Below are 57671 nucleotides of genomic sequence, written 5' to 3' on the forward strand. Positions count from 1 at the left end.
GCCGCGTGGCCGACAGCTCTGTGGACACACATAGGCCGGAAGAAACTGTCGCCACAAGACGCATAACGCTGGATAGAGTTGGTTCGATTTTTTCCAATACTTCGCGGAATAGGAGTGTGGTGGACTCGGCGGTACGGCCGGTGATAGAGAAATACCGTATTCCCGGGATGGCAGTCGGCATCTCTGTCGCGAGACAGTCGTACGTGTTCAGCTACGGGATCGCGGCAACGCAAACCCGTCAGCCTGTCACGCGTGACACATTGTTTGAACTCGGACCGGTAAGCAAGACATTCACGGCAACGCTCGCGTCCTGGGCGAAGGTCAGTGGCAACATTTCCCTGTCGGACGCAACGGCCAAGTACCTGCCATCCCTGCAAGGCAGTAAATTTGCCAGCGTAAGTCTTCTCAATCCGGACAACGCACACTCCAGTGCGGACTTCCGTTGCAGGTACCGGATGACATTCAGAACAACGATCAGTTGATGCGCGAGCGCCAACAGGAAGAATGGCGACGCGCTGGACGCGCCGCACACGGGGGCTTCAGTTCTTTGCTGTCTCCATCGTTTTTATGTCGCCGTGCGTGTCCCCGTGCTCACCGCGATTGCCAGTGAGCCCTTCGCACGCGCAAACGGGATGATGCCTACCGCGAACCGCCTTTACATCGACGCTTCGAGCATCGCGTGATAGTCGTCACTCGACGCTTCGACCGGATTGGTTTTATGGCTATGGTCCTTGAGCGCGCCCGCGACGATGCGCGGAAACATCTCGCGCGTCACGCCGAGTTCGGCAAGACCGAGCGGCAGGCCGAGCGTCGCGGTCATCGTGCGGATCGCGGGCCCGACTTCGTCGCCCGCGTTCAGCCCCATCGCTTGTGCGAGGCGCTCGAGTTTGCGTTCTTCCCGCATCGACGGCGCGTCGCGATTGAAGGCAATCACAGCCGGCAGGAAGATCGCGTTGAGCGTCCCGTGGTGAAGGCGCGGATCGATACCGCCGAGCGAATGACTCAGGCTGTGCACGCAACCGAGCCCCTTCTGGAACGCGAGCGCTCCCTGCATCGACGCGCTCATCATGTTCAGGCGCGCCGTGCGGTCGGACGGATCGCGGGTAGCGCGTTCGATGTGCCGCCATGCGCGCCAGAGTCCGTCGAGCGCGATGCCGTCGGCGGGCGGATTGAACGCGGGCGCCATGAAGGTTTCCAGGCAATGCGCGATCGCGTCCATGCCTGTTGCCGCCGTGAGTCTAGGCGGAAGGCCGAGCGTCAACTCCGGATCGCAGATCGCCACCTTCGGCACGACATAGGGCGACAGCACGCCCACCTTGCGGCCGTCGTCGAGAATCAGGATCGCGCCCCGACCGACCTCGCTGCCGGTTCCCGCCGTGGTAGGGATAGCGATGACGGGCGCGGTCGCCGACGTGATGCGCGCCGCGCCCCCTTCCACCACCGCGAAGCTCTGCAGCGGGCCGCTGTGCGTGGCGCACACGGCGACGCCCTTCGCCAGATCGATCGACGAGCCGCCGCCCACCGCGATCACGCCATCGCATTCGTGCATGCGATACATGGCAACGGCGGCGCGCACGGCCGCTTCGTTCGGGTTCGGCGGCGTGCGGTCGAACACGCTCGCGGGTGTCGCGCTGGACAGCTTCGCGAGCACGGTGTCCAGAATGCCGGCGGCGCGAATGCCCGCGTCCGTGACGATCAAGGGCCGCCGGGTGCCTACGCGCTCACATTCAGCGGCTAGGAGACGGATCGCACCGTAGTCGAACTGGATCTGCGTGATGTAGTTGATCAGGGACATGTTGATTGACAGAAAGTTATAGGGAGGCGATGCTGGCGTCCGGCAAAAGCGGCCGGCGCGACAGACGCATCTATTTACGCAGTATATTGGCCGTCCCGATGCCGCGATATTGACAACATTTGATAGCGCTATAACTTTTTGTCAAGCCTGATGACCCCCACACTCAATTCGATCATGTCGCGCCTGCACGTTAAACAGCTGCGTCTGCTGATCGCGCTCGGCGAGCACGGCTCGCTGCTCGGCGCGGCCAAGCAGCTTGCATTGACGCAGCCCGGCGCGAGCAAGGCCCTGCACGAGATCGAGACGACCTTTGGCACGCCGCTCTTCGTGCGCACCAATCGTGGACTCGCACCCAACCCGGTCGGGCATTGCGTGATCCGCTACGCGCGGCTGATCCATACCGACCTCGCGCATTTGCGCGAAGAGATTGTCGGCATCATGCGGGGTTATGGAGGGCGCGTGTCGGTCGGCGTCATCATGGGCGCGGTGCCGCTTCTGACCGATGCGATCACGTCGGTGAGCGCGGAACAACCGGAGATGTCGGTCGAGATCGTCGAGGATACGAGCGCCGCGTTGCTCAGCCAGATCGATGCGGGCCGGCTCGATCTGGCCATTTGCCGCACCAGCGTGAGTCAGACGCCTTATCTGTACGACAGCGTGTTCGTCCAGCACGAGACGCTCGCGGTCATCTCCAATACGGCGCATCCGCTCGCGCGCCGGCGCCGGGTGTCGCTGAAGGATCTTGCCGATTACCGCTGGGTCGTCTATCGCGCGAATATGCCGATGCGGTTGCTGCTCGAACGCGAATTCCAGGACGCCGGGCTGCGCTTTCCCACGCATCTGCTGGAGACGACTTCCGCATTCGCCACCTTGTCACTCCTGCAGAAGAACGTGTCGCTCGTCGCGCTGGTATCGATCGATGTCGCGCGCTTCTGTACCGGGCATGGCGTCGCGTGCACGCTGCCGCTGCAACTGTCGTCGAAAAGCGAGCCTTATGAACTGGTCACGCGACGGGATGCGCCACTCTCGCCGGGGGCGCGCATGTTGATGGACGCAATTGTCGAGCGCGGGCGCAAATAGGTGTTTTCAGGCAGCGAGCTGGCGCATCGAATTCGCAAGGGTCAGCTCGATTTCGCGAATCTCGGCCTCAAGGATGCCGCTGCACCCGCCGTAAGGAATGCTGTCCTGTTCAATAGGTAGCAAACAGCTCCCGGCGCGATCCAGCGTACCCATCCAACCTGACAGTGCCGTCGAGCCCGCTCGCCTCGCACCGGCCTCAGTGCCGGCCGTCGTCATCAGGATCGATGCCGATCATTCGCAGCGTGTCGCGGATCAGGTCGATCTCCGCCCACGCTCTTTCCAGCGACCCTGCCTCAAATGCCGCCGGGTCTTCGCGCCCTTGGGCTTTGCGGATCACGTCGACCATCGCGCAAAAAGCGAAGGCTTCCAATTCGGGTGGGAAAGCTTCGTCGGGGAAGCGGTCGTGTTGGTCAATCATCAGTGAGTAACGGCGCGGCGAGACCAATCTTTACAGGTTCGACGCCTGGCATATTGGAGGATCGCCCCTAAAACACTCCGACGCCCCTGATCCAGCGCGGAAACGTCCCCCTAACTCGCTCAGTTCGGGCGCCAGGGAACACCTTCTGCGCCTCGTTCACTGCGGTCGGTCTGCTGTCGGCGCTGCCCTTCGTCGCCGCCGCGATCGGCGTGCAGCCTACGCGGCGATCGAACGGCTGATCGGATGCGCGCGCCGCGCCGGCGTTGCGTTGATGTCCCTGAGGGTGATGAGAAACGGCGAGAACTGTCACGGCGATTTGCGCGTGGGTTCGGAGCATCGCGATGCCATCGATCTGCTTTCGAACCGCCTCGGCAATCTCATCGGCCTCGATGAACTGATGTGCTGCCAGGAGCCGGTTCAGCCCAACGCGGCCCATCGGGAAAGCCAGATTGATCCCACGACGAGAGCCGACGCCGCGACAGGGTGCGAGTCTCATCCCTGAGCCGCACCGGGCCACTCACGCGCGAACTCCGCTAGGCCGTGCCGCAGACAGGCCGGGTCATCGCTAATCCGGCACACAGTATCTCGCCCCCGGCAGCCGAAACGTGGTCCGCTTCATCAGACACGGCTGTTCGAGCGTCATGACATCCCGTCGAGGCATCGTGCAGCCGTTGTCCCACATCATCAGATCGCCGGACAAGACCTTATGCCGATAGACGGCGGACGCTGACTTCGGGCGCCGCCAGATGACAAACCCCGTCTGTCTTCCCCGTTTTTTTTTCATCAAAACCCGGTCGCACCATCCGGACTCACTGTTCGGCGCGCTCACCCGCTGGCTGCCTGCACACGATAGCCGTCAGCACCATTGGAATAACCGAATGAACAGCAGCCGTGCTCCCAGCGCCCGTGAGAAGACGCTTGACCGAGTCCGCCGACCCGAGCACCACCACACCGTAGACTGCGCCTGACGGAGGATTCCCGTCGCCAGCTTTGAAAAGAGGATCATCCGGCTGGTAGCCGAAAACGGCATGAACGCTGAGGCCAAATGCCGTCAATCCCGCTCCGCTCGTCGGGCGAAACGCGTTCACCGAGTTTGCCTCGACCCGCATGGCAGGGACCGCGATAGACTGGGTATCGACGAGACTGGTAACGAATTCGTGCGCAGTTTCTCCGCATGTCAATTGGTCGTCCAAGGCGTGGCCGAATGCCGACGCTGGAACCATAGCAACGATTGCCAACAACTTCGAGAGCGGTCGCATTTGCACATTCTTCCTTAATGTGATCCTGGAAACGCTCACCGCGTTTCACGCCTCCGGACGGAGAGCCCCAAGATCGGGCACTCCTTGCGCTGACGCACTTTCAAGCATCTCCCGTGCCACTCGCGCCTGTCACCACCTCATATCTTAAACGGCTCCAGATGGACGCGCTTCCCTCCCCCTCCCTTCGTTAGCGAACGATGCCGGTGCCAGATTGTGTTCGGGCAGAACAGCCACTTCCCGACGGCCGGCGCACAACTGCGCGGGTACGCCGACCCGCTGCCCGAGGATTTACGCGGCCGTCGACCCACACTTGTGCCACACGCCTCCATGGCTCCTGCTGGATTCCCCTAACGACGAATCCGGCTTGGTCGCGACGCTGTTCGGGGCGCACGGTATGCCAACACCGGCGCGCACGACACACTGTTCAGCGATGAATCTCTATCTGGACCTCGCGATGTGGATGGAAGCAGTCACCATATTTACGTCGCTGGCGATGCCACTGCTGTCCCAGCGCGTGGATGACGGCACGCTCAGATTGCTGAACCTGACAGAGCCGATGCCCAAGATCGGCATGTACCTCGCCTATTCCAGCGAGGCACTGCTGATCGCCACCGCTCAGGATTTCATCCGGCGCCTGCGATCCAAACGGGACGGCGACGACGAGGGACGTATGCCCGCCGGCATGCGCTACAGCGACACGCGCGTTGCGGTTGGCGTTCGTCAGTGCACGTGGCGGATCATCTCTCACGCACATAGCGCGAGACATGATCCGACAGTGAGGTGGCAAGTCGATGCTACATCGCGCTCGCAACAGCTTGCGCCGTTGCCGCCGACAACGTCCAGCCGAGATGACCGTGCCCCGTGTTGTAGAACACCCCGCGCCGTTTTCCACGGCCGACCTTGGGCAGCATGCTGGGAAGCATCGGCCGCAAACCAGCCCAGGGAATCACGCGCGAAGTCGATACCTCGGGAAAATATCGCCGCGTCCAGTCCACTAGCGGTGCGATGCGGTCCGAACGGATATCGCGGTTAAAGCCGTTGATTTCCGCGGTACCGGCCACGCGGAAACGATCCACGCCGAGACGGCTCGTCACGATCTTCGCACTGTCGTCGAGCAGGCTGACCCACGGCGCGTGCTGCTGGCTGGTGTTGTCGTCGAGACAGACGGTGATCGAATAGCCCTTCACAGGATAGATATTCACGTGATCGCCGAGCATCGCCGCGAAGTCACGGCTTTTGACGCCGGCGCAGACGACGATGCACTCGAAACTGAACGGCTGCGTTTCGCCTTCGAGATTGACCAACAGCGAAAATCGGCCTTCGGCACGCTGTTCGATCGACGTGATCTGCGCGTCGTAGTGGAATTCGACGCCGTGTCGTTCGCATGCCTGAGCAAGTCCGCGCGTGAACTTGTGAATGTCGCCGGTCGAATCGGACGGCGTAAAAAAGCCACCATAAAAGTCGCCACGCAACGTGGGTTCGATGCGCTGCAATTCGCCTGCACTGACCGGGTTGCGCTCAAGGCCGCCTTCGCACAGCAGGTCGTTCACCTTGCTCGCGGCGTCGAATTCCTTGCTGGTCTTGTAGATATGCAGAATGCCGCGCCGTTCCAGATCGAAGTCGATCCCTTCTTTTTCAGCAATCGAAAACAGATGCTCGCGCGCGGCAAGCGCGAGCCGCACGGTTTCGACCGTATTCGCGCGATAGTGCGGAATCTGCCGCAGGAACTCGCCCATCCACGAATATTTGTGCCACGTAGGCAGCGGATTGAGCAGCAGCGGGGCATCGCGCGTGAGCATCCAGCGCAGGCCCTTGAGCACGGTTGCCGCGCTATTCCAGACTTCGGCATTGCTCGCGGAAAGCTGGCCACCGTTGGCGAACGAGGTCTCCATGGCCGCGTAGCGGTGGCGTTCGAACACGGTGACGTGATGGCCGCGCTGCGCGAGCGCGTGAGCAGTCGTGACGCCGGTAATGCCGGCGCCGATGATGGCGATTCGTGACATGACATGGTCCAGAGTAGTTGAGCATCGCCGATGTCGATTTCGTGTTGACTGATTCGAAATCGGCGTCGATGCCCCATCTGTCCATGTACCTGAGAGTTTCTTCCCGCGCCAGGGCAAGCAGGCGGGGAATCCCCTTCGGTGGGCGCGCGTGCGCCGCTCTCCAGATGTTCCTGCTGCGCGGTCCTTTTGCCTGAGAGTTTCCGGGGCGGTTGCTCCGTCGGCGTCGTCGCGAATCCTTGACGATCTCTCCCGCGCTGCATCGCAGAACGGCTCGACAATACCGGGCAAAAAAAATTACCGCAAGTCTTTCGTGCAATGGTCGGCAGCATGGATCAATCCGTCACTGCTCATAGCGAGTGAGCAAGCGAGATCTCTGATTCACGCGCCAATAATTCGGAAAGACCCTTCGAGAGTCCGACGATGAGCTTGAGTGGCGGTTTGGCGAAACTGCCGCTCTGTGCGCGCATCGTTGTGAGACGGGTCAATACTTGCGCCTGACAGACACCACTCGATACACCGTCGACAACCGGCACCGGCAACAGGTTTGCCACACTGCGCGCCAATCCTGCGAACGGCGCGCCAGCCAGAATCAACACGTCCGCGCCGTCTTCTTCCACCGCGCGACGGCTCAGTTCGATGTGGCGAGGCCGGCCGCGGCGAGTTCCTGCCATGCGCACGACCCGATCCGGCCAAGCCCCGCCGCCGCAAGACCGAACTGCCGCTGTAGTACAGGTACTCTCGAAACTTGCCTGAGCAATTCAGCCGGCAAGCGCCGAACCGATTGGATTGCGTCGTGCGCGGCCAAAGCCGGCCTTGCAGGGCCGATAGCCGGCGCAGGAACGGGATGCCACGGGCGGCCGGGCGTTACTTCGGCTGCTATGTCCGCGCCACTGTGTCGGGCGATTTTTCCGACCATACGCTGGCGAGTGATGCGCACCTTCACACCTGCGGTGCAGGCGCCCGTGGGTCTGATCATTGTGCCCTATCGCGCGATGAAGCAGGCGATACAAGGGCTTCTGTTATCCGTCATCCCGCATAGGCGGCTTTCAACGCGGCAATGTCGAGCTTTACCATTTTCAACATAGCGTCGAAAACGCGCCTGGCCTTTTCGGGGTCCGGGTCGGCAATCATCCTGAGTTGATCGGTTGGCGTGAGCTGCCACGAAACGCCGAAGCGGTCCTTCAGCCAACCACATGCCTCGGGCGAACCGCCTCCCTCGAGAAGCGCGTCCCAGTAATGGTCGAGTTCCTCCTGCTCATCACAGTTGACCATGAGGGATACCGAGTGGTTGAACGCGTCGGATCCGTCTGCGCTCATCGCGATGAAGGGCTGCCCAAAGAGAACAAACTCGACGACCTTTGTGGAGCCGCCGCTCGGCACCGGCGTGACCCGAGTAATGCGTGAGTCCGGAAAGATTGCCACGTAGAAAGCGGCGGCCTCCTCGGCTTGCGTGGAGTACCAAAGAAAGGGAGTGATCTTCTGAATCGTCATGGCAAATCTCCTGTCAGTGTCGGCCAAGGCGGAGCGCAGGCCGCGTGCCACTACCGGGACGACGAAGGAAGACCATCACAATCGACACGGCGAGAATGAAAGTTTCACTTCGGTTCAAGGATCGGATCGGAGAAGCCTCTTGCGATCCGTGGCATCTGGTTGAGACGAGGCGCTGCCTTGTCCGTTACAACGCGCGCACCCAAGGCGTCTTCTCGGGATCCTACGGTGAATACCACAACGCCCCGGCGTCTCGCTTGTCGGAGACCCTGGGGGCGTGTTCATTGCTCAAGTTACCCTGCAATGCGTTTAAAACTGACGTAGTAATCATCGGTGTAGTAGCAGTCGCCGGTCTGCTTGCGCGGTCCACCACAGACGATGCGCCGCTGTCCGCGATCCGTCGAGCCGGGCGTGCGAACTGTGTATGTGTGGTAATAGCCGCGCTCGTGCTGCGGCAGCAATGCCGCGCTGTTGCGGAACAAGACGCCGTCTTCACCAAAGGGGTATGGGCCGCCCGCCTTGATCAGACGCAATGTTTCGGCTGCCTCCCCAGGCAACTGCGCCTTGGTGATGGTGGCCGGCGCGCCCGATGCCGAAGGAGTCGTGCTCGCGGCCTGCCCGGGCTGAGCCGGCGCCTCGCCCGCGGATGCGCCGGCTTCCGGAGTAGCGTTTTGCGATCCTCCCTTGCCGCATGCCCCGACGATCGCGCTCAAGGCGAGGATGCAGGAGAAAGCCCACGCTCGCTTCATGAAACGATGTCTCCGGGTTGACCAGCATTAGCGGACCATGAACGATCTAAGGGTATCTCCAACGGCAGAGTGAATCAATGTCCGGCCGGAAATAGAAAAGTGATGAAGCAGCAGTCTCATTCGCTTGAGCCGATCACGGCGCAATGGTCGCAACGATAACGGGCACGAGGGCCGCGCTTGCGCACCGCGGCGCAAACGACCCAATCAGCAAAGCCGTAAAAACTGCCGGATTCACCCGCTGCGTCCAATCGATCAGCATATCGTTCTGACTGCACCCCGAATCGACGACACCGCGCCGCCGCGCCACGAGAGTTCGTAGTTTTCGGTTGGGCGGAACAACAACACACTCCCCAAACAACGTGAAGGCCAATGTCGGACGATTTAATCGCCTCCAGAATTGACCCACGTCTTGCGCTCGACGGTCCGCATCCCCATCGAGCGCAAGCCAGCTCCTTCCAGACTCGGCAGGTGTCTGAGGAGCGGCAAAAAGGAACATGAAGTTCCAGCGGAAAATCAATGCTCGATCCTGCGCTTCGTCACCGAAGGCTCGAGCGATCGCGAGATGGCCGAATCCCGGTCGATGTCGGCGCACAACATCGGCTATCACTTGCGGCACCCGCCATGTGGGACTGCGCGCGCAGCGATCCACTGCGGGACAACATCGAGGAGCACTTTCACACGACGGCATTGCGGGAGGCTTCGCAGGAAGACCATCAGCGGATTTGCGCCGCCATCATGGCCCGTGATCCGGCCGCGGCTCGTGAGGCGATGCAAACCCATCTGGCGCGAGTGGTCAGCGAGTTGACGCAAGCCTGGCGGTGAATACACTCATCCAATCGGACCATGCTTCTGCCATGAGCGCAGTCGCCAACGCACAGCGGTCGTCGGCGAAGACCGACGACCGTTGTGCGTTGGCCGATGCGCACGGGCGACCGGCGCATGTCCGACGGTTCTCAAATGGCGTCCGACAAATCGAGCGCGACCGCGAAGATTACGTCAATGCCTGAACGTAGCGCGCTTCGTCGAGATCAGAGATCAGCGTCGGGCCCTCCGGTTGCCAGCCCAGACGCGCCCGCGTCTGCGCACTCGATGCCGGCATATCGAGCGCGGCGAACATCGCCATCCATCCGAAGTGCGCCGGCGCCTCCTCACGGGTGATCGAGACGACCGGCACATTCAGGCCGCGCCCCAGCGCCTGTGCAATCTCGCGAACACTGACGCCCTCTTCAGCGACCGCGTGATAGCGCGCACCGGTTTCACCCTTTTCGATCGCGAGCCGGTACAGCCGCACGACGTCCGAAAGATGCGCCGCCGGCCAGCGGTTTTGCCCCTCCTCCACGTATGCGCAAACGCCTTTATCTCGCACCAGCCGGATAAGCGGTGTGATGAGGCCCTGCCGGTACGGGTTGTGCACTTGCGGCAGGCGCATCACCGACACGTTGATCCCTGAGTCGAGCAGCGCATGGCCGGCCAGTTCCGATCCGATGCGCGGGTTCGGGTGCTGGGTGTTGAACACATCCTCGGTGGCCGGTTGCCCGTCGGCGCGGCTGCCGATACCCGTGCCGGACGTGATGAGAAGCGGACGATCGGAGCCGGCAAGGGCGGCGCCAAGTGCCGCGATCACACGCTTGTCTTTCTCGCAGTTTTCCACGAAGCGGGAGAAATCGTGGTCGAACGCGAGGTGAATGACGGCGTCCGCCTTCTCGGCGCCGCTACGCAGGGTAGCGGTGTCTTCGAGCGTGCCGCGATGGACTTCGGCGCCCACCGCGGCCAGCGCCTGCGCGCCCGCGTCGGATCGTGTCATGCCGATCACTTGATGACCAGCTTCGATAAGTTCGGGAACCAGCGCCGAGCCGATGAAGCCGGTGGCGCCCGTTAGAAAGATACGCATTGAGAAGTCTCCAGGGTGGTCACCCCATGCACTATGCGATCATCCGCTATCCTGTTGAAGTAGTGACTTTATCCCGGTAAAACGACTAACAGGCTCCTCATGTCAGCGAACGCCGCCCAAACGCTCGGGGATTTCTTGCGCAGTTGCCGCACGCGGCTCGACCCGGCCAGCTTTGGCTTCTCGGGTCGCAGGCGCACGCCGGGACTGCGCAGGGAAGAAGTGGCCCAGCGCGCGAACATCAGCTCGACCTGGTACACGTGGCTCGAACAGGGTCGCGGCGGCGCGCCCTCGGCGCAAGTGCTCGAACGCATCTGTGCAGCGCTGATGCTGACGGACACCGAGCGCGAACATCTCTTCATACTGGGCCTCGGGAGACCGCCAGAAGTGCGCTACCGTTACGTCGACGGTGTGAACCCGCGGCTCCAGCGCGTGCTCGATTCTCTCGACGCCAGCCCGGCGATCATCAAGACCGCGATGTGGGATGTCGTTGCCTGGAATCGTGCCGCCGCGGTCGTGCTCACCGACTACGGCACGCTGGCGCCGGGCCAGCGCAACATCCTGCGCTTTCTGTTCGGTGACCCGAACGTCCGCGCGAAGCAGCACGACTGGGAGAGCGTCGCACACTTCGTCGTGGCGGCATTCCGGGCGGACGTGGCGCGTGCCGGGCTAACTTCCGGAGTGGGTGATCTCGTCGACGACCTGTGCCGCACCAGTCCTGACTTCGACCGCCTGTGGCGGGAAAACCGGGTACTGAGCCACGGCGAGGGCGAGAACGTAAAACACCTCCTGCATCCCAAGCTGGGCCCCATCGCGATGGAGTATTCACTGTTCGCTGTCGATGGTCGGCCGGATCTCAGCATGCTCGTGTACACACCGCTCGACGCTCAGATGGCAGAGCGCATTCGCGCTGCCGTTACGCAACATCGATTGATGGCGGCGTGACGCTGAGCTAACAGTTCGGGCCCGCATAACATATCCCGCTCCATCTTCATGGCGGCCCACTTCGGCACGCAGCCGCACCAGTTCCGCCTGCTCCGAGCCCACGGGTTTCGCGCCTGATCCGCCGGTCAGCCTTCATCCGGTTGTACAGCGTCTATTCAACCAGAGCTGCTGGTGTCGCCCCACCGCCGCCATGCTTTTCCCGGCCCTGCACTCGACGAAAACAATTGCCAACCCGTTCGAAGTGGCGGCGCCCCTCATATGGGGGGCTGCTTTGACGCGCGACAGCGCCTATCTTGATTTTACGAACCTCGCAAGTCATGTGGCTCGACAGTGCCGAAGGCACAGGCCTTCATGTGCCCAGCATGAGGTTTACACGGGGATTTTGGCGCCTTTCCAATTACTCCATTGATACGGTCAAGGTTCCAATTTCGCACTCCTCCCATTTCTTCTGCCGGGTTCTCCATTCGCCGATCTGCTGATTCGGATGAAAGAGGTCATATATGAACATATTGTTAGTGGAAGACAATCCTGCGCAAGCTGCCGCTGTCGAGAATGCCATGCAGGAATCGGGACACAGAATAAGTAAGGTCAACTGTGGCGATAGCGCGATGCGCTTTCTCAGAAGTAATGAAGTCGATCTCGTGATGCTCGACTGGCAATTACGAGGAACAACTGGGCTCGAGGTACTCCAATGGATACGTGGCAATCTGGGACGCGAACAGGCGGTGCTATTCCTTACTGCCAGACTCTCGGAGGCCGACATTGTGCAGGCGCTTGAGGCAGGTGCGGACGACTACGTCGTCAAGCCGTTTCGAGCGGACGAGTTAGCCGCCAGAGCTGGCGCATTATTGCATCGGACCACACGCAATGAGAACACAGCAAAGGCAGTGTCGGTCGGGTCATATATCCTCGACAGAGGGCGGCGTACCGTCTCTCTTCACGACACGCCGGTAGAGTTGACAGCGAAGGAATTTGACATGGCTGCGTATCTCTTCGCGAACGTCGGGCGAGTGGTTTCCCGGGACCTTTTTGCGAAGCTTGTTTGGGGCCGCGAGCTGGACATCACCTCACGGACGGTCGATACGCATATCTATCGGCTGCGGCGAAAACTATTCCTGCATCCGGATAATGGCGTGTGCCTGAGTACCGTCTATACCCACGGCTACAGACTGGACGAGGTCGCTTTAACAACCGCGACGAGCGACGCATTTGCAAGGCAGGGTTTCGGAAAGACTGTTGAACTTGCTGCGCGGTGTTCCAACGGATCTGGCAGCAGTCGAGTTCGATAAAAGCACGTGAAGATCGGCCCACGTAGCGGATACGTCGACGACGGAAATGATGGAATCAGACACCCATCGCTCGATAGCCCGGAAGGCTTTTGCAGGACCGCTTATCGTGCGGTCGACTGAATCGCGTTGGAGACTAAAGGCGATTTGCATTCCGCTATTTCAGTGATCAAATTCACTATTGTTGTCAATCTGACATTCAGCGCTCAAGTAGCATGAATGTTGACGGTTATCTCTCCCCTGGGTGTGACCGTTGGTTGTTCAATCGAAGGTTCTTTTACGCGCGCCCTCTTGCGGCGCGCTTTTTTTGTCGGCCGCCACCGAAGCGCCGCTTCGAACAACGTCCTCCGCGCCCACGCAACAGCACGAGAAACCGACCACTGTCAGATTTAGTCTGGGCTATTGCGCTCGAGCATTTACCGATACCCGATGACAACGTTGCGCGCGCTGTTATGCGCGTCGGCGAATTTAAGCTCAGCGTCTTAGCGCAACAGAACCGATCATCTCACAGCGCGCCGCCAACCAGTCAAGCCACTGACACTGTTCAAAAAAAACGGCGCCGGCACAGGCATCCGCTGCCCGCGCGCCGGCACCTCCGTGCGACGGTGCTTTTAAAATTTCGTCGCGAACTGCATCTGAATTTTCTGGTAGTTGTCGAAATCGTGTCTGGTAATCGGAAAACCCGCACTTATCTTGAACGAGCCAATCGGTGAATTCCACGCGAATCCGGCGCCATAGCTAAAGCGCACGCCGTTTGCTCCGACGCTGGGTCCCTGCGTGCCCCATACATTGCCGCCATCGATAAACGCAAACACCCCCAGCCGGTCATCACGGCGCAAACCCGGTACTGGCGCCTTCAATTCGACGTTGCCGGTCAGCATCCTCGATCCGCCTATCGGCACGCCAGTCTTCGGGTCGCGAGGGCCGAGCGAATTCGGCTCGAAGCCTCGCACGGACCCAATGCCTCCGGCGAAGTAGTTCTTGAACAACGGGTAGGGCTTGTTGCCAAGCCCATCGCCGTATCCGCCCTGCAGGTTCAGGCTCAGCACAACTCCACGCGCCAAAGCGTAGTAATACCGCGCGTTGATATCGGCTTTGTAGTACTGGTTCCCGCCTATAGGCGTTCCATATTCCACACCCGCCTGCGCGAAGTAGCCTTGGCTCGGAAACACTGCGCTGTCCCGCCTGTCACGGGACCAGCCCACCATGATCGGCACGCCATTCGAATCGCGGCCGTATTGGTCGACGTAGGCGATATAGCTCTGCGGCGCCTTGTCGTCGGGATCGAGCCTGTAATGCTCGAAGGCCACGCCGACATAGGCCTTATCGGCGTCCCCAACAGGAACGCCAAACCGTGTGTCGAGGCCCGTCGTCACTACCTTGAATCGGGAATCGCTCGAATAATAAAGCGGCTGATTGGAGTGGTAGTAAGCGCTAGTCGTCCGACTTACCCCACCAGATGTGAAGTACGGGTCGGACTGCGTCACGCTAAATGTACGAAACAACTTCGCGGCGGTGACATTCACCCCGAGACTGGTTCCCGTACCCAGCACGTTGTCCTGGGTAATACCGGCCGATAGCACGGTCCGGTCCGTTGACGAATAGCCGGCCCCCAGCCTAACCGTAGCACCCGGTTTTTCAACCACCTTCACATCGAGGTCGACTTGATCGGACGCGCCCTCGACTGGAACCGTCGTCACCTCGACCTTGGAGAAATAGCCAAGGCGGTTGAGGCGGTCCTGCGACGCCGCCACCTTTTTCGAGTCATACCAGTCGTGCTCAGACTGGATAATTTCACGGCGCACCACTTTGTCGTGGGTAATCGTATTGCCGGTCACGGCGATCTGACGAACATAGGTCCGCCGACCCGTGTCGATCTGCAGTGTCATGTCGACCGTATGGTTGTCCGCATCGACTCGCGACAACGGGTTCACCGTGGCATATACGTAGCCCTGTTCGCCGAGCTTGTCGACAATTGCATTCGTGCCGGCTAGAAGTTTTCCGACAGATAAAACCTCACCAGCGCGGAGTTGGACCAAGCGTTCAAGCTCTGGCTGGAGCTCTGGCGGACTGCCTGTGATCCGGACCGCCGAAAGCGTATAGAGCTCGCCTTCATGTACCGCTATTGACAGCGATACCCCCTTGTCGCCCGACGTCGCGACCGACTCTGCCTTGAACTCCAGGTAACCGTGATCCAGATAGTACTGGCGGATCTTTTCCAGCCCGGTCGCCAGTCTGTCCTGCGAGTAGACGTCGTTATGTGCGTACCACGAGGTCCAATCGGTCGCGAACAACTGCATCTCGTCCTGCAGCGCTTTCGAACCAAAAACGCTGTTGCCGCTGAAGCGGATCTCATGAAACCTCGCACCGTCCTTAGGCGTCGTCCCGGCAGCGGATGCGACCTTTCCTTTTGCGGCAATCTGGGCTGCGTTAGGAGCCACGTCCAGCCCAACGCCCGATTTCATATCCGGTTTCACGTTGCCGCCGAGCTCCGCTGTTACTCCGGCGACACCGCTGACTGTTGCGCCAGCCGCGTTTCTACGCGTGTCTTCGAGCTGTCCCTTTCCGGTGCCGCCGGCGCTGGTTGCTGATTCGTCCTGCGGGTGGTGTGCGATATCGACGTTCGCTGCCGACAGCTCGCGGGCAGGCACGCGTGCGGCAGATGTCTCGCTCGCCTCATTCGGCGCGAGAGCGAGTTCGCCTTCCCCACGGCGCACTGCCGTGTTCACCGCACCTTCTCCCCGGCCACCCTCCCGCTGAGCCTCTGGCGACGCTGCCCATTCGGTCTTTCTGCCAACCGGGCCCGCGTCCTGCCCGCTTCTGCCGGAACCGGACGATACATCGGGCACGCCAAGGCCTGCGGAAGCGTCGCCGTCGCGCGCGGCCGAGTCCTTCGCCATCGTGCCGACCGCCGCCCCCTCCTCGGCCATAACAGGAGCTGCGCTCGCCACCACCCGGGCACTCGTGCTGACCTGCATTTCACTGCCATTGCGGGATTCGGTCCAACTCTTACTGTAGTCTGGCGCCGAGGGCGCTGCCAGCATCACTGCATCCGCATTGCGGCCCGACGTGTCCCCGTCCAAGTTGGCGTTACCCAACGCGACGCCGCCCGGTGTTACACCCTCCGACGCGCTGGCGGAGTATTCATCCGCCATCACATCCGAAGAAAACGCTTCGTTTGTCAGGACGAATGCCCCCGCATGGTTCTCAACAGAATCGCCGCTGGCCGCGGCGGATACATTCCCAGCGAAGTCCTGCGGAAGACCGGCCCCTCGGCTCGCGACGATCATGTAGCTCGCGGAAGGTGCTGCCTGGGCGATCCGGCTGTAGGGAATGCCGACCGAAACAGCCGCCGCAATACCGGACCACATGAGGCCGGCAGACCCTCTGCCACGCGCGCGGTTTGTTTCCAACGTGCCTGCCGGCGTATGGGTGGCAACATGCCAGGCGATGCGGTAAACCTTGTTCATATCGATCGGTGGTTATGGCGTGCACCGGGCACCCGGATACGCAATGGTGAAACCTCTGCTACCGCCATTTCTGTCGCAAAAAGTTGAGCGGGATCTAAGGGTGAACCGCGCTGATTATCAAATCGGAGATTCGGAGTGGTGTACAGCGGACAAGGGCCTCTCCTTTTGGCGTTCGTTTTGCCGCCCCCCGTTGCGCAGCATTTCGCCGGGAGGCCCACCATCGGTAGGGGCCGACACAATTGCTTTCCATTGCGCCTCATGCCCACTGCAGTGCTCGTGAATCATTCGGACTACCTTCTCGTGGAATTTCGGCGAATACTTCCGTGATTTATCTTTGACGTTTTCCGTGACTCCGTCGTCAAACGCAATCTCACGTTGATGCAGTCTTGATGAAAACGAAATCGTGGTTTGATGCACGGACTCCCGCGGCTATAGCTCGGCTGTTGCCTGAATTGAATTGCGCTGACGTTTGACGTCATTCTCTTCATTGTTGTACGACGAAGGAATGGGATCGATCCTTGATGAAGGGGCTGCGAAAACCTCGTCTGCGTTGTACGTGATCCAAGGACCACCGAAAGACGAGTGTTGCCAACGCTACGGGCCGCCACAGCATGACACTCTCAGCACATATCACAAGAGCACGGCGGCCGACTTCGAGACACCAGCAGCGGCAAAACATGTCCAGGCTCCTGGCAACGCCTCGCCTCGTATCAGTTCGATTGAGCAATGCACACGGACATTGGCGGCATCGCGCCACAGCCTGCCGCGGCCATTGCAAATGGCAAAGGCGGGGCCTGCTCTGAGTCCAACCTGTTTGAAAAGGATTCCTCAAGTTGCAGCGCAGTTATGTGTCCGTACACTCGACCTTGCCATCCGCCCTCCCAGAGGAGCTACCTACGGCGTGGTGGATCGATTCCCAACTAACTGCGTCAGTGTGTAAATTTGCAACTGTTCGTGCCAGCCTCAAACATTGAGGTATCCAGAAACCACAGCTCGTCACCAAAGTGATCGGTCGGGATTGTCCTGATTCTGGCGTCATAATCGATGGCATCGAAAATTTCCAATCCAATAGCAAGGACATTGTCAATCCAGACATCACATGCTCAACTTCAGATGCCCTTCTCGCCATCTCAGGCGGCGAGTGAATGAAAAAATCATAAGGAATGTCAGCAGCGAACAGAGCCCCCCTCTCAGGGAGGGCACCAGTCCGTTCGGCGGGGGGACCATCCAACGATTAGCACCACGGCGATTGTTGTCTGCAGACGGAATCGTCCGGTCAACGAGGCTCGCATACTGATCGGTAAGTAAGATATCTGGCTCGTGTATTAAACCGTTAAGACGCATCTGCGCGCGTTGTCCGATATTGGCCTGTGTCACGTTGCTTGACAGCAGCCGTACGCACCGCCTGTTTCTGGCTTGCGTGCGTGGCCAGACGCATTGGGCAGCGTCCAACCGCCTCTCCGAATCGACTCTTCGCCGCGTCGGCTCCCGGTGGACAACGCCCGCGTCGTCTCCAGTTGGCATCCTCGTGTAGCAGCATCTGTCGCCAACGGCGGCACACTATCGCAGCTAACGACGTCCAGATCGTGAGCATATCCACAAATTCCAACGTAGTGAATCCATGACGTCCGAGCAAACACAATGCGGAGCCAACCTATGAGAACAGGTGCTCTACTCCCTCGCATCGGCTTTAACGCGGATGATCAGTTCACCACGCTCAAGTCTCCGGGCGTACCTAGCCGGCAAATTCCCACGCACTGCGCCACCGGTCACGATGGCAGGATAGCGGCAAATGAATGGCGCATTCTCCGCAGACACGGCAACGAGTTCCCAATGAACGGGCGTGCCATCCCCCAAATCGGTCAGAACATCGAAGAACGGTGATCCTTCCGAGTAGCCAACGTGCGAATCCGCTGGCACGGCTTCACTGGGAAATGGCCGGGCATCCATAAAGCCGAACACCGAATCGTGCTGTAGCAGACTCTGGTGAGCGTACGGCCAGACGAACTCGCGCAGAAAGTATTGGTCGGCGAAATGCGTTGACTGGAGCGGCCGCGACATAAAGCGTTCGGCCAGCTGTTGCATCGGTGGCAATGCGCCGGCGCTGACGCCCCACATGCCGGCGAGCAACAGCTCGGTATGAGTTGCATTGTCGCGCATGTGATGAAAGTGCATGCCGCTCGCAACCCATTCCGCGACGGCTTCGGCTTCTCGTTCGCCGACGACAGAGTCAGCATCGCGGAAAATGACGCGGTGCAGGCCGGGCATATCGTAAGCGAAGAACCGCCATAGTTGGCCGGGCCAGTGGCTACGCGCCGCATCGACTGACACGACTTCCGCGCCCGCCTTATGCAGCCGCTCGACGATGCCTGTCGGGACCGTTTCGTCAACGTAAAAACGGCAGATCCAGTGTGGATAGACACGAGGCTGCTCAATGACATTGAGCACCGCGGTCTCACAGTATTTCGAGCTTGCGCCGAACAGCGAGAAAGCGATTAGATTCTGTGTTCGCGTTTCAGCGGACGGTAGCGGAGGAAGCGGCACCGTCAACGTATCATGTTTCAGTACCGGGGCGCGGGTAAACTGAGCGGCGCGCATCGCTAGAGCCTGATTGCCCCAGCGTTGAGCCTGATCCATCACGCCCTTGCCGCCCCACGCCTCTGCCAGCGCGTCGAACAGGGCGAGTGTGTTGCCTTTACGTGCCAGCGCCTGCTCGGCACACCCGATTGCCTCGTCCCAGCGGTCGAACTGCAGATGACAGGCGGCTGCGTCGATCCAGGGCTGAGCAAGTCCGGGGGCGATGCGCATGGCCTGGTGGCAGAACTGCAGCGCGTCGGCATAGCGCCCGTGGGCGTAAGCCTGCTGGATGCGCTTGCCGAGTGCGCCGACCAGCAAGTTCGCCTTCTTGCTATTAGCCTGCGACCTTGAAGAAATGGTAGGTTTCATTACGTGCCATAGTTTGTACGTTTCGCCGTCGCGACACTGCCACGTGAATCGCCCCACTGCGCAGAGTGCGCGAACCGCGGGTCTTGATGCAGACGTAGGCTACTGGAAGCACACTGGCCGGGACGACCGTCTCTTAAAGGCTAAGGGCAATCATCTTGAGAGCGCGATTGAGTTTCCTCGTCAACATTGACGCTACCTTCTGTTGTTCGCACTACTGATCGGTAACGCGCGGGGCGCCAGTATTTTCGTAAGCCGATCATGCGATTTAAGTCAACGCCGATCGTATCGGAAAGCGCATCCGCCACCCCGGTCAATATGCCGGAGTCACGCCACATCTTGAAGCGTCGGTGGCACGTAGTGTAAGCCGGAAAGCGGGGCGGCAGGTCTCGCCACGGTGAGTCGGTGTACATAACCCACAGCAGACCGTTGAACACGGCGCGCGCGTCGGTCGGTGGGCGTCCACGAGATTTTTTTCGTTCGGCTAGTTCCGGCAACAGGGGCACGATGCGCGTCCACTCCTGGTCAGTAACTTCGCGGAAGGTTGTCATCGAAAAGCACGCTCCTGATCAAACATTTCAGAAGTTATCGCACGCAGATCAGCAGCGATATAGCAATCATTCGATTTTCGCAACGACCCGTCGAACATCGGGCCATCGAGCGAGATTTACAGATGTCCGAACGGTGAACTTGAGCGCCGGAAAAACAGGGCGAAAGCATGTTAAGGATGACCGGGAAAAAGTCTCGGTCTTGCCCCCCCCGCAAAGAGGCCTAGACGCGCTGAGTTATTCTGCGATCAAGCGGCCAGGATGTATGTAAGAGTACAGACCCTAGCGCGCAAAGCCCTCTGCCATGGAAAAAATCAACTCGATGGCTTGTTCGTAGGCAACTGAGTATCTAGCCACTATCTCCGCCGTTTCCTGAGGGAGCGGCTGACCTTGATCCATACTCCATTGAAACTGTGCGATGAAGGCATCTCGCAGGTCATTTAGTGAGCCTTTTTGAGTCGCGCTCTTGTGATCTGCGAGGACCAGGGCATAAGCGGCAAGCTGTTGAAGGGCAAACAGCGTGGCACGGATTTCATTGTTCATATCGTCCATGGGAGTTCCTTCAGCGGCGGAAGCGAATCGTTGCGACGACGATAGTCTTACTGGCGAGAGCGGGAACCGTGGCCTGAACGCAAACGCGGTTGTCCACCTGCATCCATGGTTCCGATGGATCATTTGTGCGATCTCGGCTAACGTAAAGATCTGTTTAAGACCAAGTTCACTCAGCAGGAACGTATGTGCAGCCTCGATTCCGCTCTGAACCGCACCCGACACCTTTTTGAATACAGACACAGGGCCAAGGATCGTAGCTAACGTCGATTCTCCAGAGCCGATGAGCTCCTGATGAAACGGTTGGGCGCGCAAATCGATAGCGGCAATCAGCCTACCCAGTTCTTCGTCGGAATTACGCATCGTTTCCTCGATTGGCAACTTGCCCCTATCGATATCCTTCCTTGACTGCGTAAGGAGATAATAGGAATTATTGAGACAGAACAAAGCCCCCCTATCAGGGAGGACTCTAGGTCGTTCGGCGGGGGGGCGAACAACATCACGACCACGATCATCAAACCATGCCATGAGCTCAACCGACAATGAGCTTCAAGATCCCGTGGAACGGACTTTGAGTCGCCGGACACCGTCTCTCACTAAACATAGCCGGTAGGCACACGACTGGACTTCGAGTTTCGCTGCGCAATGGCGAGCCAAGCCTTTGCACTTCGTAAAGATGATGAAGCGTGACTCCATCGCCTTCATGCAAAGGTTCGAAGCAGCGACTGCGGCGTACTATCTCGCCGCCGCGTTTGACCTCTAAAACGAGCAGATCCGACGTCTTGTCCCCGATTTTATTAAGCAACGCTTAATCTTCCATGCAACGTCCCTGAACAAAGGAAAGGTATGCGATTGACAATGTTTTAAATTTTCCCTATGTGCCTCGACACGCAATTTCTATATAGTTCGACCCCTGCAATATTTTTTTGGGGTGCCAGGTTATGCTCACGAACACAACGTTTCTCCAGCCACATATGTTCGCAACGGTTGACTCACTGACGGCTCGGGGAGGACGCGTTGCCACTGCGACGAGTGAAAGCAACATTTGGGGGAAAGAGATTGCATGTGTTGGCGACATTGTTGCCTATCCCAATGGGGAGAAAGCCACGATCGTGGACGGCGTCTCTTTCCCGCTGATGTCTAGTTCCAAGTTGATTGCATTTGTAGGCAGCCTTCTCAGCAACGGCGACCGGATCGTGGAAATGGTGGAAGCTGTTTGACTAATTGCAGCCGGGGTGGCCGAACGCGGATAAACGGAAAAGACAAACCCATCCGCTGTGGTCCTTGTCTGCGGGGTTCCCCTTATTACGGCGTGGCAGGGGTGCCCGAATTTTTGTGTAAGCGGGTTTATGTTTAACCCGGCACCTGGCGCTCTTCGAACTGGATCGTGAAGCGATTCAGAGGTGCTTTCCAGCCGCGGATCGGCATCGACCACTTCTCGCTGATGTTGTTCGGCGCGAGGTAGAACAGCTGGTTACCGCCTCGTCGGTCGGGAATGAGTTTCGGGTCTTGATCACCTTGCGCAGGCTCATGTTGAATTATTCAATGGCATGTGTGGTGTAAATCGCCTTCCTGATATCTGGGGGTTATCGAAGAACGGAATGACGCGTTCCCGGCTACTCCGCCAACTCTGCCCGATGGACAGGTAGTCCTTGTCCTACTTCGCTTCGAAGGCACGTGGTATTTGCCGCGCCATCTCGACGGACGATGAAGCGTAGATCGTCTTCAGATCGGCGGCGACCTTTCGCTGCACCGTCCGCAACACGACGTTTCGGGCTGCTGGATGCACAGTTGCACGGCCGCTTTCGCGGCAGAGCATTTCAACGGCTTCGGGGAAGCCTTTGAGCCCGTCGACACAGCCAATAAAAATGTCCTGCGCGCCGCGTGTTCTTAACTTGGTGACCAACAGCAGCCAGAACTTCGCCCTCTCAGTCTGGGCATTCCACAGGCCCAAGACCTCGGGTATTACCCGTGGCATTGGCGACGGCCTCGTTCTTGCCATGGCCCAGGAGCTCGGACATCTCGGTCTCGGGCACTACTTCCACCCTCGGAGTGGCCCGAAGCTTGTCATGTGAGGCGCGCCTGATTGAAGGCAAGCGACGCTTCAGATCCCGCCTCGGCATCACGCAGAGTCGCCCTGACCTGTGACCTGCCCATCGATATACCGGCGCATTTCGAGCAGATCTTCAGCGATAACCACTGATAGCGCTTTAGCTTCCTCGCTCCACTCTTCATCAGCGTCAAGCACGGTCCGCAATTCTTCACACACCTCAAGCAGCATGGAAGGACCGAGTACCACTAGCCCTCCCGACAGTCGGTGTGCCCAATCCTTTAGTTGGGAGACGTCCTGTGTTTCCACAATGTTGCTGAGGTCGGCCAGATCGTGATCTACCTGCTCGATGAATACCTGGCAACAAGACTGCGGCACATTCGGAAAATGTGGGATCGGTGCCTCTGGACCCGGCTCATCACGCGCCGCGCGATCGGGACCCGCTACGGCTTCTAATATCGCAGCAAGAGCGGCTAGCGGCGTGGGCTTGCTCAGGTAATCGATGAAACCTTGCTCGCGACCGTGCGCGACGTCTTCTGGACGAGCATTTGCGCTTACCGCGTACACCGGAAGCGACGGATATTTTTCCCGTGCGGCGCGCATCAGTTCATAGCCGTTCATAACCGGCATGTTGATATCGGCAAGCACTATGTCAACATGTTCCTTTTCTAGTCGCGCAAGTGCTTCCTGGCCGTTCTCCGCCTCGATCACATTCGCACCGAGCGTGCGTAACTGATCACGTAACACCCCCCGATTGAGCAAGTTATCTTCGACGATGAGCACTTTCAACCATTCAGAATGGTGCGTTTCGGGGCGAATATGCGCGTATTCAGTAGCGCGCCCCGCATTCGCCGGTTGTGCATGCAACATCTGGGTGGCCGCCCGGATACCGGACACTCTATAGATGCTCACTTCCACGCTGCCATCTTCGCGCATGACGGGCACCATTGGGCCATTCTGCGCGACCCACACTACGTTCGACAACGCGGCCCCGGCTTTCAACACGTCCTCTGGCGTAAATTCGTCAGTGGCAAGCAAATAGTCAAATGACCCGACCGGCAGCGGTTTAGAAGGAACAGAAAGCAAGACTGGCGCACTCGTTTGCGGATCGAACAGACTGGTAAGCCACTCCTGATTTTCTATAGCCCGGCAAAGAATGGCGGGACGCCGTTCCGGTAGCGTCCACTCAACCGCCCCGCTCCCGCGGTCATCACTCGTGCGTAGCGGCAATGTCACGTCAATGTGTGTACCGACACCGACGGTACTTTCAAACCCTATGTGCCCGCCCATCAGCTTGCACAGGCGCGCACAGATTGACAGGCCGAGCCCGGTGCCGGGCGTGCGCGAGAGACTTTGTCCCTCGCCCTGCGTGAAAGGTTGAAAAAGGCGCTCCTTCAGGTCATCCGGAATCCCTTGGCCAGAATCCATCACGTGAATCTCAAGTGCCTCGTGAACCCAGTACACGCGGATCACAATCTTGCCGGAATTGGTGAATTTGAACGCATTGCTCAGCAAATTGTTGAGGATCTGTGCAACCCGAATCTGATCGAATAGGGCCTCGGAAGGAACATTGCGATCAATGACAATGTAAAACTTCAGACCCTGTCTAAGCGCAAGCGGCACGTGAGCCAACACGATACGCTCAAGGAATTCCTTCACGGAATACCAGTTCTCTGTGAGCTGCAGCTCATCCAGGTCCATTCGCGAGAAATCCAGCACGTCATTGACTACATGGAGCAGGCTTGTCGCGGACATCTGCATTGCGTGCGTGCGGGCTTCCTGTTCTGGCGCGAGCGGACCGAGGGCGAGCAGTTCGAGGTTGCCGAGGAGCGAAGCGAGCGGCGTACGGATTTCGTGACTCATTGAGGCAAAGAAGCTCACCTTGGCTTTCGCTACCGCCTCACTCGTCAGTTTCGCCTCTCGCAACAACTGTTCAGCCTTATGTTGCTCGGTTACATCTGCTATTGCACAAAAGAGCACGCCTTCCCGATTCAGCACAGCACGCGCATATGTTATTTCAAGGTGAACACTGCTTGCGTCGCTGCGAGCAATAGAGAAGAGAAACTGAGAGACCTGCGCCATGCCTTTTGGCAGCATGGGCTCCATGCTGCGCCGCGCAAACTCCTCGCACAGACCTTCGGGAAGACGGGTAGCCGAATCGTTCAGCCCAAGCACCTTGCGGGCGATCTGGTTCGCCAGAATGATCTTGAGGTCATGCTGGCGCACGATGCTCAGGCCGACCGGTGTCGCATGTACCAGCAAATAGTTCAGCAATTCGCCTTCCAGCGCACGGGAAGCGTCTGCATACGTACGCGTCAGGAATCGGTGGTTCCAGTAACGACTCACCGCTATCAACAGTCCGACAAGCAAGACCATCACGAAGATCACGATGGCGAGATCGGTGCGCATCAGGTAAATCTGTTCGCTCCAAGGCAACGCGAACATCAGATGGCCGACACCAAATGCGAGGGGGGGCAAAGACAAGGCCCAACCGTAATCTGGAAGCCAGTGAAATCGACCGGGTGATCGCTTGGCAATACGTGTGTTCATGACCCGTGCCGTTTCGGGAGAAATGTCGCCTACCAGCAGCGAACCATCGGCGCTTACCAGCGACGGCGTGAGGTTCAGCAGATCAGCCGCCGAAGTCAACATGAATTCAGACGGATCGATACTTGTCAGCACGATTGTCTGCGGTTGATCGCCTTTCCAGACCACCGTCGCGCCAAGCATCAACTGCGGCTTGAGCCCAAGCGAGGGCAGCGCGGGAAACCATATGATGCCTCGTCCTTTCTTATCGTCATGTGGCCCGAGACCTCGCTGTTCCATCACGGCCAACACAGCACGAACGAGAAGTCCGGGAGCATAACCGTAATGCTGTGCATTATGGGGCGGCGCACCGGCAACCAGTTGGTAGCCGAACGCGGCGCTACCATCGACCACCATGAACTCTAGCGGTGGCGCAGTCCCCATGGCGGTAAGCAATTGCACTGCCTCATCGCAAATCGAGCGAAGCGAAGTCCGCTCTGGTTGCGCCGCAAAGACCGGAGTACATTGCGGGTGCGTCACATGTTCCGAAGGCGTGGTCAGGAGGTCCTGCTCGTGCAATTCGAGCAAAAGCCTCGCAGTAGTCAGCATGCCATACCGCTGGATAAGCATGGCGTTGACCTCCTCGGCCGCCGCACGTGCCGCCTGTTCTTCAAACGAAAGCATATTGGCAAGCCTGATTGCCAATATTGCACTCGCAGCGCAGACGATCGCGAAAATGAGAAGCGATATCACCAGCAGGAAAACGCGACGCTCGCGCTTCAGACTGTTGTCAAGCGCCTGTAGTGAGCGTAGTTGAGAGTCTCGTGGGAAGGCGGTTCTGGGATTCATCAGCAAAGGCCGCGTACCACATGCCTGCCGGGACCCGCCGGAGTCTGTAAATCGGCCATGACAACCTGCTTGCGGGTGACACCTTCGTTGGTAGCCAACAAGCCACCCACGTTGCGATCTCCGTTACCGATCGCCCGGATGCGAACATACGTGCCACATCGCGTTCTCGGGAAGAAAAAGTTTGCAGGCCCGGAAACTGCGCCGCCTCCCCTTCGCAGACGCGACGCGCAACCATAACCGGCAGGACGATGAACCGCCCTGCGGGCGCCTTTCAGCAGCCGCTCCTCCAGCGTTCCTGGAGCCATTTCTTCGAGGACAGTGTCGGTTAATACCCGGCGACGAAGTTGCTCCGGAAAGCCTATGCATCGCAGCCTGGGGAAGACGCAGATTGGTGTCCTCGGGCACAAGCCGCTGTCGTCCGCAGCAATCCATTTCATCAGAAACTCAGTCGCACTACAATCGCATCGAATTATCACCGGAGCTTTCAACGGCGCTGATTCACAGTGTGCGTTGGCTGAGATATCAATGGCCAGCGCTGGCGTGGTCAAGTCGACGGCGCAGGACAACCCACGCAGGTGGTCATCCGTCAAGTCGATCCAAGCGTCCTGTTTTGGATTTTTCATTCTGCTGGGCACTCTTCAATGGCTGTGATGTACTGTCGATGTCGGCTTGCCGCGCACGCAAGCTGGGTGATTCGGACAAGATTGAAATCATTTGGGTCGGCAAAGGAAGGCAATGTCGTCTTTTGTTAAACTCAGGCAAAGATAAAATCGACGCAACTGCGTTTCTTCTTAGTACGCAGTCTTCATGCTCGGGCGGCCTTCAGCAACCGGCGATACATTGAGCTACACGATCATTCGCTCTATCTAACTTCGCCACCGTAGCAGGCGTTCCAATATTATCCAGGCGGTACCCATGGGTATAAATCGCGGTTAGACGTACGCCGTTTTCCGGACTCAGCAACAGTTTTCGGCGAAGGCGATAGATATGCGTATCTACTGTGCGAGATGAGCTATCCAGCTCTCTACCCCACGCCAACTTCACCAGCAGGTCTCGTGAAACGATTCGACCCACATTGTTAAAAAGGTAGGCTATGATGTCGAATTCTTTTTCCGTCAGCTTGACGGCTCTACCTTCGAAAGAAATTCTCCGCTGAGCGACGTCCAGACTGTACGCGCCGATAGTTTTCGAGTGTGAGGCCACTGCGTTTCGCTGGGCTTCAAGCAGGAGTGCGCTTACTCTCGTACCGAGTTCGGCCGGACTGAATGGCTTTAATACATAATCATTAGCTCCTGCTTCGAGCGCATGGACAATGTCGACCTCGAGAAGCTGGCTCGTCATAAACAGAACCGGCAGTTCGTTTCCAAAATGCGAACGTATCCGACGCAATACATCTAACGCTTTCATGCCTGACAATTGCCAGTCAAGTATGACCAGGTCAATTGGTTCGCATTCCAAAAATTTAACTGCATTTTCTCCACGGCTTACCTGAATTACATCCTTTCCGAGCGAATGAAGTACTCTTTCGATTGCGTCGACTCGTGCCGGCTCGTCGTCTACCAGCAGGATACTCATAATCTTCTCCTTCCTGGAACCAAAGTTATTACGAAATTCCCAACGGAGGCGTATCAGCGCGTTGCTCAACTTATGTAGTACAGGCGATTAACCTCCGCGCAACCGATTATGACCATGACACTCAAACGTAGCGGTACAAAGAATTCATTGCCGCAACCGGCGAGAGGAGGTACTTGCGCGACCTACCCAGCCCATGGCAATACGGCGCCTGCGAAAACACCAACGGACTTCTGCGCCAGCCCCTACCCAAAAGCACCGATCTTTCGGTGTATCAGGGCCAGCTCCGCGCCATAGCCGGCGGCCGAACTCGCGCCACTCACGCCTTCCAATCGCTAGCCTCGGTCTTCGCCACATCCCTTGTCTCAGCAAGTCAACCTCCGAGAGTTTCTAGATGCAAACCCCACCGTTGATCTTCACGCTCGACACCGCCGCATGCCGCTGCATGACGTCGTGGATAGAGAGTACTAAGTGTCAAACATTAATAAGCCCCCCAGTCGGGGAGGAGACTAGCCATTTGATTGGGGGGTTTGTCGCGCTAACAATCGCAAGGTAAGATGAGCCGCAGACAAAGGGTAAGCCGTATCGTGAAGAGGAACATTGAACGCAGGAATTGATCGCCGATTTGGAAAATATCGTGAAGTGCCGGTACTATCCGCTCGATATGAGCATTTACGCGTGCGATGGTCTGTAGCCCGTTCACCGGATCTTCGCGATCGATCGTCCGAACGCCGAGTCATGGAGCGGCTCTCGTTGCCGGAAAATTGCCGCGCTTGCGTTTTAGCGGTTGCCAATTGCGGCTTCCCGTTGCGCAGCAACTTTTTCCATGAAGACATGGGAGGTACGATATGAACAACAAATGATCCGCTCGCGCAGTTTATTTCGGATGACGAAATACGAAAACTTTGTAGGAGGTAAGCTATGGCGAGAACACTGGCGCACGGTTCAATACCAGTTTTTTCTCCCGGCTTGAAACCCGGTGGTGGTTGTAGCTGCGCGGCACGGTCCTTGATGTCTGTCCGCAAAATTCATGCTCGTATTGACGGAGTTTAATGATGGATATTAGCCCTCCTTTTGGTTACCGGGATATCAAGGCACTCAATCGTATCGACTACGTACGCTTTACAGCCCCGGGAGAAGTGCCACCGTTCGTGAAGGATACGGCCATCGTGCCACTGAGCATCGGCGAGATGGTGTCGGCGGCAGCGCATTACCCGCTGGTATTTGTGCAAGATTCTCTACATGATCGCGTTGGGCTGGTTGCCATGTTGGGTCTTGCTACAGGCGAGAACCTGTTTTATACCGCGTCGGGTTGGAAGACGGATGTGTACCAGCCAGCCTATATCCGGCGTTTTCCATTCTGCATAGCAAAAGTATCTGCCGGCGAACAGGCCGATCCTAACCTGCTGGTGTGTGTCGAGAAAGACTATGTCATCGGTGAAGCGAGAGACGGCTACCGGCGACTCCTTGATGACGATGGCAAGGCAACTCAGGAGTGGCAGAAGATTGAAACGTTTCTGCGCGAGTACCAAGCTGACCTCGAAAGGACTAACGCTTTTTGCAGGCGTCTGGTTGAGCTCAAACTACTTGATCCGTTGACAGCCACGTTCACGCAAGCGGATAAGAAAAGCTGGAACGTGTCGGGCTTTTTGGGAATCAACGAAGGCAGACTCGCCCAACTTGGAGAGGAGACTGTGATGGAATGGCACCGAAACGGCTGGCTGTCCCGAGCTTATTTGCACCTCTTTTCGCTCCAACGTATGCAGAGGCTGCTCCACGATAAGCTGGGGTTGTCTGCGGCCGCCAGCGAAGGTCTGCAGCGACAAGACTGACTTCTTACCGACGTAATCGGCAATATTCCTGGCGCGGCAGGTTGCCGACCGAAATCAGGACAGTCTGTGGCACGGAGCAAAGCAATGGGACAATGCAAGACACGTCAGCATCGGACGATTGGCGTATTCGCGGCGCTCCTGCTTATGGAGCATGAGCAACGCAAATGGTGGCGTCAGCGCAGGTGATAGATGCAACCATATTCACGGGAGTGAACAGCGCGCTACTCTAACGTTCGCAACTCGATGGCATCATTGAGCTGTCTGGTCTGGCCAGATAGGGATGCAACGTCCTGTGACGTTGAGAATGAAATGATCTCGGGAGATGTGGACCAGATCCGTTTGCAAGGCCTCTGCAAGTGCGCGCCACAGGAGCGCTGCAGTCCTGTCCTAAACCCGAAAGATTCTGAACCGCACCTCAAACATGCCACACCACAATAATTTTGCGCCGCGGATCACCCCGCGGCGCATCTTTGACAACACCAAGCAACTCGATCTCACGCCCCCGCCAAACATCACCGGCGGGGGCGTGGTGCTTCAGACCGAAGCCAGATCGAAGCGGTCCAGATTCATTACCTTCGCCCATGCAGCGACGAAGTCGCGCACGAACTTCTCCTGACCGTCCGCGCTTGCATAGACCTCGCCCAGCGCACGCAATACAGAGTGGGAACCGAAAACCAGATCCACGCGCGTGCCCGTCCATTTCGCCTTGCCGGTTGCGCGATCGCTTGCCTGGAACAGGTCATTCGCCTCCGACTGCGGCTTCCATTGGGTGCCCATGTCAAGCAGGTTGCGGAAGAAGTCGTTGCTCAGCACACCCGGGCGATCCGTGAACACCCCATGAGCTTCCTTGCCCGCCTGAACACCCAACACGCGTAAGCCACCGACCAGCACGGCCATTTCCGGTGCGGTGAGCGTGAGGAGTTGCGCCTTGTCGATCAGCAACGCTTCAGCCGACGCAGGGAACTTGCGCTGGAGGTAGTTGCGGAAGCCGTCCGCCAATGGTTCGAGCGCGCCAACCGATTCCACGTCGGTCTGTTCCTGCGATGCATCCATGCGGCCCGGCGCGAACGGCACCGTCACCTTGTGGCCGCCCTTCTCCGCGGCCTGCTCGACGCCCACGCCACCCGCCAGCACGATCAGATCGGCAAGCGACACCTTCTTGCCGCCCGACTGCGCACCATTGAACTCACTCTGAATGCCTTCGAGCGTCTTGAGCACCTTGGCGAGCTGTTCCGGCTGGTTGACCGCCCAGTCCTTCTGCGGCGCGAGACGAATGCGCGCGCCGTTGGCGCCACCGCGCTTGTCCGAGCCACGGAAAGTGGAGGCCGATGCCCATGCGGTCGACACCAGTTCGGCAACCGAAAGTCCCGAAGCCGCGATCTTCTGCTTGAGCGCGGCGACGTCAGCGTCGCTGACGAGAGGATGGTCGACGGCCGGAATCGGGTCCTGCCAGACCAGTTCCTCAGTGGGGACTTCAGGACCGAGGTAACGCGCACGCGGACCCATGTCGCGGTGCGTCAGCTTGAACCAGGCGCGTGCAAAGGCGTCGGCAAACTCGTCGGGGTTTTCCATGAAGCGGCGCGAGATCTTCTCGTACACCGGATCGAGCCGTAGCGACAGGTCCGTGGTCAACATCGTCGGGCGGATTTTCTTCGACGGGTCGTGCGCGTGCGGAATCGTCTCGCCGCCATTTTTCGCGACCCACTGATTGGCGCCCGCCGGGCTCTTCGTCGGTTCCCATTCGAGGCCGAACAGGTTCTGGAAGAAGCCCATGCCCCATTGCGTCGGCGTGCTGCTCCACGTCACTTCCAGACCGCTCGTGATCGTGTCGGCGCCCTTGCCGCTGCCGAAGCTGTTCGCCCAGCCGAGTCCCTGATACTCGAGGCCGGCCGATTCGGGTTCGGCGCCGACGTTGTCGGCAGGACCGGCGCCGTGCGTCTTGCCGAAGGTGTGACCACCGGCGATCAGAGCGACGGTTTCCTCGTCGTTCATCGCCATCCGGCCGAAGGTCTCGCGGATATCATGCGCTGCCGCAAGCGGGTCGGGGTTGCCGTCCGGGCCTTCCGGGTTCACGTAGATCAGGCCCATCTGCACTGCACCAAGCGGGTTCTCCAGATTGCGCCCGGCTTCGGTACGGCTTTGTTCGGTGCCGTGGAGTTCTTCGTCTGCGACGATTACGCCTTCGTCGTCGTCTTCATTGCCGGCTGCTCCTTTGCCGTAGCGGACGTCGCCACCTAGCCAGGTTTTTTCGTTGCCCCAGTAGACGTCCTGATCCGGCTCCCACGTGTCTTCGCGACCGCCGCCGAAGCCGAAGGTCTTGAAGCCCATGGTTTCCAGTGCGACGTTGCCGGTGAGGATCAGCAGGTCGGCCCAGGACAGCTTCTGGCCGTATTTTTGCTTGATTGGCCAGAGTAGACGGCGGGCCTTGTCGAGGCTCACGTTGTCCGGCCAGCTGTTGATCGGCGCGAAACGCTGCTGGCCGCGTCCAGCGCCGCCGCGGCCGTCGCCGATGCGATAGGTGCCGGCGCTGTGCCATGCCATACGAATGAAAAGCGGACCGTAGTGGCCGAAGTCGGCCGGCCACCAGTCCTGCGAGTCGGTCATGAGCGCGGCGAGATCTTTCTTGACAGCCGCGAGATCGAGCGTTTTGAAAGCTTCGGCGTAGTTGAAGTCCGGATCTAGCGGGTTGGACTTGCTGGAGTGCTGGCTCAGCAAATCCAGCCTCAGCTGTTCCGGCCACCAGTCACGGTTCGTCGTGCCGCCGCCGGCGGCGTGTTGGAACGGACACTTCCCTTTGTCAGACATGGATATCCTCCTGAAGGTCTACAAATTATGCTCTTTCGTCGGCCTATCACCCAGACCTCGGTAGCGCACAGGTGATAAGGGAATAATGTAGAGGATTGTGGCAACCGCCAATCGTTTAAGTTGATCGGCGCGTTAGATAAAGTTGATCGGCGTGTTAGAAACCGCCAATCGCGGTTGGGGCACACGGTCTGGCAATCGGCATTGAACTGACGCTGCAGCGTGTCAGGTTCTGCACTGAAGTGCGTGAACACAGGGTGAAGTTTCCTGAACTGCGGGCACGGCGCGCATGGCGGTCTGAATCGTCGCCGATGCGCAACGTATGTTGTGCGCGCGAGTTGTCACTAGGCATTGAGCCCATTTGAATTCACGAATGTGTCACGCGCGTGGCGTCGCAAAACATCAACCCGCCGAAGACGTCGCGCCCCTCGGTGCCGATCGCGTCGACAAGCTGCGACGATCCAGCCACGATGCATGCGATCGGCACAGTGCCCTGCGACGAAGGTCGTGGCAAGCCTGGGCATGAACTGAAAGACCCGACAAGGCCGAGATCCCATGCACTGGAGGTCGGGTCATACATGTGCCGGCTGACTGCAAGCAGTATCGTCTGCTGGGCAGTGATGGAGCCGACCCGCGCGGTCAACTCAAGAATGCCGCTGCGTAACTTGGAATCTGTGGAAGGCGAAAAACCGAGGGAAGCTCAATTACCCGTTCCAGACCGCACTTCGCGCGCGTCCGTCAAGGCTTCGCGTCCTTTCTCTTCGCGTCCGCTGTCACAGCGAGGCGGCTTTGTACCGCAACGAGTTGATCGTCAGTGGTCGCCACGAGCCACAAATGCGCGTGCTCCGCGATAAGCCGATTGTGGTCCTTCAGCGGGCCCATTGCGCTGGCAGCCTTCCATACCACCGGACCCACTCGGCTACTCCTGCCCGACGGCGCGCCTACCAGCAGGCAGTAAGGTCCCAGTGGCAGCGATACAAACGGAAGTGCCGGACTCGCGCCTACTCGCCAGTCGATGAACGGCGTATCGCTGATCAACAGCGGCACGGACAACCCATACAGCACACTGAAATCGTACAACGCCAGCTGGTCCCGCATACCGGAGTAAATACGCCGGATGTCGTCGACAACCGCCGCTCGGATTTCGTCGTCGAACATTGGCTCTTGCTTGTAGCGGGCCAATGCTTCCCGAGCTTGCCATTGATATGCGCTGAACAGGCCGAGTTCCAGGCAGTCCTGCACCGCGCGCTGAACCTCCGCGACAGAACCGGCCTCCTCTGGCTTACCCAACTGCGCAGCCCGCAAAAACCGCGCGAGTCCCGCCTCCTGGATAGCGGGACCATCCACGGATGCATCGTCTGCAACGTCCTTATCAAGCGGCACGTAGATATATTTTTCGGCTGCGAACCGCGATTTCTTGCCTTCATCAAACTTGATCTGGCCATCAACGCAATCCAGATAGCGAGTGCCGATGTGGCCATGCTCCCAAACCCAATTCTTCAGAAGCGGACGTAGCGGATGCAGTTTGTCTTGATCGGTCATTGAAACCTCCAGGTGCCCCAGTATAGTTCCTGGTCGTCGATCGTTCTCTGGAGACTTTCATGACCGACTGCCCTCAAACACTTTCCGCCCCGAGCAGATCTTCGATCATGATCGGCAACTTGCGCACGCGCACACCGGTCGCATGATGAGTTGCATCGGTAATCGCGGCCGCGATCCCCGCAAGACCGATTTCCGCAATGCCGCGGACGCCGAGTTCATTGAACACGGTGTCCGGATGATCGAGAAAGGTCACGTCGAGTTCGGGCGTATCCGCATTCGACGCGATGATGTAGTCGGCCAGGTTGCTATTGATCGGTGCGCCCGTCCGAGCGTCGTACATCGTGTGCTCGAACAGGGCCATCCCGACGCCCATCACGACTGCGCCTTCGATCTGATTGCGGGCTGCGCGCGGATTGACGATGCGTCCTCCATCGATCACCGTGACGACGCGGCTCACGCGCAACCGCGCGATCTCCGGCTGCCACGTGACCTCGGCGAAGTGCGCGCCGTAGGAATAAATGGAGAAGCGCTTTTTCAGCGGATCGTCGAAGCCGCCCGTGGCGCTGCCGCTACCCGACGCCGCGCGCATTTTCGCTGCTTCGAGAATCTGGACGAACGGCACGCCGCGCTCAGGAGCATCTTCCTTCCGATGCACACGTCCCGCGCTGAACGCGAGCGTATCTTCTGCCGCGCCTTTGAATGGCGAACCGTCGACTGCCGCGGCGCGCGATAGCAACAGCTTGATTGCCGAACGCACCGCGTCGAACACCGCTGGGACCACCGACGCCGTCACCGCGCTACCACCCGAAACCGGCCCCGGTGGCAACATCGAATCGCCTAGACCGACCTCGATGCGCTCGAGTGGAATGCCCGTCTCTTCCGCGACCAGTTGCGCGAGCACCGTGTACGTGCCGGTGCCGATGTCCTGCGTGCCGCACACCACCCGGGCGCTGCCGTCGTCCCGAAGATCGACGTTGGCCGCAGCGGAAAAGCGCACGCCCGGCCAGACGCAGGCGCCGACGCCCCAGCCTAGCGTCAGGCCGTCACGCTGCATCGATCCGATGTCCGGCTTACGCTGCGACCAGCCGAACCGCTCAGCGCCAGTGCGCAAACACTCGACGAGATGCCGCGACGAGAACGGCAACCCGGTGCTTTCGTCGGCGTGCGGTTCGTTGCGCAGCCTCAACTCGACAGGATCGAGATTCAGTTCGCGCGCCAGTTCGTTCATCGCCGATTCGATGGCGTATAGGCCAGGCACGGCGCCGGGGCCACGCATTGCCGTAGGCGAGCCGACGTTGCGGCGCGCGAGGCCGGAGGTCACGCGCAGGTTCGGCGTGCTATAGATGAGCGGCGTGACTTCGCCGCAGCTTTCCTGGTATTCGTCAGCGATGGCGGTGTGATTGACGTAGTCGTGCCGCAGCGACGTGAGCTTGCCGTCGCGTTCGGCCGAAAGGCGCACGCGCTGCTGCGTGACCGGACGATGGCCGACGTTCTGGAACATCATCTTGCGGCTCACGACCAGCTTCACCGGGCGACCTGTCTGACGCGTCGCGGCTGCCGCCAGCAGGGTGTGCGGCCACACCCACAGCTTTCCGCCGAAGCCGGATCCCAGGTAGCGCGAGATCACGCGGATCTTTTCCTTCGGCACGCCGAGCATCTGCGAGAGCGTGCCGAGGTGAATCGAAATGGACTGCGTCGTCTCGTAGAACGTATAGTTTTCGCCATCCCACTGCGCGATCGACGCGTGCAGTTCGATGGGGTTGTGCGTTTCGGTCGGCGTCGCGTAAGTTGCGTCGATGGTCGCTGCCGCCGTGTCGAACGCGGAATCCGGATCGCCGCGCTCGTTCTCGACCTTGGGCTTGTCGTCGGGTTCGAGTTCATCGCGCACGTCGTGCGGCGTGAGTTCGTAGCGCGCCTCGATCGCCGCCGCTGCAGCGCTCGCGGCCTCGAAGGTGTCGGCGATCACGAGCGCGATGTACTGGCCGTAGTAGCGGATGATGTCGTCTTCGAAGGGCGGCCGCGCTTCGTCGACGTAGCCGGTCTCCATCGAATTGCCGGAGATCCGGTAGAAGCGGCCGATATTGCCCCGATGCAGCACCGCGTGCACGCCTGGCATCGCCTCGGCGCCCGCGACGTCGAGCGACGTAAGCCGGCCGCTCGCGATCGTACTGCACACCGGCACCGCAATCAGCAAGCCGGGCAGATCGACATCGGATGTATAGGTTGCGCCGCCGCTGACCTTCAGCGGACCGTCGACGCGCGCATGGGGCCGTCCGATCACGGACAGCACGGAGTCGGGCAAAGTAGACATGGTGCGTTCCTCTTGATCGGCGGTTCAGGACGTGGCCGTGGCCTGGGTCAGCGCGTGGACGATGCAGCGCCGCGCCAGTTCCACCTTGAAGCCGTTCTGGCTTTGCGGCTTCGCGTTTGCGAGCGCGGCATCCGCGGCCTTGCGGAAGGTTGCAGCGTCGGGCGTCGCGCCTTGCAATACCGCCTCCGCTTCGGCCGCATGCCACGGTCTCGTGCCGACGCCGCCGAGCGCGACGCGCGCATGCGCGATGCGTCCGCCGTCGAGCGCCACAACGACCGCAGCCGACGCCAACGCGAACTCGTACGACGCGCGATCGCGCAGCTTTAAGTAAGCCGAACGCGCACCCTCTGGCAGAGGCGGCAGTGTCACGTGCGTGATGAGGTCGCCCGGTTCGAGCACGTTCTCCCGCTGCGGCGTTGCGCCGGGCAACAGGAAGAACTCGTCGATCGCGATACTGCGCGCACCGTCGGTCCCTTCGATATGAATGGTCGCGTCGAGCGCGGTCAGCGCGACATTCATGTCCGACGGGTTCGTGGCGATGCACGCGTCGCTGGTGCCGAGAATCGCGAGCGTGCGATTGAATCCTTGGATCGCGGGACATCCCGAGCCCGGATCGCGCTTGTTGCACGGCATCGCGGTGTCGCGAAAGTAGACACAGCGCGTGCGTTGCAACAGGTTGCCGCCGGTCGTCGCCATGTTTCGCAATTGGGCCGACGCGCCCGCCAGCAACGCCTGCGACAGCACGGCGTAAGACTCGCGAATCAGCGGATGCAACGCCAGGTCCGCGTTGCGCGCCATCGAACCGATCTTCACGCCGCCGTCGGGCAGCGCTTCGATGCGATCTAGCGGCAGACGGCTGATGTCGATGACACGCGTGGGCCGCTCGACGTTCAGCTTCATGAGATCGAGCAATGTCGTGCCGCCGGCGAGAAAGCGTACTTGTGCGCCTTGCTGGGCCGTCGCCGAGGCCGCGGCTGCGGCGATCGCGTCGGACACGCCGTTGGCGCGCGATAACTGGAACATGTCCATGATGGCGCTCCTCAGGACTGGCCGCGCACGCGCTGGATCGCCGCGACGATGTTCTGATAGGCGCCGCAGCGGCACAGATTGCCGCTCATCGCTTCGCGCACCTCGGCGTCGCCGGGCCCGACCGCTTCATCGAGCAAGGCAACCGCGGACATGATCTGGCCCGACGTGCAATAGCCGCACTGGTAGCCGTCGCATTCTACAAACGCGGCCTGCATCGGATGCAGCGCATCGGGCTGGCCGATACCTTCGATGGTCGCGATTTCGTCGCCGGCGTGAGTGCCCGCCAGCGACAGGCACGCATTCACTCGCCGTCCGTTCACGTGCACGGTGCACGCGCCGCATTGACCGTGATCGCAACCCTTTTTGGTGCCGGTCAGGTGCAGATGTTCGCGCAGCGCGTCGAGCAGCGTGGTGCGCGGATCGAGCAACAGCTTGTAGATGTTGCCGTTGACGTTCAACTCGACGGGCATCGCCGTGTCGGCGGAAGACCGGCGGCTGGTTCGGCTCGCGGCGCTCTGTTGCGGGGTGTCGGTGTTGGAGGCGGTCTGTTGCATCGTGCTTTCTCCTCGTGGGAAGAGCGGCCGGAATCGGCGTCTCTCGCGGTAGACGAGCGCGGAAACCGGGGCCGTTATAGATCGATTGCGGATTGTGGGACGTTCAGGGGCCGCGCGGCGGAGTCGCGTCCCGCGAGCGCAAGGGGTGGTGCAGCAAGCGTAATGCCTGCGTGAGTCGGGACCGAAAATTAAAGCGCTTTGTGTGCCGCAGCAACCGGCAAACCGGGTAGACGACCGGATGCGTCAAGGAAGCCACATGCGGCAGAAAGCAAATCACCGCTCAAGGGCCACCTTGCCGATGTCCCAGACGGGCAGTGAATTCGGCGTTTAGATAGCCGCCGTCCGCAGAGTCACGCGGCGAAGCACTCCCGAAAAGGCATCCCTACAGCGCCGATCAATTTCGGCGTCCTGCGCAAAACATCTGGACGCCTGGTCATTCATTAATATGCTTTGCCTCCCAATACTAGCACTCACGAAATTTCACAACGAACCGGCGAACGTGCCGGCATCGCAAGGAGACTGCGGCGGCTGATTCCCCGCGTATTTCGCAGATCAGCTTTGATTTGCCCGATCGTCGCGCGGGCATGCTCGGAGTGCAATTCGCGGCGTCATCAAAAACAGGCAGCCAAACCACGCTTCCCGTACCGCTGCCTTTTGCCTCTCAGGAGTTATTCATGTCCGCTGTTGATTCCTCTCTCTCACCCGTCGCAGACTTCGCCGCCGTCAAGGTCCGTCAACAGGCAAGGCGGTGCTTCTGGACGATCTGATGACATTGATCCGCAGCCGCAACCGGTCGGGGGACTCGACGCTCGTCCTGCCGAGCGAGTACCTCGAAGTCGTGATCGAGCGGTGATGAGAGAAGTCAGGTGCTTCGCCGCGTCCGCGAGCACGGCGAAGTCAGAGCGCCGATCGGCGTGTCAACGACCCGAAGTTCGGAGCCGCAAACTCTCCGACTCCATGTTTCTTACACCACCTCACCTCCCGCGCGCGCCACCGCGACAGGCTGCGCCAGCGTCAGATGGCGCAGCAGCTTGGTCACCATCACGACCACGATGCCCGCGAGGATCACGAAAAACATCGCGAGCGGCGTCAGGATTTGCACCGACACGAAGCCGGCCAGCCCCATCATCGCCGACGAGACGAGCAGCAGCGCGCACCCGAGAATTGCGCTCGTCAGCCCCGCGATGTGCGGAAACAGCGAATTGCCCTTGGCCATCAGCGTCGGATACATCGCGCCGGCGCAAAAGCCCATTACGAGCACCGGTGTGGCGAGCGTCCACACGCGCAGGCCGATCGTCAGCGCAAGCACGAGCATCGCCACCGCAGCGGCCGCCATCAGGCGCGCACCAATGCGCAGCCGCTCTTCCGCGCTCGGCAGACGCGGACCATGCAAGCGGTTCGAGAGGCCGCCGAGAAAATACATCATGCCGATGCCGAGCGCGAGATAGCCGAAGAAAGTCGGTGGCTTATGCAGCGTGTTCTGCACCATGAACGGTCCGATGATGTTGAACACGAGCAGGATGCTGTAGCACAGACCCTGCGCAAGAAAGCAGCTCTGGAACACCGGACTCGCGAGCACCTTGCGCGCATTCGTGACGAGCGTGCGCGGTTCGAGGTGCACGGGCCGCGGCAATGTTTCCCGATAGCGCCACAACAGCGCCCACATCACGAGCGAATAGACCAGCAGGAAGACAAGACAGACCCGCCAGCCGAACCACGTCTGCAGATGGGCGCCGATCACCGGCGCAACGATCGGCGCGAGCCCCCACGCAATCGACATGTAGGTGAACGCGTGCATCAGCGCCTGGCCCTTGAACGAATCGGTGATGATCGCCTTCGCAAGCAGGTTGGTGGTGGCGATGCCGAAGCCCTGCAGGCAGCGTGCGAGGATGAACGTCTCCAGGTTCGGCGCCGCCAGCGACAGCAGGCAGCCGATCGTGTAGATGACGAGTCCGAACGCCAGCACAGGCTTGCGGCCATATGCGTCGGCGACTGGTCCGAAGATCAGCTGGCCGAGCGCGTAGGCGACCATATAGCCGGTCACGCTCGTCTGGATGGCCTGCGGCGACGTGGCGAAGAAACGCGCCATGGCGGGCAGCGCAGGCACGTAGATATCGATCGCGAGTTGTCCGGCGGAAGCGAACAGGCAGATCAGAATCAGCAGGAAGCGCGGCGAGTTCGGTGCCGGGGCGGAAGTGCCGGCGTGGTTGGCGTTATCGTGGGTCATGACTGCATCAAGGGGGCAATGCCGATGGCGCGGCATGGGCTGGTTCGAAACCCGAACCGACGTGCGCGCGGTGTTATTGCCCGCTATTGTGCCTGTGGTTGCGTTTAGACGCGGGATTTCCCTGGTGGGGGAATGGGATGCTGGATGGCGCGAGGTGGTAGATATCGCGCTCGGGCACGGGCATCAACCAGCGCATGCCCGGCATTCTTCCAAAAATCCAATCAATCTATTTGGTCAACGCATAGATGCTTCGCCGTTGGGTGACCAGAATGTGAATAACCGGCTCAGAGGCCAGTGCCGTTTATCGCGGCTACCGGTTCAGAGTACATTATTCAAATCAGGAGACACCATGGCAGAGCAAGACGCCCGGACCCGGGTCGACACTTCTGTTATTTCGATTCGATTGGATTGTGATCGGGTAAGAGCCTCTTCATGAGTCGGCAGGTTGTTTTCCGCGGCATCCACCCGACCCGTCTTCAGGCCCGTGTACACCTCGGCGGTCGGCATCGGCGTGGGATCTTTTGGCCAAAGAGCGAAGCTAACCTTTATCCCGATCGGGCCACCGGCGTGCGAGCGAACTCCGTTTCCTTCACGGCTTCGGCCAGATAGTCGACGAAAGACGCGATCCGCGCCGATATCGCGGTGTTGCGATAGTAGACGGCGTGGATGGGTTGCCGGACTTCCTGGGTCTGCCGCGCGAAAAGCTGGACGAGCTTGCCCTCGCGACGATCCCGTCCCGTCATGAAGTCGGACAGGCAGACGACGCCCGCCCCCTCCAGCGCCAGCTGCCGCAGCGTTTCGCCGCTGGACGACGCGATGCCCGGCTCGATCCGGTATAGCTCGTTGTCGGCCCCGACGATCGGCCAGACGTTAAGCGATTCGGGTTGAGCAAACCCTAGCAGCGAATGCCTGGCGAGTTCGTCGACACGTTTCGGATGTCCGTGCTTCTTCAGATAGTCCGGCGCCGCCAGGACCCGTATCCGGCTGCTGCCGACCGGACGGCTGTGCAGCGTCGAATCCTTCAGCTTGCCGATACGGATGGCGACATCGGTACGGCGTTCGAGCAGATCGATGATGCCTTCGTTGCTGTTCAATTCGAGTTCGATCTGCGGATACAGCGCGCGGTAGCCCGCCACCAGCGGCACGATCACATGGAGCATGAACGGCGTCGCAGCATCGATGCGCAGACGCCCGGAAGGCCGCTCCCGGCGAGCCGCGAGTTGTTCTTCAGCACTCTCCACCGCATCGATGATCTCGCGGGCATTTTGCAGGAAAGCCTTGCCCTCTTCCGTCAACTCCAGGCGCCGCGTCGTCCGGCGCAACAGCGTGGTTTTCAGCTTTTCTTCGAGCCTGCCCAGCGTCCGGCTCGCGCCCGACACGGTCTGGTCCAACTGCTCGGCCGCGGCAGTGATCGAACCGGTGTCGACCACGGTGGCAAAGGTCTGCAATTCGTCGAGGGTAACTTTCATCTTTGATTTGAAATCAAAAGTGTTTCGTTTATAGACCAGTTTCTCCGCAAAAGTAAACAAGGCACATTTCCCCTCCATCGAGGAGCCTGGATTGAGGCGCTTTGCCGGGTATCACGCAAAACGACATTCCGTCGAAGCTGATCTTCGCCGGGTGTCGGTTCGTTCTTGCAGGCATCGTCTTTCAGAACGGTCACTCAAAAGGCCCTCGATAGTGCGCAAGTCATGAATGCCGCGCATTGATCGAAGGCACCCTGCTTAAGTCCTCGCCCTTCTCAAATCTTCCGGGCTTTCCGGCCCCAGCAAATGCCGGCGTCTTTGATGGAACTCCCGTTAACGTCAACGCGCTCCACCCAAGTTCACGCCACAACCAGCGGCTGCAGATACGCAGCCGTGCGGCTCTCCTTCGCGCGCGCGACTTCAGCCGGGATGCCGCTCGCCACGATCGTCCCGCCGGCGTCGCCGGCTCCCGGGCCGACGTCGATCACCCAGTCGCTTTGCGCGGCCACCCTCATATCGTGCTCGACCACCACCACGGTATTGCCCGCGTCGACGAGGCCCTGCAACTGCACCATGAGCCGGTCGACGTCGGCGGGATGCAGGCCGGTAGTCGGCTCGTCGAGGATGTACAACGTGTCACCGCGCTGCGCCCGCTGCAGTTCGGTCGCGAGCTTGATGCGCTGTGCCTCGCCGCCCGATAGCTCCGTGGCCGGCTGACCGAGGCGCAGATAGCCGAGGCCGATGTCGCGCAGTACTTTTAGCGCGCGCATCACGCTCGCTTCCTCGGCAAAGAATCTGCACGCGGCATCGACCGTCAGGTCCAGCACCTCGGCAATATTTTTATCGCGCCATGTGATTTCCAACGTCGACGTGTTGTAGCGGGTGCCATGGCAGGTCGAGCAAGGCGCATACACGCTCGGCAGAAACAGCAACTCGACGCTGACGAAGCCTTCGCCTTCGCACGTCGGGCAACGGCCCTGCGCGACGTTGAACGAGAAGCGCCCCGCGCTGTAGCGGCGCTTGCGGGCAGTGGGGGTGTCCGCGAACAGCTTGCGCACGTGGTCGAACAAGCCCGTGTAGGTGGCGAGATTGGAGCGCGGCGTGCGCCCGATCGACTTCTGGTCGACGCGCACGAGTCGCCGCAGCGCGTCCATGCCGTCGGCGATGTGTCCGCTCGTGGGCAGCGTCGCGCTGGCGAGCAGCGGGTCCTGTTCGTCTTCGTCCGGGCTTTCGATGATCCGTCCCAGCCGGCTCGCGACCAGTTCGGGCAGCGCCTGGCTCACGAGGCTCGATTTGCCCGAGCCCGACACCCCGGTGACGGTCGTCAGGCAGCCGAGCGGGAACGCGACATTCAGCCCGCGCAGATTATTGCGCGTGATATTGACGAGTTGCAGCCAGCCCGCAGCGTCGCGCGGTGTGCGCTCGACGGGGGCGGGCGGCGCGAACAGATGGCGGCGCGTCTGCGATGCTTCGACCTTCGCGAGTCCCTCGGGCGGCCCGCTATAGACCACATGACCGCCCGCCTCGCCCGCCGCCGGACCAACGTCGACCAGCCAGTCGGCGCGCCGCATCATCTGCAAATCGTGCTCGACGACGAACAGCGAATTGCCCGCGGCTTTGAGTCCTTGCAACGCGCTGAAGAGCGCTTCGCCGTCGGCGGGATGCAGGCCGGCCGATGGCTCGTCGAGCACATACACGACCCCGAAGAGTTGCGACGACAGTTGCGTGGCCAGCCGCAAGCGCTGCAATTCACCCGACGACAGCGTGGGTGTGCTGCGCTCCAGCGCAAGGTAGCCGAGACCGAGGTCGACCAGCGTCCTCAGACGTTCCAGCAATTCGGCGGCAATGCGCTGCGCGGCCACGCGTTTTTCTTCCGAAAGGTTCGGCGTGCGCCGCACGTCGGGTGAAGCCTTGTGCGCGGAACCGCCCGCCGCCACCCGCTTGTCGACGGCCTCGCGCATCGCGCTTTTGCTGAGCACGCCGCCTTTAGCCGTGGTCACCGTGGCGGGCTCCGGCCATTCGCCGCGCGCGATCGGTTCGAGAAGCGCGGCCAGCCCCGCGAGCGGCAACTGCGACAACTCGCCGATATCGAGCCCGGCGAATTTCACCGAGAGCGCTTCTTTCTTGAGCCGTTTGCCGTGGCAACTCGGACAGCCGCTGCCGACCATGTACTGCGACACGCGCTTTTTCATCAGCGCGCTTTGGGTGTTCGCAAAGGTGTGCAGCACGTACCGGCGTGCGCCGGTGAACGTGCCTTGATAGCTCGGCTCGTCCTTGCGTCTGAGCGCGGCGCGGGTTTCCTTCGGCGTCAAGCCGGCGTAGACGGGCACGGTCGGCTGTTCGTCGGTGAAGAGAATCCAGTCGCGATCTTTTTTCGGCAAGTCGCGCCATGGTGTATCGACGTCGTAGCCGAGCGTGACCAGGATGTCGCGCAGATTCTGGCCGTGCCACGCAGGCGGCCACGCGGCAATCGCGCGCTCGCGGATGGTCAGCGAGTCGTCGGGCACCATCGATTTTTCGGTGACTTCGTACACGCGCCCAAGCCCATGGCATGTCGGACAGGCGCCTTGCACCGTGTTCGGCGAGAAGTCCTCGGCGAACAGCATCGGCTGCTTCGGCGGATAGTCGCCCGTACGCGAATAGAGCATGCGTACGAGGCTCGACAGCGTGGTGACACTGCCCACCGATGAGCGCGCGCTCGGCGTGCCGCGCTGCTGTTGCAAGGCGACCGCGGGCGGCAGCCCTTCGATCGCGTCGACTTCGGGCACGCCGACCTGTTCGATCAGGCGCCTCGCGTACGGCGCAACCGATTCGAAGTAGCGCCGCTGCGCCTCCGCGTACAACGTCCCGAACGCGAGCGAAGATTTCCCCGAGCCCGACACGCCGGTGAACACGACGAGCGCGTCGCGCGGAATCTGCACGTCGACGTTTTTCAGATTGTGCTCGCGAGCGCCCCGCACACGGACGAAACCAGTGGGGGCGCCGGAGGGCGTGAGGGGCGAACCGGGTTGGCTGCGGATGGCGTCCATGTCGATCGATAGCGGATGAGCGAGGTGCCTGCTGGCTGCGCGAACGCAGATGAGATTGCACGCAGCATGCCAGATCCGGCGCGAGACGGTTGGATGGGACAGCAGTGGTGCCGAAGTGAATCGCGGACACGCCATGGCTCAGTCGCTTGAGCGCTGGTTTTCGGCGTCCCTGCTTCGGTATACATGAATTGCCGTCCATATTGCTCGCCAGCAATATTCAGCGGCAATGCCAGCGGCGCCAGCCAAAGTCACCTTGAGCGGGCAAGGCGGTGTAACGCAGTTTGCAAAACCCGTTCAACCATGGCTATCGATCCATGCCCGGCACCACTCGAGCCCAGCGAGGCGCGCTCCCTCGTCGGTTTCAAATGTGCCGAGCACGCCTGAACCTTCGACCAGCTTGCCTGCGCGCATGATAGTGCCGCCCGCCGCATATCCGCCATCCTGAAGAATGGCATGGCCCCAGACGGAATAGCCCTTGTAGATTTCAGGTTCCACTTTCGGTCTCTGCATTGACGAGCGGTCGCTTCATTCACCAGGTTACCGCAACGCGGCGACGTGGAGTGGGCTTTTCAACCACGTGCAGCCAATTGCAGCAGCTACGCCGCGCGTGATCTTTAATCAGCGATGACAGCCGCAGCCGCTTCAGACGCGCAGCACGTTGCCTTCCGGCGTAATCAGTCTGGGTATGTCGAGGGAAGGCGGGGCGGCCGGCTTCTTGACCGTGACCACGGGCGTGCGTTTGGACGGCGCGGTTCGCGGCATCGGATCAGCCACGCGCCGCGGCAGAAGCTTTGTCGCGTTGCGGCGGGAGCTGGCGGCACTGCGAGATTTCGGCGAGCACTTGCCGGCGACAGCGCCCGCACCACCCATACGCGCCTCAGGCGGATTCCAGATTTCCACGTAACGCTCGCCCGCTGTTACGGTCGACGCGATAGTCAGCAGAAGTACACCGGCACCGAGCAATCGAAACATGTCTTCTCCGTCAGTTTGCGTGCGATTAAGGATGGCACGACTTCGCGGCACCAATGCACGAGCCATCACACCCATCACAGTAATGCCGGTCGCGCACCGCCCGGTCCACCAGCCAGTTATTCGTTGCGGCCGCCGTGGGCGTTCCCACCGAGTGCCCGTTTTCGCTGGCATAAAACGTCTGCTCGCCGGCTTTCCCGCGACGAATCGCTTCGTCGATCTCCCGATCGCCAAACGCGGATTTCATCTCGGCAACGAACGCAGCTATCTCCGGCATTGGATGGCCAACCGGCATCCGCACACGCATGTCCATTCGTTGTCCCCCGAAAAAAGCTGAGTCGCCGTCTCGACACTCTGCGCAAGACACTGTACATTCATACAGGTATTTTCGCAAATGGGAACTGCGCTGCAGTGGGTGGCCGGTGCCGGGCTGCTGCACATCGCCCACTGAGTCGCGGTGTGAACGTGTGAGCTGACGCAAAGCGCGGCATCGCATACGCCGCCGAAGACGAAGACTGTCGGGTTTAATGGCGTAAATGACGCCAACTTTGTCATTTACGACACTTATGCAGAGGCCGCTTCCCGTCTACAGGGGCGTCAACCCGAACGTCACGCGCGCTTATCGCAGGCGGAAAACCATGAAAGGGATGGCGCTTGGTACCCGCATGCTCATGAACGCCGCCTGAGGGCACCGCAGCCTGGTCGCACAAGCATAAGGATAGACATGAATCGCCCAACGCAACTTATCCTCGACAACCCCGTCTGGTCCGCCCTGACGACCAAACAGGCGCATCTGCGCGAGGGCAACCGGCCCGCTTGCCGCTACCACCCTGATATCGCGCCGTTTGCAGGCGTCGAAAGCGAAACCGAAGCGGCTTTTCAGGAACTCGGCGCGCTGCTGCCGTCGCCGGAACAGGTGGCCCTGTTGAGCCTCGCCCCTTTGCCGCACATGGAGGCCGTGCGATCCGAGCGCATCGGCGTCGTGCGTCAGATGGTGGCGACTGGCGATCCGGGCGCCGGCACCGACGATCAGGTGATCCGCCTCACCGACCTCGATGCCGCGGACATGCTCGAGCTGGCTCAAAAGACCAAGCCCGGTCCATTCGGCAAACGAACCCATCAGATGGGCCAGTACATCGGGATTCGCGACGGCGGCCGTCTGATTGCGATGGCGGGCGAACGCATGCGGCTCGATGGCTACATCGAGATAAGCGCGGTTTGCGTGGATGACGAATATCGCGGCAAGGGTCTCGCCGCTCGCCTCATGAACATCCTGCGTCGGGAAATCAGGCAACGCGGGGACATTCCGTTCCTGCATGTATTCGACGACAACCACCCGGCGATCACCTTGTACGAGCGCCTCGGATTCGAGACGCGGCAGACGTTCCTCCTCTACCGGATCAAGGGCAGCGATCCGGTCGCGGCGTGAGGGGAAGGCGGAACAGCGTTCGCTCACGCCCGCCCTGCTCGCATCGCAGGGCAGGTGTGGCATGAGCCTAACGCAACACCCCGGATATCAAGCGACCTTCAGCACCACCCTGAAGCGCGCCGCGCCGCTCATCATCCGGTCATACGCTTCGGCCGCACGTTCGAGCGGAAATTCCTCGATCATCGGCTTGACGCCGGAGAGCGCGCTGAAAGCGAGCGTATCCTGCGAGTCGGCGGACGTGCCCGAGGGCCAACCCTGAACCGAATTGCGGCCCATGATGAACTGGGCGACGGGAACCTCGACGGGCTCCTCCGAAATGCCGACCATGATCATCTTGCCGTTCAGCCCCAGCCCGCCGATCGCCGCGCTCATTGCTTTTCCGCTCGTGACCGTCGCGAGAATGACCTTCGCGCCGCCGAGTTCGTTGAGCTTTTCCGGAATGCTCTGCGTCGTGCTGTCGATGTAGTGGTGCGCCCCGAGTTCTTTCGCCAACGCGGCCTTGTCCTGTCCGCGAGCGATGGCCACCGTGTTGAAGCCCATCTTCCGGGCGAACTGCACGCCGAGATGTCCCAGCCCGCCGATACCGAGAATGGCGACCACATCGCCGGCCCGCGCGCCGCTATTGCGCAATGCATTGAAAGTCGTAATGCCCGCGCAGAGCAACGGCGCGGCATCCGCATCGGACAGGTCGTCCGGAATGCTGGCGAGTGCTTCCACCGGCGCTACGACGAATTCGGCATAACCGCCGTCGTAGCTGATGCCCGGCACCTGCGCTTTTTCGCACAGGACGAAGTCGCCCTGGCGGCAACGGGTGCATCGGCCGCAATGGCCGCCATGCCAACCCACGCCGACCCGCTGCCCGACGCGCCATCCGTCCACGCCGCTTCCGACGGCATCTATCACGCCGGCTATTTCATGGCCTGGAACCCGTGGAAATTGGAGACCCGGCCACTGGCCCTCCTTGGTCAACGAATCACTGTGGCAAATTCCGCACGCCTGAACCTTGATGCGGACCTGGCCCTCGGCCGGTTCACGAACATCCAGCTCGACAAGCTTCAATGGGCCGCCTGCTGTTTCCACTTGTACAGCCTTCATTCTGGACATGAGCTTCACCTCGGTAGTCATCGATGTGTTGGCATGCCGAGGGGCGGTCTGCTTTGACAGCCCTCGGCGTCACATGAACACTCTGCGTTCTCCCGGCGTGAGGCGCGGGATCACTGCCCTCGGCGCGAGAGCATGAACTCATTGACCATAGTTGAAAATCCTGCGGATTCCAACTTGTCGGGCTATATGGCCGCCCTCGCGGCGTCGCTCCATGAGCATGATGGCGAAATGCGGAGCCGCCGACACTGAGAGGACACGGGGCCGTCCGGCAAGACTGAAGCGACCGGGTCCAGTGAATCAGACGCGAGTCAAAACTCACCACCCTATGCGTTCGCCGTCACGCCTGCCAGGCCGCTCCCGCAGGAAAATCATGCTGATCGAGCGACGCCGCGTGCATCTCGATGCTGTAGCCGGGCCGTTCCGGCGGCATGTAGCGGCCGTTGCGGATCACGACGGGATCGACGAAATGCTCGTGCAGGTGATCCACGTATTCGAGCACCCGGTTTTCCAGCGACGCCGACACGCAGATATAGTCGAACAGCGAAATATGCTGGACGTACTCGCACAAACCGACGCCGCCCGCGTGCGGACACACCGGCACCCCGAATTTCGCCGCCATCAGTAGCACGACGATCACTTCGTTCAGACCGCCAAGGCGGCAGCTGTCCACCTGGCAGAAGTCGATGGCCTGCGCCTGCAGCAGTTGCTTGAACATCACGCGGTTATGGCAGTGTTCGCCGGTCGCCACGCCGATCATCGGCTTTAACCGCCGGCGGATCGCCGCGTGCCCGAGAATGTCGTCGGGACTCGTGGGCTCCTCGATCCACCACGGATCGAATTGCGCGAGCCGCCGCATGTTCGAGATCGCTTCATCGACGTCCCACACCTGATTCGCGTCCATCATCAGTTTGCGGTTCTCGCCGATTTCTTCGCGCAGAATGCGGGCCCGGCGCATGTCTTCTTCGAGGTTGCCGCCCACCTTCTGCTTGAAATGCGTCCAACCCTGCGCGACGCCTTCACGCGCGAGCCGGCGAATCTTGTCGTCGTCGTAGCCGAGCCAGCCGGCCGACGTCGTGTAGGCGGGATAGCCGTGCGCGCGCATGTCCTTTTCGCGTTCGCCGCGCGTTTTCACATGACGATGCAACATCGCGATGGCTTCCTGCGGCGTGATCGCATCGGTCACATAGCGGAAATCGAGGCAGCGTACGAGTTCTTCCGGACTCATGTCGACGAGCAGCTTCCACACCGGCTTGCCTTCCGCTTTTGCCCAGAGGTCCCAAGTCGCGTTCACGACAGCTGCCGTCGCGAGGTGAATCGCGCCCTTGTCCGGGCCGATCCAGCGCAATTGGCTATCGGAGGTCAGCTCACGCCAGAACGCGCCCATGTTCGCGGCGATATTTTCGAGCGTTTTGCCGACGATCAGCGGCGCCAGTGCCTGTACCGCGCTCACGCAGATTTCGTTGCCGCGTCCGATCGTGAACGTGAGGCCATGGCCGGTGAGCGAGGCCGGCGAATCCGTTTCGAGCGTCACGTAGGTCGCGGAGTAGTCCGGCGCGGCGTTCATCGCATCGGAGCCGTCGAGTGAACGCGAGGTCGGAAAGCGGATGTCCCGCACGGACAGCTTGGTGATCGTCGTCATCTCAACACGCTCCTGGGTCACTGCGATCGGCTTCGCCCATACACCTTCTATGAGCGCAAGCGGCACGGATGGGTGCGGTGCAAGTTCAACGTACGGTCTTTCGCGCGCGATGCGCGGGCCACGGAGGCCATAGGGAAAGAAGGGCGGCACGCCCTTCCCCGCTCATCGCGCATCGGCGGCATCAACGCACCGCGCTCAATCGTAGAGCACGGCGGCGATCTTCGGATCGCTCATATTGGTCTTGTCGTACCAGAAGAAGCCCGTATCGATCTTCGGCGGCAGCTTCTCGCCCTTGAGCGCCTTCACCGCGGAGTCGACCGTGCACTTGCCGATGCCGACCGGATTCTGTGTGATCGCGCCGAGCATCAGGCCCGAGGTGATGTTCGCTTTCTGCTCCTTGCCGGAGTCGAAGCCGATCAGCACGAGCTTCTTGCCCGCTTCCTTGATGCCAATCGCCGCGCCTTCCGCCGAGCCTTCATTCGCGCCGAAAATGCCCTTCAGATTCGGATTGGCCTGAATCATCGCCTTGGCGATTTCCGCCGACTTCAAATGGTCGCCGCCGCCATACTGCACGGAGACGATCTTGACGTTCGGATGCTTTTTCATCTGATTCAGGAAACCGTCGCGCCGATCGACACCCGTGCGGCTGGTCTGGTCGTGCACGATCACGCCGACTTCACCGGCATTGCCGATCGCCTCGGCCATCTTGTCGGCGGCGAGCGCGGCGGCGGCCACGTTGTCCGTCGCGCAGGTGGTCAGCGGAATGTCGCTGTCTACGCCGGAGTCGAACGCGATCACCGGTATTTTCGCGGCCTGCGCGCGCTTGAGCAGCGGAATGGCCGCCTTGCTGTCGAGCGCGGCGATGCCGAGCGCCTGCGGCTTCTTCGCGAGCGCCGCCGAGAGCATGTCGATCTGCTTGTCCACCATCGCTTCGGTTTCCGGGCCCTCGAACGTGATCCTGACTTTGTGCTCCTTCGCCGATTGCTCGGCGCCCGATTTGACGGCCTGCCAGAACTGATGCTGGAAGCCCTTCGAAATAAGCGGGATATAGACGTCATCCGCATACGCGATATTCGCCCCGCCAAGCAAAGTGCCCAGGCCGACCACGACACCGAATATTCTTCGATTCAACATGGAATTTCTCCTCCTAAGGTGGACCATCAACCTTCAGCCGCTGAGGAAGCATTTTTGCGCTTCCCTTCTTTGAAATTGTCCGGCTCAGCGTCAGCTCTTCCTGCGACGCAGGATGTCGGCATAGACCGCGAGAATGATGATGAGGCCTGTCACGACGATCTGCCATTCCTGAGCGACCGACATGATGCGCAGGCCGTTGGTCAGCACGCTCATGATGAATGCCCCGATGATCGTGCCGAGAATCGTGCCCGAGCCGCCGCTCAGCGACGTGCCGCCGATCACCACCGCGGCGATCGCTTCGAGTTCATAGCCCTGGCCGAGCGCCGGCTGCGCCGAATTCAGGCGCGACGCGATGAGCAACCCCGCAATGCCGCAGATCGCTCCGCTCAGCCCATAAATGGCGATCTTCCAGCGATCGACGTTCACGCCGGAAAGACGCACCGCTTCTTCATTGCTGCCAAGCGCAAACGTGTAGCGGCCAAGCGCCGTGCGATTGAGCGTGATCGAACTGGCGATCGCAAGAAAAAACAGGATCAGCACCGCGTTCGGAATGGGCAGGCTCGGCAGCAAATAGCCGATGAACGAATCCTGCGAGATGCGGTAGAAGTTTTCGGTGTCGCTGAAATAGATCGGCTTGTCGGCCGAGACGACGAGCGAGAGGCCTTTTAACAGCATCATCATGCCCAACGTCGCGATGAACGGCGGGATTTTCATTTTCGCCGTGAGCGTCCCCGAAACGGTGCCGCAGATTGCGCCGGTGAAGATCGCGGCGAGGACGCCGACCCACATCGGCAGATGCCAGTAGGAGAGAAATACGCCGCAGATGACCGCCGTGAAAGTCATCAACGTGCCGACCGACAAATCGATGCCGCCCGTGATGATCACGAACGTGCAGGCAATCGCCAGCACGCCGTTGACCGCCGTCGCCTGCAGAATGCCGAGCATGTTGTCCGTCTGCATGAACGCCGGCGAAGCGAAGCTGAAGAAAACCAGCATCAGGATCAGACTCGCGAACGCGAGCAGCTTCTGCAGCGCGGTCGGCGAAAAGACGCGGGCGCGCAGGCCGGAATAACGTCCTTCTCTTGCGAGCGCCGATGTGTCCGATGGCAATGTCATAGGGGCCTCTGGCGGTTCATGCCGCCGTTTTCAGGGTTTCGCGCTGTGTCGCCAGATGCATGATGCGCTCCTGCGTAGCCTCCGCAGCGGAGAGCTCGCCGGTAATGCGGCCCTCGCACATCACGATGACGCGGTCGCTCATGCGCAAGATTTCCGGCAGCTCCGACGAGATCATCACGACCGCCTTGCCTTCGCTGGCGAGCGCACGCAGCAGCTTGTAGATTTCATTCTTCGCGCCGACGTCGATACCCCGTGTCGGCTCGTCGAAAAAGAGCACGTCGCAGTCGCGCTCCAGCCATTTCGCAATCACGATCTTCTGCTGGTTGCCGCCCGACAGCAGCCGCACTTCCTGCGCCGCGGAGGGCGTGCGTATCGCAAGCAGATTGATGAAATGGCTGGCAGTCTTGCGTATCTGCGCGCGCCGCAGAAAAAAGTTGAACGTCAGAAATTTGCTCAAATTCGACATGACGATGTTCGATTCGACATCCATGCCGGTCGCGAGGCCGAAGCGCTTGCGGTCTTCCGACAGATAGCCGATGCCGCGCTTCACCGCGTCGCGTGGACTACGGATGATTGCCCTGGCGCCTTTCACGACGATCTCGCCGGATTCGATCGGATCGGCGCCGAACACCGCGCGGGCGACTTCGGTGCGGCCCGCGCCCATCAATCCGGCAAAGCCTAAAATCTCGCCCTTGCGCAGCGTGAAGCTCACGTCCCTGACCAACGGACCGGCATTGAGGTTTTTGACTTCGAGTGCGAGCTCGCCCTTCTCCCCGGTACTGTGCGACGGTTCGATATCGGTCAAGGTGCGCCCGACCATCATGCCGATAATCGCTTCGACGCTGGTGTCCTGGGCGGCGACGGTGGCCACGTATTCGCCGTCGCGCATCACGGTGACGCGATCGGCGATCTGCTTCAACTCATCCATCTTGTGCGAAATGTAGATGATGCCGACGCCCCGGCTCTTCAGCTCGCGGATGATGCGAAACAGTTCGGCAATCTCGGCGTCGTTGAGCGCCGAGGTGGGCTCGTCCATGATCAGGACACGCGAATCGAAGGACAAGGCCTTGGCGATCTCGACCATCTGCTGCCGGGCGACCGTGAGGGCGCCGACCAAGGCGCGAGGGTCGAGATTCACATGCATGCGGGCAAGAATGTCGCGCGCCTGCGCATTGAGCTTGTCTTCGTCGAGAAACAGGCCGAGACGCCCGCGCGGCTCGCGGCCGACGAACATGTTCTGCGCGACGCTCAGGTGATTCATCAGTTGCAGTTCCTGATGAATGATGCCGACGCCCACGGCCTGCGCATCGCGCGGGCTCTGGAACTCGACCGGCTGGCCGTCATAGAGGATTTCACCCGAATCGCGGGTGTAGACGCCTGCGAGTATTTTCATCAGCGTCGACTTGCCGGCGCCGTTCTCGCCCATCAGCGCATGGACTTCCCCCGCCATGAGCTCGAACTGGACTTCGTGAAGCGCCCTCACGCCGGGGAAGCTCTTGTTGAGCCTTTTGACGGAAATCAGCGGGGTCACGGCGCGAATCGGACGACAATTCCACTACGGCCGGGTGCCTCAATGCGACGGGCCGACGGCCAGAGCGCCGGGCGCCCCCCGCTTACATGAATGAAATCGCAAAGAGAAGCCAGACACATTGCTGGGCCCCGTAACCGATGTGCCACGATTTTACGACGCTGCCGATCGGGGGCTCAAGCCCAGGCATTCCCCAGTGTCGGGGGGGCTTTGTCGCTGCCCGATGGACATGAAGAAATCGGCGATAGACTCGGGAAATGGCGTGACGAGGTTATCCAATAGAATCCGGAAAATGAAAGTGTCCCGTCAGGTATCCGCCCTTTTCGCCTCCCGGTTTCTCCCCTTGTTTGTTCTGTTGCCCTCAGCCGCACTCGTTTCGCCGCGTGATAATTCTTTAAACATTCGACCATCCATCACCGCTATCGCGCAATTTCGTGCTGCAAATACTAAATAAAGTACTAGGTCGCCGGGTCACATCCCCCCAGGTTTCCAGCCGCGAAACGCCTGCCCACATCGGCAAGGCTTGCGCGTCAGTGGTGAACGGGCCGTGCCGGGGACCCTACTGGCCGAATCACTGCAGCCTCTCGCGCCTGGATTCTTGCCGCGGACGAAGTCGTTTTATGCGGATTGGTTGCGCGGTCGTACCCGTTCACTTGTTCATCGATGACAAAGTCCGCGACTCTCATCGCGTCCATCGAGTTGCCGTCCACGTCGGACCACTCACGAATCGCGCGATTGATTTTGGTGAGCGCCGCGACAGCAAGTAGTACGGCATCCGTCTCGGTGATCTTGCCTTCGAGATCATCTGCGTCGTAGTCCGCAACCCGTAGAGCCGCGTCGATCAGATTGCTGTCGTCAATCAGGTCCGTCAATACCGCGTCAACCACTGCGAGGCAGGCATCTTTGCGTGCAAGTGCGATATCTGTCATGAGGTTCTCCAGAGTCGAGGTGACTGGTTAGCGAACTGTGGCGGCCGCGTCGTCGAACAAACCAAACGCAACGCCGGCCATCACTGCGACGACCACTGCAGCGGCGATATCTGGTGCAAACACAATTTACTCCGGGTGAGCGGACAATGCAGTGAAATGATGTCGGCATCCTCCCCAATCTCGCCCAGCTTTGCATGGCTCAGACCGAGCGCCTCGAATTCCGCCGAGGGATACGCATCGAAATCAATCACCCTGCAGCCGAAGCCGAGCATGATCTTCGCGAACACGCAACCAATCTTGCCCGTTCCGACCACCGCAACCGTCTTGCCGCTCAGTCGAAGCCAGTCAGACCGTCGAGCGAAAAGTTCCGAATACGTCACGACACGTCCTCGCGCAGCACCAGTCATGCCGAAACGTTTAACGGAAAGTCAGGGCTCGTCTACCTTGCGCGACGACAGCTGTCGACGGACTTCAGGTGTCTCATTGCGATCCGGTCTGGGCGACAGGAGCCGCTTAACGCGGCTTGCATCCGAATAGTGAGAAGTGACGCTGCTCGCCAGGTTGCGCTTTTTCACCCAGCACCCCGAACTCGATGGGCGAGCGCGTATAGAACACGTGCACTCGCCCGGTCTTGACGGTGTCGAGCATGCGCTGCGCCTCATCTTCGGTGACAGCGAGGATGATCTGCAGGGGCTGGTCTGCGAGCTTGAGCATATGGGCAGCATGATGCGCACCCGCATGGCCCGTGCCTTCCGCGCAATTGATGACGGTCGCGCCGTGAATGCCGAGCTGCTTCGCTTCGTGAAGAAGCCATTCGCACACCGTGCGGTGGCCGTGATGGCGGTTCTGTTCCGTATAGAACGTCAGTTGGTAACCGTTCATATCTTCCTCCGCCATACTCGGCTCCGGGCCGCCGCATGGCCGTTGCGGCGAGGCAGGACTGGTCGGTTCATGACCAACGGAGTCCATCAGTCATTTTAGTGCATCGACCACGCATCGTTGCATGTTGCATTGCGCCATTCGCAGGATGCCGTGTTGCTTGTGCGCGTGCCACTACACCGGCTCGATCGCGCCGGCTTCGAGCGGGATGTCGTCTCTGGCGGGGATGGTGCTGAAGTCCATCAACTCGCTCCGTCCGTTCCGAGCGCGTTGTACTCGACCGGCGCGCGCGTGTAGAAGAGGCGCACGCCGCCGTCGTCGAGTTTCGCGAGCAGCGCATCGATGTAGGCATCGGCGGCAATGATCGTCACGGCGACCGACTGTTCTGCGAGCTCGAAAAAGCGGGCCGCGTGGTACTTGCCCTTCGCGTCGACGCTTTCGGCAACTTCGACGACCGTCGCGCCCTGGATGCCTACGCGCCTCGCCTCATCGAGAATCCATTCGACGATCGACATGTGCCTGATCCGTTGCCGCTGGTCGGTTGCATAGATTGTCAGCTGGCTACCGGTCATGATCCCCTCCCGCGGTCCGCGCGACTCTCGCCATGAATACACTTTTCGGAACACAAAGCGGTGCGCGTGCAGCGCGGCCTACTGGGCGGTCTGCTGACGTTGATACTCGTCGTGCTTCATTTGCATGTAGTCAGTGCGGCTGACTTCGTGCAATTGCCGCGGATACTGTTCGGTCGCATCGAACCAGTCGGCCAGGCGCTTGTCGAGGCGCGCGTTGGGCGGGCTGGAAAGCGCATCCAGATAGGCATCGATGGCGAGGTAATAACGCATGGTATTGCGCTCCACCAGACCGCGCACGCCGCCGATGTAGCGCGTCTCGCCCGCCGACGAGTCGGGCGCGGCGGAAAAGCCGACCTTGTCGCTGCCGATCGTCGCCAGATAGGTTTTCATCGCAAGCCGTCCCGCCGTGCCGTAACCGTAGGCGTAGGTCAGGTGGATGAAGGTCCGGCTATCGCCCACGGGTATCGCCTCCAGCACGATACGATAGTCTTTCGTGCTCAGCGGACCCGTAGCGGCACTGAGCTCGACGCGAAGATAATCGGGACTGCTCGCTGCCGAGCGATAATTGAATTGCACGCGGTAGGACGAGGAAAGCGACTCCGCCGTTTTCTTGCCGATGTTCACCGCGAGGACCGTCCCGTTGGCGCCCGTCGATGCATGGCAGTACTTCGTGTTGAGGTGCAGGATCAGCACGTCGCACCAGTTGGCCGGACCCTGAGCCGGGTCGTTGAGCGTCGCGTTGAGCGTCGCGAAAGGATGGTCGAGCACACCGTAAATCTCGCCCTTGAGTGCCGAAGGCAACTCCTGCGATTCGAGGTACAGCGGTCGCTGAAACTGATTGTGTGCGAGCTGCTGCGTCAGACTTTCGTATTTCTCACGCAGGCTCGCCGCGCGGTCGGCCGCTTGCGCGAAGGCGCTCTGGCACAGGCAGCAGAACACCGCCAGCATCGCGGCCGTCAGCCACTGCCGCACGCCCCGTGTGCCTGCTGGGGATCTGGCAAGCCTGCTCATGGACGTTCTCCTCCTTTTGGCTCGGATCGCGGGGGCGCCGGGCGCGGATCATGGCGCGCTGTTGTCTTCCCTCCTATTCTTGCAGGCGGCGGTGTGGTTTGTACATCCGTAATCACCGCTGACCTGCAACCCCGTACCGCGTAGGAAAGTCACTCGGGTGGAAGAACAGCAAATAAAGTCTAGGATCAGTAAGGAACTGCACAACCTCCTGGGAGGAGCCGTCATGAAAAAATTCTACTGTGGCCGTGCTGAACATTCTGTTTGGCACAGCAAGCATCGCGCCCGCGATGGCACAGACTTCTCCTTCTATGGACTCCAATCCGCCGGCGCCTCTCACACGTCACGCGTGCTCATCCGTCGGTCGATCTGGTGATGCTTTCCCACGCGTCGAATTCTGCACTGAGCGACGAGAGCTTTTCCCGGACTAAACCGAGTGCGTCACTTCCCAGCAGAAGATGCGATGGCGGCTCGTCACTCTCGATAACGGACAATATGGCACGTGCAGCTTTCGCGGGGTCTCCGAGTTGCCTGCCGCTTTTCTCTTCGCGTCCCTTTCTGATCGGATCGAACAGGGAATCGTAGTCCGGGATCGAGCGCGGCGTTCGCACCATCGATCGACCCGCCCATTCAGTACGGAAAGAACCAGGTGCCACTGCGGTCACGCGGATGCCGAACGGTTTGACTTCTTTACTGAGGACCTCGGAAATCCCCTCCAATGCGAATTTACTGCCGCAGTAATAGGCGATGCCCGGCATGGTGATAAAGCCGCCCATCGATGTGATGTTGAGAATATGACCGCGTCGTCGCTCACGCATAAACGGCAACACGCTCTTCATGACGGCAACCGCGCCGAACACGTTGACGTCGAACTGCCGACGCATTTCAACTAGCGACGACTCTTCCATGACGCCTTCATGGCCGTAACCGGCGTTGTTCACCAGCACGTCTAGTGGCCCCACGTTTGCCTCGATTTCGTTGACGACATCTCCAATTGAATCGAAGTCGGTTACGTCAAGCATCCGGCCGAACGCGCTTGCGGCGTTAAGCGCCTCGAAGCTCTGCTTTGCCTGCTCGCTGCGTACCGTGCCAACGACCCGATACCCTGCGGCGAGCGCTTCCTGCGCCAGCGCACGTCCGAAACCGCTACTGAC

General features: G+C 60.3%; 43 protein-coding genes, 6 pseudogenes and 1 riboswitch (1 of these 50 cut by a window edge). Of the genes and pseudogenes, 10 read left to right on the forward strand and 39 right to left on the reverse strand.

What is annotated here, in order from left to right; genetic code table 11:
- Positions 1 to 119 precede the first annotated feature (119 nt).
- A pseudogene (locus B0G69_RS42325) lies at positions 120 to 484 on the forward strand (serine hydrolase); the annotation flags it as partial.
- Between the two features lie 171 nt (positions 485 to 655).
- Here the strand turns inward: B0G69_RS42325 and B0G69_RS33830 are convergent.
- Positions 656 to 1795 (reverse strand): iron-containing alcohol dehydrogenase, encoded by a 1140-nt coding sequence (locus tag B0G69_RS33830; protein ID WP_121324485.1) that lies wholly within the window; start codon positions 1793 to 1795, stop codon positions 656 to 658.
- Positions 1796 to 1945: 150 nt separating this feature from the next.
- On the opposite strand from B0G69_RS33830, the gene B0G69_RS33835 reads away from it, so the two are divergent.
- The gene (locus B0G69_RS33835; RefSeq protein ID WP_121324486.1) at positions 1946 to 2875 is read left to right on the forward strand and encodes a LysR family transcriptional regulator; all 930 of its coding nucleotides are present in this window, start codon (positions 1946 to 1948) and stop codon (positions 2873 to 2875) included.
- 196 nt (positions 2876 to 3071) lie between these two features.
- On the opposite strand, the gene B0G69_RS33845 is transcribed toward B0G69_RS33835, so the two are convergent.
- The 7 genes from B0G69_RS33845 to B0G69_RS33880 all read right to left on the reverse strand — a co-directional run bounded on the left by B0G69_RS33845 (position 3072) and on the right by B0G69_RS33880 (position 8792).
- Positions 3072 to 3320: a hypothetical protein gene (locus tag B0G69_RS33845; protein ID WP_241991608.1), complete on the reverse strand. Its 249-nt coding sequence runs from the start codon at positions 3318 to 3320 to the stop codon at positions 3072 to 3074.
- A gap of 40 nt (positions 3321 to 3360) precedes the next feature.
- Positions 3361 to 3789 (reverse strand): hypothetical protein, encoded by a 429-nt coding sequence (locus B0G69_RS33850; RefSeq protein WP_147440813.1) that lies wholly within the window; start codon positions 3787 to 3789, stop codon positions 3361 to 3363.
- 313 nt (positions 3790 to 4102) lie between these two features.
- Complete coding sequence (locus B0G69_RS33855) at positions 4103 to 4552, reverse strand: hypothetical protein (protein ID WP_121324488.1); 450 nt, start codon at positions 4550 to 4552, stop codon at positions 4103 to 4105.
- Positions 4553 to 5346: 794 nt separating this feature from the next.
- Positions 5347 to 6555 carry a D-amino acid dehydrogenase gene (locus B0G69_RS33860; protein WP_121324489.1) on the reverse strand — a complete coding sequence of 403 codons (1209 nt, stop codon included), beginning with the start codon at positions 6553 to 6555 and terminating at the stop codon, positions 5347 to 5349.
- A 168-nt stretch (positions 6556 to 6723) separates the two neighbouring features.
- Positions 6724 to 6817, reverse strand: a riboswitch (glycine riboswitch).
- A gap of 85 nt (positions 6818 to 6902) precedes the next feature.
- Entirely contained in the window at positions 6903 to 7226 is a 324-nt protein-coding gene (locus B0G69_RS33865) for an aspartate/glutamate racemase family protein (RefSeq protein ID WP_199731455.1), read from the reverse strand.
- A 355-nt stretch (positions 7227 to 7581) separates the two neighbouring features.
- Entirely contained in the window at positions 7582 to 8046 is a 465-nt protein-coding gene (locus B0G69_RS33875; RefSeq protein WP_121324491.1) for a VOC family protein, read from the reverse strand.
- Positions 8047 to 8336: 290 nt separating this feature from the next.
- Positions 8337 to 8792: a ribonuclease gene (locus B0G69_RS33880; protein ID WP_121324492.1), complete on the reverse strand. Its 456-nt coding sequence runs from the start codon at positions 8790 to 8792 to the stop codon at positions 8337 to 8339.
- A gap of 618 nt (positions 8793 to 9410) precedes the next feature.
- Here B0G69_RS33880 and B0G69_RS33885 point away from each other — a divergent pair.
- Positions 9411 to 9614: pseudogene (locus tag B0G69_RS33885) on the forward strand (FCD domain-containing protein); the annotation flags it as partial.
- A gap of 169 nt (positions 9615 to 9783) precedes the next feature.
- Here B0G69_RS33885 and B0G69_RS33890 read toward each other — a convergent pair.
- On the reverse strand, positions 9784 to 10683 hold the full coding sequence (locus B0G69_RS33890) for an SDR family oxidoreductase (protein WP_121324493.1): 900 nt from the start codon (positions 10681 to 10683) through the stop codon (positions 9784 to 9786).
- Positions 10684 to 10782: 99 nt separating this feature from the next.
- On the opposite strand from B0G69_RS33890, the gene B0G69_RS33895 reads away from it, so the two are divergent.
- Both B0G69_RS33895 and B0G69_RS33900 read left to right on the forward strand, forming a co-directional pair.
- A complete protein-coding gene (locus B0G69_RS33895; protein WP_121324494.1) occupies positions 10783 to 11625 on the forward strand; it encodes a helix-turn-helix transcriptional regulator in 843 nt (280 codons plus the stop codon).
- 500 nt (positions 11626 to 12125) lie between these two features.
- A complete protein-coding gene (locus B0G69_RS33900) occupies positions 12126 to 12914 on the forward strand; it encodes a response regulator transcription factor (RefSeq protein WP_121324495.1) in 789 nt (262 codons plus the stop codon).
- 608 nt (positions 12915 to 13522) lie between these two features.
- Here B0G69_RS33900 and bamA read toward each other — a convergent pair.
- The 4 genes from bamA to B0G69_RS33920 all read right to left on the reverse strand — a co-directional run bounded on the left by bamA (position 13523) and on the right by B0G69_RS33920 (position 20784).
- Complete coding sequence (gene bamA / locus B0G69_RS33905) at positions 13523 to 16381, reverse strand: outer membrane protein assembly factor BamA (RefSeq protein WP_121324496.1); 2859 nt, start codon at positions 16379 to 16381, stop codon at positions 13523 to 13525.
- 1671 nt (positions 16382 to 18052) lie between these two features.
- Positions 18053 to 19327, reverse strand: a complete 1275-nt coding sequence (locus B0G69_RS33910) for a tetratricopeptide repeat protein (RefSeq protein ID WP_121324497.1) — start codon at positions 19325 to 19327, stop codon at positions 18053 to 18055.
- A gap of 140 nt (positions 19328 to 19467) precedes the next feature.
- On the reverse strand, positions 19468 to 19875 hold the full coding sequence (locus B0G69_RS33915; RefSeq protein WP_121324498.1) for a transposase: 408 nt from the start codon (positions 19873 to 19875) through the stop codon (positions 19468 to 19470).
- A gap of 279 nt (positions 19876 to 20154) precedes the next feature.
- Positions 20155 to 20784: a hypothetical protein gene (locus tag B0G69_RS33920; RefSeq protein ID WP_121324499.1), complete on the reverse strand. Its 630-nt coding sequence runs from the start codon at positions 20782 to 20784 to the stop codon at positions 20155 to 20157.
- 578 nt (positions 20785 to 21362) lie between these two features.
- Between B0G69_RS33920 and B0G69_RS33925 the strand changes: the two genes are divergently transcribed.
- Complete coding sequence (locus B0G69_RS33925) at positions 21363 to 21641, forward strand: PAAR domain-containing protein (protein WP_121324500.1); 279 nt, start codon at positions 21363 to 21365, stop codon at positions 21639 to 21641.
- A 133-nt stretch (positions 21642 to 21774) separates the two neighbouring features.
- Here the strand turns inward: B0G69_RS33925 and B0G69_RS42330 are convergent.
- Positions 21775 to 22381 (reverse strand): annotated as a pseudogene (locus B0G69_RS42330) (transposase); the annotation flags it as partial.
- 162 nt (positions 22382 to 22543) lie between these two features.
- Positions 22544 to 25846, reverse strand: a complete 3303-nt coding sequence (locus B0G69_RS33935) for a hybrid sensor histidine kinase/response regulator (RefSeq protein ID WP_121324502.1) — start codon at positions 25844 to 25846, stop codon at positions 22544 to 22546.
- Between the two features lie 360 nt (positions 25847 to 26206).
- Here B0G69_RS33935 and B0G69_RS33940 point away from each other — a divergent pair, with 360 nt between their 5' ends.
- Complete coding sequence (locus tag B0G69_RS33940; protein ID WP_121324503.1) at positions 26207 to 26497, forward strand: hypothetical protein; 291 nt, start codon at positions 26207 to 26209, stop codon at positions 26495 to 26497.
- Positions 26498 to 26668: 171 nt separating this feature from the next.
- On the opposite strand, the gene B0G69_RS33945 is transcribed toward B0G69_RS33940, so the two are convergent.
- Complete coding sequence (locus B0G69_RS33945) at positions 26669 to 27421, reverse strand: response regulator transcription factor (protein ID WP_121324504.1); 753 nt, start codon at positions 27419 to 27421, stop codon at positions 26669 to 26671.
- A 188-nt stretch (positions 27422 to 27609) separates the two neighbouring features.
- On the opposite strand from B0G69_RS33945, the pseudogene B0G69_RS33950 reads away from it, so the two are divergent.
- Both B0G69_RS33950 and B0G69_RS33955 read left to right on the forward strand, forming a co-directional pair.
- A pseudogene (locus tag B0G69_RS33950) lies at positions 27610 to 27717 on the forward strand (IS30 family transposase); the annotation flags it as partial.
- Between the two features lie 753 nt (positions 27718 to 28470).
- Positions 28471 to 29250, forward strand: coding sequence for a SapC family protein (locus B0G69_RS33955; protein ID WP_121324505.1), 780 nt, complete (start codon positions 28471 to 28473; stop codon positions 29248 to 29250).
- A 534-nt stretch (positions 29251 to 29784) separates the two neighbouring features.
- On the opposite strand, the gene katG is transcribed toward B0G69_RS33955, so the two are convergent.
- The 12 genes and pseudogenes from katG to B0G69_RS34025 form a co-directional block, all read right to left on the reverse strand.
- Complete coding sequence (gene katG, locus B0G69_RS33960) at positions 29785 to 32055, reverse strand: catalase/peroxidase HPI (RefSeq protein ID WP_121324506.1); 2271 nt, start codon at positions 32053 to 32055, stop codon at positions 29785 to 29787.
- Positions 32056 to 32790: 735 nt separating this feature from the next.
- Positions 32791 to 33594: a hypothetical protein gene (locus B0G69_RS33970; protein ID WP_121324507.1), complete on the reverse strand. Its 804-nt coding sequence runs from the start codon at positions 33592 to 33594 to the stop codon at positions 32791 to 32793.
- A gap of 73 nt (positions 33595 to 33667) precedes the next feature.
- Complete coding sequence (locus B0G69_RS33975; protein WP_121324508.1) at positions 33668 to 35905, reverse strand: xanthine dehydrogenase family protein molybdopterin-binding subunit; 2238 nt, start codon at positions 35903 to 35905, stop codon at positions 33668 to 33670.
- Between the two features lie 24 nt (positions 35906 to 35929).
- Positions 35930 to 36934: a xanthine dehydrogenase family protein subunit M gene (locus tag B0G69_RS33980; protein ID WP_121324509.1), complete on the reverse strand. Its 1005-nt coding sequence runs from the start codon at positions 36932 to 36934 to the stop codon at positions 35930 to 35932.
- Positions 36935 to 36945: 11 nt separating this feature from the next.
- On the reverse strand, positions 36946 to 37404 hold the full coding sequence (locus B0G69_RS33985) for a 2Fe-2S iron-sulfur cluster-binding protein (protein ID WP_241991688.1): 459 nt from the start codon (positions 37402 to 37404) through the stop codon (positions 36946 to 36948).
- A gap of 1048 nt (positions 37405 to 38452) precedes the next feature.
- A complete protein-coding gene (locus tag B0G69_RS33995; RefSeq protein WP_121324511.1) occupies positions 38453 to 39715 on the reverse strand; it encodes a multidrug effflux MFS transporter in 1263 nt (420 codons plus the stop codon).
- Between the two features lie 426 nt (positions 39716 to 40141).
- Positions 40142 to 40270: pseudogene (locus tag B0G69_RS42860) on the reverse strand (hypothetical protein); the annotation flags it as partial.
- The gene (locus tag B0G69_RS34005) at positions 40261 to 41184 is read right to left on the reverse strand and encodes a LysR family transcriptional regulator (RefSeq protein WP_121324512.1); all 924 of its coding nucleotides are present in this window, start codon (positions 41182 to 41184) and stop codon (positions 40261 to 40263) included. The pseudogene B0G69_RS42860 and the gene B0G69_RS34005, both read right to left, overlap by 10 nt.
- Before the next feature lie 356 nt (positions 41185 to 41540).
- Positions 41541 to 44210, reverse strand: a complete 2670-nt coding sequence (locus B0G69_RS34010) for an excinuclease ABC subunit UvrA (protein ID WP_121324513.1) — start codon at positions 44208 to 44210, stop codon at positions 41541 to 41543.
- Positions 44211 to 44504: 294 nt separating this feature from the next.
- A complete protein-coding gene (locus B0G69_RS34015) occupies positions 44505 to 44705 on the reverse strand; it encodes a hypothetical protein (protein ID WP_121325089.1) in 201 nt (66 codons plus the stop codon).
- Between the two features lie 147 nt (positions 44706 to 44852).
- Complete coding sequence (locus tag B0G69_RS34020) at positions 44853 to 45182, reverse strand: hypothetical protein (protein ID WP_121324514.1); 330 nt, start codon at positions 45180 to 45182, stop codon at positions 44853 to 44855.
- Between the two features lie 25 nt (positions 45183 to 45207).
- Positions 45208 to 45492 (reverse strand): hypothetical protein, encoded by a 285-nt coding sequence (locus B0G69_RS34025; RefSeq protein ID WP_121324515.1) that lies wholly within the window; start codon positions 45490 to 45492, stop codon positions 45208 to 45210.
- Positions 45493 to 45903: 411 nt separating this feature from the next.
- Here B0G69_RS34025 and B0G69_RS34030 point away from each other — a divergent pair, with 411 nt between their 5' ends.
- Positions 45904 to 46608: a GNAT family N-acetyltransferase gene (locus tag B0G69_RS34030; protein WP_121324516.1), complete on the forward strand. Its 705-nt coding sequence runs from the start codon at positions 45904 to 45906 to the stop codon at positions 46606 to 46608.
- A gap of 87 nt (positions 46609 to 46695) precedes the next feature.
- On the opposite strand, the gene B0G69_RS34035 is transcribed toward B0G69_RS34030, so the two are convergent.
- The 11 genes and pseudogenes from B0G69_RS34035 to B0G69_RS34085 form a co-directional block, all read right to left on the reverse strand.
- A complete protein-coding gene (locus tag B0G69_RS34035) occupies positions 46696 to 47712 on the reverse strand; it encodes an alcohol dehydrogenase (RefSeq protein WP_121324517.1) in 1017 nt (338 codons plus the stop codon).
- A gap of 337 nt (positions 47713 to 48049) precedes the next feature.
- Positions 48050 to 49351, reverse strand: coding sequence for an L-fuconate dehydratase (locus B0G69_RS34040; protein ID WP_121324518.1), 1302 nt, complete (start codon positions 49349 to 49351; stop codon positions 48050 to 48052).
- A gap of 195 nt (positions 49352 to 49546) precedes the next feature.
- Entirely contained in the window at positions 49547 to 50485 is a 939-nt protein-coding gene (locus tag B0G69_RS34045) for an ABC transporter substrate-binding protein (protein ID WP_121324519.1), read from the reverse strand.
- 90 nt (positions 50486 to 50575) lie between these two features.
- On the reverse strand, positions 50576 to 51601 hold the full coding sequence (locus B0G69_RS34050) for an ABC transporter permease (protein ID WP_121324520.1): 1026 nt from the start codon (positions 51599 to 51601) through the stop codon (positions 50576 to 50578).
- A gap of 16 nt (positions 51602 to 51617) precedes the next feature.
- Entirely contained in the window at positions 51618 to 53132 is a 1515-nt protein-coding gene (locus B0G69_RS34055; RefSeq protein WP_121324521.1) for a sugar ABC transporter ATP-binding protein, read from the reverse strand.
- Between the two features lie 527 nt (positions 53133 to 53659).
- On the reverse strand, positions 53660 to 54058 hold the full coding sequence (locus tag B0G69_RS34060; protein ID WP_121324522.1) for a hypothetical protein: 399 nt from the start codon (positions 54056 to 54058) through the stop codon (positions 53660 to 53662).
- A gap of 134 nt (positions 54059 to 54192) precedes the next feature.
- Positions 54193 to 54425, reverse strand: a pseudogene (locus tag B0G69_RS34065) (NAD(P)-dependent oxidoreductase); the annotation flags it as partial.
- Positions 54426 to 54571: 146 nt separating this feature from the next.
- Entirely contained in the window at positions 54572 to 54940 is a 369-nt protein-coding gene (locus B0G69_RS34070; RefSeq protein WP_121325090.1) for a DUF190 domain-containing protein, read from the reverse strand.
- 239 nt (positions 54941 to 55179) lie between these two features.
- Positions 55180 to 55509: a DUF190 domain-containing protein gene (locus B0G69_RS34075; RefSeq protein WP_121324523.1), complete on the reverse strand. Its 330-nt coding sequence runs from the start codon at positions 55507 to 55509 to the stop codon at positions 55180 to 55182.
- A gap of 78 nt (positions 55510 to 55587) precedes the next feature.
- Positions 55588 to 56520, reverse strand: coding sequence for a hypothetical protein (locus B0G69_RS34080; protein ID WP_121324524.1), 933 nt, complete (start codon positions 56518 to 56520; stop codon positions 55588 to 55590).
- A 350-nt stretch (positions 56521 to 56870) separates the two neighbouring features.
- Positions 56871 to 57671: the 3' portion of an oxidoreductase gene (locus B0G69_RS34085; RefSeq protein WP_121324525.1), read on the reverse strand. The gene runs 33 nt beyond the window's last position; only the last 801 of its 834 coding nucleotides appear in the window; its start codon lies off the right edge, out of view; it ends in the stop codon at positions 56871 to 56873.

This window comes from Paraburkholderia sp. RAU2J, assembly GCF_003634845.1.
GTDB lineage: Bacteria > Pseudomonadota > Gammaproteobacteria > Burkholderiales > Burkholderiaceae > Paraburkholderia > Paraburkholderia fynbosensis.

Coding starts and splice junctions, on each gene's coding strand:
- B0G69_RS33955 (WP_121324505.1), top strand. CDS start 28,471: ATGATGGATATTAGCCCTCCTTTTGGTTACCGGGATATCAAGGCACTC.
- B0G69_RS34025 (WP_121324515.1), bottom strand. CDS start 45,492: ATGGACATGCGTGTGCGGATGCCGGTTGGCCATCCAATGCCGGAGATA.
- B0G69_RS34060 (WP_121324522.1), bottom strand. CDS start 54,058: ATGACAGATATCGCACTTGCACGCAAAGATGCCTGCCTCGCAGTGGTT.
- B0G69_RS33945 (WP_121324504.1), bottom strand. CDS start 27,421: ATGAGTATCCTGCTGGTAGACGACGAGCCGGCACGAGTCGACGCAATC.
- B0G69_RS33855 (WP_121324488.1), bottom strand. CDS start 4,552: ATGCGACCGCTCTCGAAGTTGTTGGCAATCGTTGCTATGGTTCCAGCG.
- B0G69_RS34070 (WP_121325090.1), bottom strand. CDS start 54,940: ATGAACGGTTACCAACTGACGTTCTATACGGAACAGAACCGCCATCAC.
- B0G69_RS34075 (WP_121324523.1), bottom strand. CDS start 55,509: ATGACCGGTAGCCAGCTGACAATCTATGCAACCGACCAGCGGCAACGG.
- B0G69_RS33900 (WP_121324495.1), top strand. CDS start 12,126: ATGAACATATTGTTAGTGGAAGACAATCCTGCGCAAGCTGCCGCTGTC.
- B0G69_RS33970 (WP_121324507.1), bottom strand. CDS start 33,594: ATGACCGATCAAGACAAACTGCATCCGCTACGTCCGCTTCTGAAGAAT.
- B0G69_RS33940 (WP_121324503.1), top strand. CDS start 26,207: ATGCATCGCAGCCTGGGGAAGACGCAGATTGGTGTCCTCGGGCACAAG.
- B0G69_RS33985 (WP_241991688.1), bottom strand. CDS start 37,404: ATGCCCGTCGAGTTGAACGTCAACGGCAACATCTACAAGCTGTTGCTC.
- B0G69_RS33850 (WP_147440813.1), bottom strand. CDS start 3,789: ATGAGACTCGCACCCTGTCGCGGCGTCGGCTCTCGTCGTGGGATCAAT.
- B0G69_RS34020 (WP_121324514.1), bottom strand. CDS start 45,182: ATGTTTCGATTGCTCGGTGCCGGTGTACTTCTGCTGACTATCGCGTCG.
- B0G69_RS34035 (WP_121324517.1), bottom strand. CDS start 47,712: ATGTCCAGAATGAAGGCTGTACAAGTGGAAACAGCAGGCGGCCCATTG.
- B0G69_RS34005 (WP_121324512.1), bottom strand. CDS start 41,184: ATGAAAGTTACCCTCGACGAATTGCAGACCTTTGCCACCGTGGTCGAC.
- B0G69_RS33935 (WP_121324502.1), bottom strand. CDS start 25,846: ATGAATCCCAGAACCGCCTTCCCACGAGACTCTCAACTACGCTCACTA.
- B0G69_RS34050 (WP_121324520.1), bottom strand. CDS start 51,601: ATGACATTGCCATCGGACACATCGGCGCTCGCAAGAGAAGGACGTTAT.
- bamA (WP_121324496.1), bottom strand. CDS start 16,381: ATGAACAAGGTTTACCGCATCGCCTGGCATGTTGCCACCCATACGCCG.
- B0G69_RS33890 (WP_121324493.1), bottom strand. CDS start 10,683: ATGCGTATCTTTCTAACGGGCGCCACCGGCTTCATCGGCTCGGCGCTG.
- B0G69_RS33835 (WP_121324486.1), top strand. CDS start 1,946: ATGACCCCCACACTCAATTCGATCATGTCGCGCCTGCACGTTAAACAG.
- B0G69_RS34045 (WP_121324519.1), bottom strand. CDS start 50,485: ATGTTGAATCGAAGAATATTCGGTGTCGTGGTCGGCCTGGGCACTTTG.
- B0G69_RS34080 (WP_121324524.1), bottom strand. CDS start 56,520: ATGAGCAGGCTTGCCAGATCCCCAGCAGGCACACGGGGCGTGCGGCAG.
- B0G69_RS33995 (WP_121324511.1), bottom strand. CDS start 39,715: ATGACCCACGATAACGCCAACCACGCCGGCACTTCCGCCCCGGCACCG.
- B0G69_RS33920 (WP_121324499.1), bottom strand. CDS start 20,784: ATGCGTAATTCCGACGAAGAACTGGGTAGGCTGATTGCCGCTATCGAT.
- B0G69_RS34030 (WP_121324516.1), top strand. CDS start 45,904: ATGAATCGCCCAACGCAACTTATCCTCGACAACCCCGTCTGGTCCGCC.
- B0G69_RS33910 (WP_121324497.1), bottom strand. CDS start 19,327: ATGAAACCTACCATTTCTTCAAGGTCGCAGGCTAATAGCAAGAAGGCG.
- B0G69_RS33875 (WP_121324491.1), bottom strand. CDS start 8,046: ATGACGATTCAGAAGATCACTCCCTTTCTTTGGTACTCCACGCAAGCC.
- B0G69_RS34010 (WP_121324513.1), bottom strand. CDS start 44,210: ATGGACGCCATCCGCAGCCAACCCGGTTCGCCCCTCACGCCCTCCGGC.
- B0G69_RS33925 (WP_121324500.1), top strand. CDS start 21,363: ATGCTCACGAACACAACGTTTCTCCAGCCACATATGTTCGCAACGGTT.
- B0G69_RS33865 (WP_199731455.1), bottom strand. CDS start 7,226: ATGGCAGGAACTCGCCGCGGCCGGCCTCGCCACATCGAACTGAGCCGT.
- B0G69_RS33895 (WP_121324494.1), top strand. CDS start 10,783: ATGTCAGCGAACGCCGCCCAAACGCTCGGGGATTTCTTGCGCAGTTGC.
- B0G69_RS33975 (WP_121324508.1), bottom strand. CDS start 35,905: ATGTCTACTTTGCCCGACTCCGTGCTGTCCGTGATCGGACGGCCCCAT.
- B0G69_RS34040 (WP_121324518.1), bottom strand. CDS start 49,351: ATGACGACGATCACCAAGCTGTCCGTGCGGGACATCCGCTTTCCGACC.
- B0G69_RS33915 (WP_121324498.1), bottom strand. CDS start 19,875: ATGACAACCTTCCGCGAAGTTACTGACCAGGAGTGGACGCGCATCGTG.
- B0G69_RS33860 (WP_121324489.1), bottom strand. CDS start 6,555: ATGTCACGAATCGCCATCATCGGCGCCGGCATTACCGGCGTCACGACT.
- B0G69_RS33830 (WP_121324485.1), bottom strand. CDS start 1,795: ATGTCCCTGATCAACTACATCACGCAGATCCAGTTCGACTACGGTGCG.
- B0G69_RS33980 (WP_121324509.1), bottom strand. CDS start 36,934: ATGGACATGTTCCAGTTATCGCGCGCCAACGGCGTGTCCGACGCGATC.
- B0G69_RS33880 (WP_121324492.1), bottom strand. CDS start 8,792: ATGAAGCGAGCGTGGGCTTTCTCCTGCATCCTCGCCTTGAGCGCGATC.
- katG (WP_121324506.1), bottom strand. CDS start 32,055: ATGTCTGACAAAGGGAAGTGTCCGTTCCAACACGCCGCCGGCGGCGGC.